Consider the following 57,671-nt stretch of genomic DNA (forward strand, 5'->3'; position numbering starts at 1 on the left):
AGGAGATCAGCGACACCGTGCACCCGACCTGGGTCGGCGCCGACGTGGACAGCTGGGGCATCGACCACGGCACCTGGTCAGTGCTGGTGCACGCGTTTCCCGACGCGTCGATCCCGGTGGTGCAACTCGCGATCAACGCCAACGAGCCGGCCGACTATCACCTGGCGCTCGGCGCCAAGCTCGCCCCGCTGCGCGCCGCCGGGGTGTTGATCGTGACGAGTGGCAACATCGTGCACAACCTGCGCGCCATGGACGGTGCCCAGCCCGACGGCGGTTACGACTGGGCGCAGCGGTTCGACGGCGCCGCACGTGCCCAGCTGACCGACTCCCCGGGCGACATCCTCACTGTCGACGCGCACTCGGACTATCACCGTGCCGTGCCCACGCCCGACCATTTCCTGCCGATGGTCTACTTCGCGGGGCTGGCGGCCGCAGCCGAGACCCCTGTCGACACGCTGGTCAGTGGGTACACGTTCGGATCGTTGTCGATGACGTCCTACACCCTGCAGTAGTCGGGCTCACACCGGCTCAGGCACCTTGACCTCGGCCAAACCCTTTCGCAGCGCGGTGAAGTCGCTGATGGTCTTGGAAGCCACCGATGCGACGGGGCGCGCGTTGCGACCGGTGGCCTCGGTCTTGGACACCATCACGACGCTGTCGATGTAGGGCTGGATGGTGGTCGCGTTCTGCACCGTCGCCACGATGATCAGCTGGAAGCCGAACTTGCGGAACGCCTGCAGCGCTTGCGAGGCGAACTGCGGGTCGGACTTGGAGAACGCCTCGTCGAGCATGAGCTGCGCGAAAACCGGGGTGTTGTCCCGGCTTTCGGGGTTGGCGAGGTTGAAGCTCAGCGCGCCCGCCAGGCAGAAGGCCATGAGCTTCTCCTGCTCACCACCCGAATTGTCACCGGCGTTGCTGTGCGTCCGGATGAGCTCGTCGCTGCGCACATCCCATTCCGCACAGTCGAATGTGAACCGGTTACGCACGTCTAGCGCGTCACGGGTCCAGGCGCGGTCTTCAGGTGCGGTGCTGGCCAACCGGTTTCGCAACCGCAGGATGTCGGCGTACTGCTCGAGGATGGCCTTCTTGTCGCCCAGGCCCACCTCGGCTATGCGCCGCGAGATGGCCTTGACGATGTCGGTGAGCTCGGCGACCGCGGCCAGATGCCGGGGGGTCGCGCGCAGCGTCAGGCGCGTGCCGGTGTTGAACTCGACGGCCCCCAAACCCGTGTTGACGCGGTCGATCTGCTCGCTGATGCGGCGGGTCTCCTGCTCGGCCACGCGGTGCAGCGTCAGGATCGCGTCGGGGGCCTGCTCGGTGATGAGCCGCATCATGCGGTCGTACGCGTCGGGCAGTTCACGCTCGTCGATGTGCCGGCACACCGCGACGTAATCGTGCACGCGTTCGTCGAAATCGTCCGAGTCGTTGGGGATCGCGTCGGGGAACGACGTGTCGAACGTCGAGATGATCCGCGCGAGCTCGTCGTATGAGCGCCTGCGGCTTTCGGTCAGCTGATCGCGTTCGCGCCGGATCGCGGTGAACAGCGCGTCACGGTGCGGCTCCGGGTTGAGCAGTTCCAGGTCGACCGGAATCTCGGCGGCATAGCGGCGCAACAGCTCGGTCACCGGTTCGGAGACCGCGGGCGGGCTCAGCCGTTCCTGAAGCTCCAGCAGCCGGGTGCGCCGCCCGTCGAGGTCGTCGCGGCGGGTCTGGATCGCGCCGCGCCGCGTCATGAGCGTCTGGATGTCGGTCCAGCACTGCTCGGCCCGGGCACTGAGCGCCTCGATGTCGGGATTGTCGGCCAGCAGCAACTCGTACTGTTCGCGCAGCCGCTCGGCGTGCCCATCGGCGGTCTCGGTGTCGATGTGGCTCCACTGCGGGAACTGCTCGTAGATCGCCTTGCACGCCGACGCGCGGTCCCGCCACTGCTGCCGCTGCGCCGCGATCTCGTCGGCCGCGCGGCGGGCCTGCTCGAACGCCTCCTCGGCTTCGGCCAGTTCGACGTTCAAAGCGTCCAGCTTGGCGGTGATGTCGCCCTGATAGATGTACTCGGACGGTTTGAGCGGGCGCCGGTCGTCCTTGATGGCCAGCCGGTCCGAGTCCTTGTACAGGCCCGTGTCGGTGACCGCGCGGCGGAACCGCGAGAACACGTCAGGGGTGTCGACGCACAGGTGATCACCCGCCGCGGCGATCACGTCCAAAGCCTCGGCCGCGCACGGGTGTTCGGGACGGACCACGAAGAGCTTGCCCGCCAATGTGTTCGGCTCGGGTTCACGACCGCTCGCGGTGCTGCGCACGTGATGCAGCGCCAGCCGGCCGCGCATGTTGGTCTCGTTGACGAACCGCAAAACCTTGGCGTAGTGCCGATCCGGCACCAGGAGCCGCAGGCCCACGGACCGCAACACTTTCTCGACCGCGACGCGCCAGCGGGTCTGGTCCGGCTGCAGATCCAGCAGTTCGGCCACGTACGGCAGCTCGTCGGAATCCACACCGATTGCCGCACAGATGTGTTCCCGCATCGCGACCGCGGACTCGGGCAGCGCCGACCCGACGTGTTCGACGCGCTTGAGTTCTTTCATGGCGTGGTCGCGGGCGATGCGGGCCGACTTCTGGGCGTACTCGGCGTCCGTCGATGCTTCGCGGCCGAGGTCCAGATTGGTCAGCATCTCGGCGGCCTGCCGGGTGAACTCTTCCCGCAGGTTCCAGAATTCGTCGGCGTTGTCCGGCGCCGCCACGCCCTGCGCCGTCACGAGCTCCTCGTAGGCCGCGCGGCGCCGTGACACTTCCTCGGCCTGCGCCTCGGCAGCGGTCACCTGGGCCTGCAGTGGCGCGACGTTGGCGCTGGCCCCGTTGATCTGGGCGTTGATCGAATCGCCTTCGACCTTGGCGAGATTCAGCTGACGGGTCAGGTCGGCGTATTCGTTGTCCAGCTGGTTGACTTCCGTGTCCAGCGACTCGATCTGGGCCGGGCACTGCTGCAGCCGCACATGGTCGGTGTAGGCCCGCACGATCGGCATGTCGATCAGGTCGATGATGCCCAGATCGGTGGACTCCGACGCATACCGCTGCTGGATGGCCTCGATATCACCCAGGATCTTGCGCTTGCGCTGCGCGACGGCCAGCAGTTCGCGGGCCTCGACCAGCGGATCGATCTGCTTGAGCGCCTCGGGCAGCCGGGCCAGGCTGTCGGGTTCGTCGAGCATGAAGTCACGCACGAACTGTTCCAGTCCGCCAACGCTTTTCAGGGACTTGGCCTTACCCAGCAGCTGCTGGGCCGCGTCGGACGCCCGGATGCCGATGCTGGCGTACAACTGCGCCAGGTACTGCGATTCCACCTTGGTGGAGAACCGCCAGCCGTCACCCTTGAACACGTTGCCGTCGAATCGCCCTGCGGCCCAACGGTTGCACACGTCCTCGATGTCGAGGTCACCGTCGCCGATCACGAAGCGGCTCGACGAGTCCGAGCGTGATTCCCCGGTCAGCCACTTCAACACCAGGCCCGTGATGGTGCGCCCGCTGTTGCTCCGGTACGTGACGGCCACGGCCGACCACGTGGTCCCGTCGCCGCGCAGGTACATCACCTGGCTGCTGCCCGCATCGCTGCGTTGGCCCCACGCACCGCGCACGTACTTGTCGACCGTGCGGCGCCCCGCGCTGGAACCGGCGGCGGTGTTGTCGCCCGAGGCGTTGAAGTTGCGCCGGTTGAACGGCAGGAAGCCCAGTGAGATGGCGTCCAGCAGTGAGGATTTCCCGCTGCCGGAGGCGCCGGCGATCAGCGACCCGCCCGCGCTGAACGGAATCGAGTGGTAGCCGTCGAACACGCCCCAGTTGATGATCTGCAGGCGCGACAGGTGGAACTGTTCACTCGTCATCGGAGCCGCCCTTCATCAGTGCCTCGAACTGCTGCTGCAGCTCGGTGATCACCGACGCCGTCATGATGGCGCTGATCACGGGGCTCACGGTGTAGCTGTCCTCGTCGTCGCGGGTCTTGCGGAGGATGTCCAGTCCGGCGAGCCGGGCGATGGCGCCGTCGATGCGTGCGGTGAACGTCACGGCGTCGCGGTCGGTGTCGTTGAGCACGCCCGCGAACAGCCCGTGGATCTCGTCGCGCGTGATCATGAAGCTCTGGTCCCCCGCGGCGCGCATCATCTGGGCCAGGTGCAAGGCCAGGATCGAATCGTAGGTGCCGAGCGGTTCGCGCCGCAAAAGCTTGATGCCCCTGGCGGATTCGTAGCGGGCCTGCTCGACGTAGGCGATGTCGACATTTTCGGCGATCCGCAGCTGCAGATCCAACTCGGACAGCCGGACCGCGAGGTCCGAGCGGTACTCCAGGATCCAGCTGTACACGTCACGGTCGGACTCGCTGCTGATGTAGCGGCGCGTCAGCAGGTGCTGCAGCGCCCAGCAGGCCCGGTCCGGCATGGCACTCACGTCGCCGTCGAACCGGGGCCGGCGCTGTTGTGGCGCCCGGCCGTTGCGGTCGACCTCGGGCAACGACGCGAAATCGATTGCCGCGTCCTGTGGTTCTGCGGTGTTCTCCGTCGTCACGACGCTCCTCCCAGCACGGGCTCGGTGAACATCAGGTTGGGCACCTCGATCTCGCGGTCACGGCCGTCGAGCGACCGGAACCGCACCGTGGCCGGCTCGGCATGCTGGGCGCCCGGTTGTTTGAGCGCCCACGACCACAGCACGATCACGTGACCGAGATACGCCGAGTCGAGCTTGGCGACCGCGTCCGGCAGCGACAGCGGCGCGTCGCGCAGCGCGGTGTTGATCATCTCCGACATCGCGGGCGCGTCGACCTGCGTGGTCAGCGCCGCGAACGTCGACAGATCGACCTCGCCTTCGGCGATCTGCGCCGGTTTGGGTGCCGAGAGGTCGTTGATCTTGAAGCTCAGCGCGCCGACCGAGCTGATGGCGTGGCGCGCGAGCGGGACGTCGATGGGCAGCCGCGAATCGGTCAGCGAGACCTTGAGCAGGGCCCTCGCTGCACCGATGGCGTCGTTGAGCTGGCGGGCCACGCCGCGAGTCTGTTCGAGCGTGCCGAACGCCGTGAACCGCTTGATGCGCTGCGCGCAGCGCTGCTGAATGCGTTCGACCTCGTCGATCTGGTGGCCGACCAGCTCGAAGAACCCGGCCATGACCTTGCGCAGCTCGGGATCCAGCTCCGGCAGCGTCGCGGCGACCGTGGCGATGTCGGCCTCGAACTCGGCGCGCTGCTGAGGGTCGTTGATCATCCGCAGGAACGCGCGGTGCGAGTCGCGGCCCGCCGAGTCCCACGCGGCCTGGTAGTCGGCGTACATCTGGCGCTGGCGGTCGCGGTACTCGATGTTGCTGTCGATCGGGTCGTCCAGCGCGTGGGTGGCCTGCTCGATCATGGTGCCGTACAGCCCGATGTCGGTGATCAGGCGTTCCATCTGCATGGCGATGGCGCGGGCCTCGTCGTACATGGCCGTCACGTCGGGCTCGGGCCGCAGCCCGGCATCGAGTTCGTCGAGCTCGGCGTGCAGGGCTGCGATCTCGGCTTCGATGCCTGCGCGGATGCGGTCCGGATCGTTGCCGACGCGCACGGCGACCTGCTTGAGGCGGGACGCGATCCCGTTGATCGAGCCGCCGGTCGCGATCGTGTCGTTACGGCGCAGGCCGCGCACGAAGTCCAGCGCCCGGCGCGCGTCCTGCGTCAGGTAGCAGATGTTGCGCTCGTGCTCGGCGCGGTGATCCACCACACGGTGCAGCCAACCCTGGCTCGCCCATGTCTTGATCAGCGCCAGGCCGGATTGCTCGCCCGATTCGCCCAGTGCCTCCAGATCCCGCTCCAGGCGCACCACGAGCTCGGTCTCGGCGATCATCCCGCCGGCCAGGTGACGCTCCATCAGCGTCGCGTACACGCCCAGGTTGAGGGTGGCCAGCAGCCGGACCGCACGCGAGCCCTGAACATCGCGGTTGAGTTCGAGTAACTCGGCGGCCGACATCACCGCGTTGTCGTCCACTGCACTCCCCCGTTTGCTGTTCGCCAGACGGTCCAAGATAGGCCACGCCACCGACATCGCGCAGCTTCGGGTTGGCGCCGCGCAGACCATAGGCTGCGCAGGATGAGGCTTCTCTGCGTGGTCCTGGCTTCGCTCGTCGTCCTGACCGGCTGCACGTCGGCGATCGCAGGCACCCCGACCGCGGCACCGGTCGACGACGAATGGCGCAACGCCGTCAGAGGCGCGGTGGGCGGCCTCGGAACCGCGCTCGGCCCGGTCGGCGACGCGATGGGCAACAACGACTACCAGGCCCTGCGCCCGGCGTGCGACGCGCTCGGCTCCTATCTCGACACCATGCAGCGCAACGTGCTGCCGGGGCCCGACGTCAACGTGAACGCGGCACTGCAGGACGGCATCGACGAATTTCACGGCGTGGCCACGCAGTGCGCGGCCCTGACCCCGGCCAGCACCCCGGCCGACCTGCAGCGGCTCAGCAAGTCGATCGACAGGGCCCACAAGCGGATCGACGACGCACTCAAGCTCCTCGGGATCGAGATCCCGAAGCCGTAGGCTGCACAAAATGAGTGACAAGGACGTCCGGATGATCGTGCTGTCGACCGACAACCTCGACGAATCGATCAAGTTCTACAGCGAGACACTCGGCATGCCGCTCAAGTTCCGCGACGGAGCCCACTTCGCGGCCCTCGACGGCGGATCCATCACGCTGGCGCTCGCGACCGCTGTCGACCACCCGATCCCCGGCCAGGTCGTGGTCGGCATCAAGACGGCCGATGTCGACGGCGCGGCCAAGGCCATCGAGGAGAGCGGCGGCGGCATCGTGAAAGCGCCGTACGACGACGCACACGAGCGCCGCGCCGTGGTCTACGACAACAAGGGCAACGGGCTGGTCTTCTACAGCCCGCTCAACCGCTAGCGGCGGTACGCGGGAAGGTTCTCGGCGAGTTCGTCGAACAGCCGCTGGTTGAGGCGGAAGGCGATCTTGACCTCGTCGACCGCGCGCGCGATGCCTTCGGCATCGAACTGCAGCCCATCGAGGGCAGACCGGTACGCGTCCTTGTACGGCTTGGTGCGCACGCCGAACGTGTAGAACGACAGGCCCGCGCCACCCAACTCGAAGGTGCGGTCGAGCATCCGGCCGATCACCTGCCCGCCGGAGAGGTCGCCGAGGTAGCGCGTGTAGTGGTGCGCCACGAGGGCCCCACCCCACGAGGCCTCCGCGATCCGCTCGCGGTAGGCCGCAGCGGCCGGGGAGGCGGCCTCGCGGGAAGCGCCGGGCGCCCAGTGCTCCAGGTCGGCGTCGATCGCGGCGAGACGCTCGAGCGCGGGGTCGTACACGGCCGCCACCAGCGGGTCGTCGCGCCGCGCCCGCACGGCGTCCTCCAATGTGGCGTAGACGCCCCTCAGCCGCAGCAGATAGTCGACATAGCCCTGTTCGTTGACCCGCCCGGACATCAGCTCGGAGACGAACGACGACCCCTCGGCGGCATCGTGCTCGGCAGCCGACCCCTCTTTCAGGGCAACGGACAGGGTCCGGTCGTCCTCGGTTCGTACGGGTGCGCTCACCGGCATGCTTAGACTCCCCATCGCTGACAAGTTGTCAAAACGATTATGACAACTTGTCAGGAAATTAGCACGGCGGAGCGAGCTACGGTGCGCTCCCCAAGGCCCGCAGCACAAAACGCTCGATCGCCGCGGGCGGCAGGTGCCGCGGGCCCAGGCACGCGTGGATCAACGAGATGGTCGACGCCTCGTCCTCGATCACGAAGCGTCCGGCGGCCACGCCGTCGGCCAGGATCTCGCGCAACACGTCCTCCACCGCGACCACGTGCTCGCGGATCGCCCGCATGGTGTCGGTCGACAGCGCCCCATAGAGCTGCGTGCCCAGGCCCATGTGGAACTGCTGGCCGGCCTCGAGTTGGTGGCGGATGTAGATGCCCAGCCGGTCGACGGGATCGTCGACTCCCGTCAGCGCGGACCGCAACCCGTCGATGTAGCGGCTGGTCTCGTGCGACGCGAACGCCACCACAACGGCTTCCTTATCCGCGAAGTGGTGATAGATCGCGGTGCGCCCGATGCCTGCCGTGGCGGCCAGCTTGGCCATGGTGATCGCGTCGAAACTCTGCTCGGCCATCAGCGCGGCGAACGCCTCGAACACGCGGCGTTGCACCTGCTCGCGGTGTTCCTCCACCGACGCGGCGCTGATCCTTGGCACGCCCGACTCTAACGCCGCACCGATGAACTTCGAATCAACTACGGCTCGATTCGGACGTGCCCGGGGCTCCACAACCCGCTGCGGGTGGCCGTTCCGAGCGTGATGTCGGCGGGTTCGGCGTCCACGACGGTGTCGAATCGCCGCAGCGAACCCCAATCCCGGCCCCAGTCGTGGGACAGATACGTCGCCATGACGTGGGCCCGCAACAGGACATCGCTGATGCCGAGCAGCCCGCCGTTGCGGCCCTCCTGCCAGGTGTCCGGATTCTGCAGCTTGGCCGGATAGTCCGGCGAGATCCGGTATCTGGGCACTTCCATCACGCCGTTGGCGTGCAGCATCGGGTGCTGGCACGGGAACACCAGACCCACCATCCAGTCGAGCAGGATCGGCTGGGTGGACCCGAGATATTCCTGCAACGAGCGCAGCTCGGGAACCCGCGGCGGCGTGACCGCGACCCAGTCACCGGGGTTCAGCGAACGGTCATCGGCCACCACACGCACGTACGTTGCGTCGGCGGGGATCTCCGCCCGCGGGAATCGTAAAGTGCGCCAAGCGGGTTGGGGCCCGATGTCGTACGGGGTCACGCTGCCCACGTCCTGCGGCGCCCCGCCTGGGCCGGGTCTGCCGTATTCGAGGACGACCGTCTGGGCGTCGGTGTGCCCATACAGCACGCTGTTTCCCGTGATGGTGCCCGCGGCGGTGACGACCACGAGCGGGTGCGCGTCGTCGGCCGGTGGCAACCGATACCACGCGGAGGTCAGTGTGCTGGTCTGTTGCGGTCCGGCCGTGAAGCTGCCCAACACCGGGACGCGCGCCGGGTCGAGTCCGTATGGCAGCGGCACACTGGAGCCGTTGATCCCCGGCGCGTCCAGGGCCGTGGGCGCGTCCCAGTCGTAGTCGGTGCCGGGCTGCGGGTTGATCTGCCAGATCGCCTCTGCGAGCGTGTGTTCGGGAACTCCGTTGGGGCTGAAGCCGACCGGATTCTTCCCGGCCAGGCCACCCTGCGCGGGAAGCGGGGTAAGGAAGCCGGCGTTGGTGTCGGGTTCGACGAGAACGTCATCGGCCAAGCCGCAACCGCCCGACAGCTCGCGCAGGTTCGCCCAGCCGTTGGAATAGGTCGGGTACTCCCGGGCCACACCGATCAGCATCGACCCCACGAAGACCACGACCATCAATCCGGCCGCGCACGGCACGGGCGCGGTTGTCAGCGTTCGCACGAAACGGGGTTCGCGCGCGGTGGGCCTGACGTGCAGCCAGCCCGCATATGCCCCGGTGGCCAGGCACGCGGCGAACAGCACACCGCTGACGGTGACCGGCCCGATGTGCGGCGTGCTGTCGTTGAACGGCGCACCGTAACTCGACACGTACCACCAGCCGTTGGTGGCGGCAAAGCACATCGCCAGGACGAACAGCACCGCGGTGAGGAATGCCAACCGGTTTCGCGCCGAGCGCAGCACCGTGGGCCCCATCAACACGGTCGCAAGGGCCGCCATGGCCGCCCCGACCGCGGCGAACAACCCGAAGTGGTGGATCCACTTGGTGGGCGTGAAGGTCAGGAAGAAGATCGTGCCGAGGATTATGCCGATCAGCCGCCATGCCGGCCCCCGGGCTACCCCGGCAATCCGCTTGCGGCGCACCAGCATCAGCATCGACGGGAACAGGCACGCCATGGTCACGAGGATCCCGAACCGCCGCGACAGCGCGCCGTCGGTGGTCGGCAGGACCAGATAGTAGTACCGCAAATTCTCGGTGTACCAGGGCTGGCTCGGGCCGATCGCGGTTCTGACCTTCGTCGCTTCGAGCACCGACGCGAAGGTCTGGTCGGCGAACACGACTGTCAGCACCACGAATCCGGCGGCCAGCAGGGGTGCCAGCAGCGGCCAGGTGCCGACCCGGCGGTGCCGCGCCACGACGATGCGCAACAGAGGCCGGCCACCTGCGACGAGGGCGGCCACCGCGATCAGGCCGGTCGGCTGGATGCCGAGCGTGAACGCGGCCGTGACGATGGCCAGCGCCGCGGGAGTGAGCCGGCTGGAGATGATCGCGCGCTCGATCAACACGTACGTGACGAGCGCGCCTGCGGCGATCTGCCCTTCGGGGCGCAGGCCGTTGTTGAACGGCATCCAGGCGGCCATGAGGACCAACGCCGCAGCCCACATCGCGGCCTTGTTGCCGGCAACGGCAGGCCCGAGCCGGGGCAGCACCTCGCGCGACAACAGCAGCCAGCACAGCAGCACACAGATCAAGTCGGGCAACCGGATCCACAGGCTGATGTCGCTGACGTGCGTCATGAGTGCCAGCAGGTTGTAGTACCAGCCGAACGGATCCTCGGGACTGCCGAACCAGCGGAAGTAGTTCGACATGTAGCCCGCGTGGTCGGCGACCCTGGCCATCTGCATCTGATAGCCGTCGTCGGACGAGCCGGCGCCCGCGACGTACCAGACCACTGAGACGACGACGACCGTGACATCGATCGCGGTGAAGGTGCGCCACCGGGTGGGGATCCAGCGCCGCATGCGCCGGCCGTCGAGCCGGTCCAGCCGCCACAGCGCCAGCAGCGCGATGACGGTCGCGACGACGCCGACCACCATCGCGGCGAGTTTCACCGGCGTCGGCGACGACGTGTACCGGGTGTCGATCGTTGCCGACAAAGCCAGCCCCGGTGGGGCCGGACCCGCGAGATCGGTGAACACTCCGAGGATTTGGGGGCGCAGGTTCGGATCCGGATATCCGGTGCGTTGGTCGGTGCCGTCGGGCTTCGGCAGCCCCACGAAAGTTGCGTAGGTACCCGCGGCCGACGATGTGATGTCGATGCGTTCACACCGCGGATCGACGACGCGGTCGCGGGGCACGCTCGCGACCACCACGTTGCGCACGATGACGTCGACGCGGTCGGCGCCGGCGGTGACGAAAAGTCCGTTCAGCGTGGCCTGCTTGCCCTCGTAAGGCGCGGTGCCCAGCACGACACCACCCGACGCGGGCAGCGATCCGATGACCGAGCACGGCACGGTGGCGGTCAACTCGACCGGCGTCAGGGTGATCAGCGGTGCCGTCACGCTGTCGAGCACGCCATGCTGCGGCCAGGTCAGCGTCGCTGTCGTCTGCACGACCGGCAGCACCGGCGTCAACGCGCTCAGCACAAAGCCGAGCAGGCCCGCCACCGTGGCCACCCACCGCGTAACACGCACGGACCGGGCCGATCGCACGGCCCGCGCGTGGGTGATTTCAGGCAGCGGGGACTGCTCAATTGTCGTCCCGCCCACCACACCACCAGTAACCGAAACAACTGTTACAGTCAAGCGCATGGCCCGGCCGTTCGACCATGCCAAGCGCGAACGCTTGGTTCAGCAGGCCACCGAGGTGCTGGCGCGCACCGGCGTGATCGACACGTCGCTGCGCGCACTGGCCGCCGAGATGGGCACGAGCGCGCGGATGCTGATCTACTACTTCGGCAGCAAGGAGAACCTGATCCTGGCGGTGATGAACAGCCTGCAGGATCAGAACGTCCCGGAACCCGAGCTGTACGGCACGGCAGCGGAACTACGGCAGTGGTGCCTCGACGACTGGCAGCGGATCACCCGCGGCGACCAGCGGGCCCGGCTACGGATTCTGGAGCAGGTGTTCGGTGCCGCGTGCGGCCAGAACAGCCCGTACGCGCGCTACACCTCCGAGACACTGGCCCAGTTGACCCGCAACGCGCAGCTGCGCATGGAGGCCATCGGGATGCCGCGGCCTGTCGCCGAGACTCGAGCGCGGTTGGCGCTGGCGGCAATTCAGGGCCTGGTGATCGACTTCTTCACATGTGACGACCCGGACCGGGTCGACGACACCTACCGGCGCATGATCGATGATCTGATCCTCGCGCCGTTCGAACCCGAACCCCCACGCACCCGACGCCGCGGCCGGTCCCGCCGCGCAGTTCCGGCCCACTGAGAGCCCTACCCGCCGGTGCGCTCCCGGTGCTTGCAGCCGGGCCAGCAGCACGGCCTGCGCTTGCCCTCCTCGAGTTCCTCCTGCGTCCGCCGGATGCGGCGTTGGCGGGTCGCGTCCTGTTTGGCGTCCTCGACCCAGCAGATGAACTCGTTGCGCGCGAGCGGCGTGATGTCGTGCCACGCGGCCAGTGCCGTGGCGTTGCCGCTCAGCGCCGCGCGCAGATCGGCCGGGAGCCGGTGCACCACGCCTCCCGGAATTCGCTGTCCAGCCACCCCGCCAGAATATCGCCGCGGCGGCGCCGACGTGTCGAGCCCGGATGTCGGTGCCCGCCCGTAGGCTGACGGCATGCTGGACAACAGCAATGGACCGTCCGTCGTCGCACCGTGCAAGCACTGCGATGAAGAGACTGTGTGGCTGCGCACCGCATACGGGGGCTGGCACTTGTTCGACGTGTCGATGCGGCTCACCGATACGTCGTTCGCGGGCAACCGATTCGCGGTGGACCGCCGTTCCCGGCTGGTCATCGACCTCGACTGTGTTCTCGAATCACGCTGGCCGGCACAATGTCTCACGCTGCACAAGTACAGCTGCCCGGAGAGCTACGACGACAGCAGGCACTACCGGAACCGGCCGCGCCAAGCCAACGAGATCGACCTGACCGATCTGTGGCGCAGGCTTGCCGCATCCGAGGCCGAGCAGCGGACATCCTCGCGCTCGGCCTGATCCAGCTCAGATCAATTTTTCAGATGAATTGGATCGAATATATGCGCTGTACAGATACAGCGGGCGGCTGAATCATAGATCCCAACGAGCGATTCTGCGCGAACAGTGGAGGTTGGGATGTCGAGCCAAGAGACCGAGGTTCTCGTCGTCGGCGCGGGTCAAGCCGGTATTGCGATGAGCGAACACCTCGGCTTGCAGGGCATACCGCACCTCGTCCTCGAGCGCGACCGGATCGCCGAACGCTGGCGGTCATGGCGGTGGGACTCCCTGGTGGCCAACGGGCCCGCCTGGCACGACCGGTTTCCGGGCCAGGAGTTCACCATCGATCCCGATGCGTTCGCCGGAAAGGAACAGGTTGCCGACTACCTCGTCTCGTACGCGGAGAAGGTCGACGCGCCGATCCGCACCGGCGTCGAGGTGAAGTCGGTCCGAAAGCACCACGGCCGGCCGGGATTCCACGTCGAGACCTCCGACGGCTCCATCGAGGCGCGCTACGTCGTGGCGGCCACCGGGGCGTTCCAGAAGCCCGTCATCCCGCCGGTCGTACCGGAGACCGCAGGAATCCACCAGATCCACTCCAGTGCCTATCACAACCCCCGGCAGTTGCCGCAGGGCTCGGTCCTGGTGATCGGCGCAGGGTCGTCGGGCGTGCAGATCGCCGATGAACTCCAGCAGTCGGGACGTCAGGTCTATCTCGCGGTCGGCCCACACGACCGACCGCCGCGCAGCTACCGCGGCCGTGATTTCTGTTGGTGGCTGGGGGTGCTCGGCAAATGGGACATGGCGGCACCGCCGCGCGGCGCCGAGCATGTGACCATCGCGGTCAGCGGGGCCCACGGCGGGCACACGGTCGACTTCCGGTCGCTCGCCGCGAGCGGCATCACGCTGCTGGGCATGGCGGGCGCGTTCTCCGACGGCGTCATGCGGTTCGCGCCCGATCTGCGCGCCAACATCGAAGCCGGCGATGCGAACTACCTGTCGATGCTCGACGAGGCCGACGCCTACGTCGCCCGCAACGGACTCGACCTGCCCGAGGAACCACAGGCCCGCGTCCTCGGCCCCGACCCGGACTGCATGACCAACCCGGTTCGCGAGTTGGACTTCGCGGCCGCCGGGATCACCTCGATCATCTGGGCGGTCGGCTTCGCGTTCGATTACGGCTGGTTGCAGGTCGACGCGTTCGACGAGAGCGGAAAGCCCCGCCACCAGCGCGGCGTGTCGTCGGAGCCCGGGGTGTACTTCCTGGGTCTGCCGTGGCAGTCCCGGCGCGGGTCGAGCTTCATCTGGGGCGTGTGGCACGACGCCAAGTACCTCGCCGACCAGATCGCGATCCAGCGCAGTTACCTCGCCTACACACCCGCCGACTAGGAAGGACAGCTGATGGCACCGACCCACACCCGCATCCGGCCCTTCAACACCAAAGACACCTATCCCGAACAGAACCTCGACAACGACCTGTGTCAGGCGGTCGTCGCGGGCGGCGTGGTCTACCTGCGCGGCCAGATCGGCCAGGATCTCGACACACGCGAGTCGGTGGGCATCGGCGACGTCGCCGCACAGACCGAGAAGGCCATGAGCAACATCGCGATGCTGCTCGAGGAGGCCGGGAGCTCACTGCGAGACATCGTCAAGGTCACGGTGTATCTGACCGACATCCGGTACCGCGAAACCGTCTACCGGATCATGGGCCGCTGGCTCAAAGGGGTGTTCCCGGTGTCAACCGGCCTCGTCGTCGAGGCGCTCGCGCGGCCCGAATGGCTCGTCGAGATCGACGCGACCGCCGTGATCTCCGGGGAGACCGAATGACGTTCTCGCTCGTCGCCCGGGATGCCGCGACCGGCGCCTTCGGCATCGTGATCTCCTCCTCGAGTCCCGCGGTCGCGTCACGCTGTGCCCACGCCCGGGCCGGCGTCGGCGTGGTTGCGTCGCAGAATGTCACCAACCCGGCCCTCGGCACGCTTGTGCTCGACGCGCTGGCCGCCGGCTCCGATGCCGACGCGGCGCTCAAAGCCGCTCTGGCGCAAGAACAATTCCCGGCGTACCGACAGGTGACCGTCGTCGATGCCAACGGCACCACCGCGGTGCACTCCGGACCCAAAAGCCTCGGCATCCACACGCATGTCGAAGGCGATCAGGCCGTGGCCGCGGGCAATCTGCTCGCCGACGCGGCTGTCATCTCCGAGCTGCTGGCCGGCTACGCGAACAGCACCGCCGAGGCGTTCGAGGCCCGGCTGCTCGACGGTATGCGCGCCGCCCTGGCCGCAGGCGGCGAAGCAGGCCCGGTGCACTCCGCCGGAATGCTTGTGGTGGAGGATGTTCCATGGCCCGTGACCGATCTGCGGGTCGATCACTCCGATGATCCGATCGGGGATCTCGCCGAGCTGTGGCAGCTGTGGCAGCCGCAGAAGAACGACTACCGGACCCGCGGCCTCGACCCGACCCAGGCGCCGTCCTACGGAGTTCCGGGTGACCAGTAGCGACACCGCAATCGCCGCGGGCGTCGCCGCGGCGCACCCGCAGCTGATCGCGCTGTCCCGCGATCTCTACGACCACCCCGAGATCGCGTGGGAAGAGGTGCGTTCGGCCCGCCGGGTCGCCGAGCAGCTCTCCGATGGCGGGTTCGCGGTTACCGAACGATTCTGCGGTCTGGGCACCGCGTTCGCCGCCAGGGTCGGCAGCGGTGACCTGCACATCACCCTGTGCGCCGAGTACGACGCGCTGCCCGGCCTCGGTCATGCGTGCGGCCACAACCTGATCTCGGCCATCACCGTCGGCGCGGCGCTGGCCCTGGCACCTGTCGTCGACGATCTCGGCCTGACCCTTTCGGTGATCGGCACCCCGGCCGAGGAAGGCGGTGGCGGAAAGATCGAACTGCTCGAACGTGACGGTTTCGCCGGGCAGCACGCCGCCGCGATGGTGCATCCCGGACCCGTCGACGTGGCCCGTGCACAGCCGTTTGCGGTGTCGCACAGCCACATCGAATTCCACGGCAAGTCGGCCCACGCGGCCGCCTACCCGGAGCGTGGGGTCAACGCGGCCGACGCGTTCACCATCGCCCAGGTCGCGATCGGACTGTTGCGGCAACAGCTGCCGTCGTCGGTGCGCGTGCACGGCATGATGACGCGCGGCGGCGAGGCACCCAACGCGATCGCCGAACGCACCGAGGGCCGCTGGTACGTGCGGGCCGAGACGCTAGCGCAGTTGGCCGAGGTCGAACCGAAGGTGATGCGCTGCTTCGAGGCCGGCGCGCTGGCGTCCGGCGCGACCCTCACGGTGACCCCGGAATCCAAGCCGTACGCCGAATTCCGCACGGACGACGAACTGCTCGCGTGTTACGAACGACGGGCTGCCGCGGCCGGCAGGCACTTCGCGACCGGCCCCGACACCATGATGGCGCGCGCGTCGACCGACATGGGCAACGTGTCGCAGACCCTGCCCGCCATCCATCCCTACATCGGCATCGACTCGCTGCCCGCGGTCAACCACCAGCCCGAATTCGCCGCGGCCACCGTCACTCCCGCGGCCGAAACGGCCATCGCGCAGGGCGCGCTCGCGCTGGCAGGCACCGTTGCCGACGCCTGCACCGAAACCCACATCCGCCGGCGTCTGCTGGAGTCTCCTCATGGCCGGTAGCACCCGCACCGAGCACGACCTGCTCGGCGATCACGAGGTGCCCGCCGACGTCTACTACGGCGTGCACACCGTGCGGGCGTGCGAGAACTTCCCGATCAGCGGCGTACCCATATCGCGGCACCGCGATCTCGTCATCGCCCTCGCGTCGGTGAAACAGGCCGCCGCGGAAGCCAACCGGGAGCTCGGGCTGCTCGACGGCGAGATCGCCGCGGCGATCGTCGCGGCGTGCACCGAGATCCGTGGCGGAGCGTTGCACGACCAGTTCGTCGTCGACGAGATCCAGGGCGGCGCGGGCACGTCGACCAACATGAACGCCAACGAGGTGATCGCCAACCGCGCGCTCGAACTCCTCGGCCACGATCGCGGCACCTACCGCGTCGTGCATCCGCTTGAGCACGTGAACCTCGGGCAGAGCACCAACGACGTCTACCCGACCGCCGTGAAAGTCGCGCTCGGAATGGCCTGCCGGTCCCTCGAACACGCCTTGCGCGGACTCGTCGAGCACTGCAGCGCCAAGGCCGTCGAGTTCGCCGACATGCTCAAGCTCGGCCGGACGCAGCTGCAGGACGCCGTGCCGATGACGCTCGGTCAGGAATTCGGTGCGTTCGCCGTCACCATCGGTGAGGACGCCGACCGACTCGGCGAGGCGATGGCGCTGATCGCCGAGATCAATCTGGGCGGCACCGCGATCGGCACCGGGCTCAACACCCATCCCGAATACGCGGCACTCGTGTGTTCACGGCTACGCGCCATCACGGGCCTGCCGCTGACCACGGCAGGCAACCTGGTCGAGGCGACCTCCGACGTCGGAGCATTCGTGCAGCTGTCGGGCGTCACCAAACGCACCGCGGTGAAACTCTCCAAGATCTGCAACGACCTGCGGCTGCTGTCGTCTGGCCCGCGGGCCGGGTTCGGCGAGATCAATCTTCCTGCCGTGCAGGCCGGTTCGAGCATCATGCCGGGCAAGGTCAACCCCGTCATCCCCGAAATGGTCAACCAGGTCGCGTTCGAGGTGATCGGCAACGACCTCACCGTCACCATGGCAGCCGAGGCGGGCCAGTTGCAGCTCAACGCCTTTGAGCCGATCATCGCGAGGGCGTTGCTGTCCTCACTCACCCACCTCACCGCCGCGGTGAACGTCTTGGGCAGGCGCTGCGTCGAAGGCATCACCGCGAACGCCGAGCGCATGCACAACGCCGTGCTGCAATCGGCGAGCATCGCCACCGCACTCAACCCGGTGCTCGGCTACGAGGCCGCGACCGCACTGGTCGCCGAGGCCATCGCCACGGGCGCCTCCATCCCTGAGCTGGTGCGGCGCTCGGCCCTGGTCGACGAGGCGGTCCTGGCGCGCATGCTGAGCCCGGAAAACCTCTGCCGGCCAAACGATTTCCCGGCCTGAGTCAATCGGCACGCGTCGTGAAGATGCCCCGCGCGGCATCGGCGACCGCCCGCGCGCGTGCGGTGCTGCGCACCGACTGCAGCCGCGCCAGCACGATCGGTAGGCCCGGCAGGTCGTCACGGATCGGGACCACGCTCACCTCACCGCCGTCGTACGTGCCCCGATGGGCCGGAATCTGGTTGAGGATCGAGAACCCGTGCCCGCGCGCGACCAATCCGCGGACCGCCTCGTAACTGGCCGAACGATACCGAATCGTTGGTGTCACACCGGCTTTCGCGAGGATCGACTCGAAGTAGTCGCGGCTGTCTGGCAGGTCGAGCAACACCATCGGCTCGTCGGACAATTCGGTCAACCGGATGGATTTCCGGGTGGCCAGCCGATGTTCGGGCGGCAGCGCCACATACGGCGCCGCGACCCCGAGCGGCTCGGCGTCGATGCCCGCGCCGAGCCCCAGGTCATAGGTCAGGGCCAGCTCCGCTGTGCCGTTGCGCAGCACCGTACGGATCGCGTCGGCCGAAGTCTCGATGACCTCGACCTCGAGGTCGGGGTGGCGCGCCGCGAGATCGGACAGCAGCCGCGGCAGCACAAAGGGCGTCAGCGTGACGAAGCATGCCAACCGCACCGTGCCGTGCACCTGATCGACGCTGCCGCTGGCGCTGTCGAGCACTTCGTCGAGGTGTGCGAGCAGGGCCCGGGTATCGCGCAGCATGTCCTCACCCGCAGCGGTGAGCGCAAGGCCGCGGGCCCGGTGCCGGATGAACAGCTGCGTGCCGATCTGCTGTTCGAGCTGGCTGATGGCGGCCGAGACCGCCGACTGTGCGATGTGCAACTCGTCGGCGGCCTTGGTCATGGACAGATAGGTCGCGGCCTTCACGAAGTACCGCAGCTGCGTGAGCGTGACGTCGGGACGTCGGCGCATGCTGGCACTCCGTTCTGGCTTCGGAGCTACCAGCATTACAGCTGCGCAGCTTCCTTACCAGGAAGGGTGCCTTCCAACGGGGCGCTCACCGGGCGTTCGGCCCGCACCGGCCGGGCGCGTAGGTAGCCGACCGCGCCGAGCAGGCCAAGCACCACCAGCGTGCCCAACGTGAAGACCTCGAAGGTCAGCTGGCTGACGCCCCAGGTGTCGACGAAGTCGTAGTCGAGCCCGAACAGGCGCTCCAGGGTGCCGGGGAACACCGCGACCCATGAGCCCAGCGCGACCCACGCGAAGCACAGCGCGCCGAGGGCCCGGAAGCCGGCGTTGCCCGTCGGCACCCGGAACGGCCGCGGCACATCGGGAAAGCGTGTGCGCAACCGCACGGCCGCGGGGATCGCGATGACGTAGCTGAGCAGGAACGTGGAGATCGAGATGCTCAGCACCACACCGAAGATCGCCGCGGACGACCCGGTGACCTGCATGGCGACCAGGCAGAACACGGTCGCCACCACACCGGAGAGCAGGTTGACGCGAACGGGCGTGCCCAGTTGCGGGTGAAAGCGGCCGAAGAAGCCGCCGAAGAACGCGCCGTCGGCCGCGGCCATGGCCTGCATGCGGTCGCTGATGATCATCCAGGCCGAGCCCTGCGTCATGAGCACGATCGCGAAGATGATGCCCGTGACGGTCAGCATCGCCGGAGCGGCCGAGCCGTACACACTGAACACGGTCGACACGGCCTCCATGAGCCCGCCGATACCGGTGATCTGGTCCGCGGGCAGCACGATGAGGATCGCGAAGATCGGCAGCAGGTAGGCTGCGGCGGCGATACCGGCCGACCGCGCGATCGCGAACGGCACGTCACGGGCCGGGTTCTTCATCTCACCCGCGGCACTGTTGCCCGATTCGAACCCGAGGTAGGAGAAGAGCAGCAGCGGGGTCACACCGAGCAGGCCGCCCATGGTCGGCGCGAAGTCGCTGGCGGACAGTCCGGCGACACCGTTGCGGACCGCGTAGATCACCGTGGTCACGAGAAACATGAGCAGGAATGCGATCTTGAGGATCGCGCCGATGTTCGGGATCCATTTGCCGTGGCGCAGGCTGATTATGGCGGCCAGCACAGTCAGCCAGATGAAGACGAGCTTGAACCCGTAGTCGGCGGCCGACCCGTGCTCGAAGTGCATGACGTAGGTGCTCCACGCCTCCGAGGCGATGAAGGCCATCGATCCGCCGACCCACACCGGTTGCGTGACCCAGGTCAGCAGCGACGCGATGGCCGCGGCGGGGCGACCGAAAGCCTTGCGGCACCATACGTATACGCCGCCCTCGCCGGTGAACGCCGCGCCGGTCTCGGCGAAGATCAGGCCGTACGGCACCAGGAAGAACACCGCGAGCACGAGCGCCCACGTGAAGGTCTCGGCACCGAATCCCGAGACCTGTCCCAGCGCCTCGATCGAGACCACGGCCGCGACGATGAGGAACACGATGTCGAGCCGGCCCAACGTCTTCTTGAGGTGCTTGACCTCGCGATCAGCCTGCGCAGTCTGTGATTCCACTTGTGGTTCCACGGTGGACCCTCTGTTCTGGAGCGTGAATGTGATGGCCCCCACAGTGACCCCTCGGGCCTGCAGCTGTAAAACATTGTTTTCTGTCAATTCGCATCGGAAATTCCGATGCCGTGCGGGCTGGAGCTCGACGCAGTCCTTTCAGCGGCGCTGTAGCGACTGTGCAGCTTGTCGTGCCGAAAGTGCCGATCCGTCTAGCCAAGCTGCACGGTCGTCACAGCGCTTGGAAAAGGACCCCTGCGTCACGAACGGCGTGAGCCCGGACGCTCGTGGCGTCCGGGCTCTGGCCGTCGGGTCTTACTTGGCGTGGTTGTTCTGGTGGTGGTGATGCACCGAGGTGCCGGGCTGCGGGAAGTTGTGCTGGTTCGGGAAGGCCGGGTGGCTGACCGAGGGGCCCGCGTTGGTCTGCGAGGCCTCGGCGTGGGCCGTGGTGGCCCCGAGGAATATGACGGCGGGGGCGGCGGCGAGGGCGAAACCGGCGGCGATGCGGCGGGTGATGGTCATGTCGACTCCTTTGTCGGGTAAGGCTTTTGGAGGTTTCTTCCGGTGTGTTCCGGCGTTGATATAAGAATGCCGCCCACCGCCCCCGCCAACCATCGGCTGACCGGCCCATCCACCGGACCAAACCCGTGTCCCCCGATCGGGGGAACCGTGGCCACCTACATCGCCAAAACAGATGCAAAACCGCTGAAACCACTAGTTGACCGAGGTTTTGGGGCGCACGACGATAGCTGTTAGCCCAGGCGTGAGCCACGTCACGAACTTTAGGAATGACTCGATGCGAGACCCCCGGTACGACATCCTCTTCGAACCCGTACAGATCGGCCCGGTCACCGCGCGCAACCGCTTCTACCAGGTGCCGCACTGCAATGGCATGGGATACCGCGACCCGTCGGGTGAGGCCTACATGCGCCGGATCAAGGCCGAGGGCGGGTGGGCCGTGGTGTGCACCGAGCAGGTCGAGATCCACCCCACCTCGGACATCGGGCCGTTCATCGAACTGCGGCTGTGGGACGACCAGGATCTGCCCGCCGTGGCCCGCATCGCGGAGAAGATCCACGAGGGCGGCGCCCTGGCCGGCATCGAACTGGCCCACAACGGCTTGAACTCGCCGAACCTGATCAGCCGGGAGGCCCCGCTGGGCCCGCAGAACCTGCCGGTCGTGTCGTGGAACTACGACCCGGTGCAGGCCCGCGAGATGACCAAGGCCGACATCGCCGACATGCGCTTCTGGCACCGCGAGGCCGTCCGCCGGTCCCTGCAGGCCGAATACGACATCATTTACGTCTACGCGGGGCACGCCATCGGCGGTCTGCACCACTTCCTGTCGCGGCGCTACAACAACCGCACCGACGAATACGGCGGCAGCATCGAGAACCGGGCGAGGCTGCTGCGCGAGATTCTCGAGGACACCCGCGAGATGTGTGCCGGCAAGGCCGCGGTGGCGTGCCGCATCTCGGTCGACGAGCTGCTCGGCGACGACGGCATCACGCGGGCCGAGATCGAGGACGTCATCGGCATGCTCGGCGAGCACCCCGACCTGTGGGACTTCGTGCTGGGCAGCTGGGAGGACGATTCGGTCACGTCCAGGTTCGGCCCCGAGGCCGAACAGGAGCCCTACGTGCGCGGGCTCAAGGCACTCACCACCAAACCTGTTGTGGGCGTTGGTCGTTTCACCTCGCCCGACACGATGGTGCACCAGGTCAAGACCGGTGTGCTCGACCTCATCGGCGCAGCCCGGCCGTCTATCGCCGACCCCTTCCTGCCCAGCAAGATCGAGAGCGGCCACCTCGAGGACATCCGGGAATGCATCGGGTGCAACATCTGCGTGTCAGGTGATTTCACCATGTCTCCCATCCGCTGCACCCAGAACCCGACCATGGGTGAGGAGTTCCGCCGCGGCTGGCATCCCGAGAAGATCCGCGCCAAGGCCAGCGACTCCTCGGTGCTGGTCGTCGGCGCCGGACCGGCCGGGCTGGAAGCGGCCCGCTCACTGGGCAACCGGGGCTACACCGTGAGCCTCGCGGAGGCCACGCGCACGCTGGGCGGCCGTGTTGCGCGCGAGTCGAAACTGCCGAGCCTCTCGGCGTGGATCCGCGTCGTGGACTACCGCGAGCAGCAGCTGGCCAAGCTCGACAACGTCGAGGTCTTCATGCAGAGCGAGATGACTGCCGATGACATCATCGAGAACGACTTCAACCACGTCGTGATCGCCACCGGCGCAGGCTGGCGCACCGACGGCGTCGGCCGCTGGCACACCAAGCCTCTCGAAATCGCCGAGGGCGCAGACATTCTGAGCCCCGATGACATCATGGCGGGCACGCGCCCGCGCGGTCAGCGCGTCGTGGTGTTCGACGACGACCACTACTACATGGGTGGTGTGATCGCCGAGCTGCTCGCCAAAGAGGGCATGGACGTCACCCTGATCACGCCCGCCGCGCACGTGTCGCAATGGACCACCAACACCTTGGAGGTCGCCCGGATCCGCAAGCGCGTGATCCGGGCCGGCATCGATGTGCGGACCAACACCGCGGTCACCGCCGTCACTGCCGACGGCGTGCGGACCGCATGCGTCTACACCGGTGACGAGGGCACCATGAACGCGGATTCGGTCGTCATGGTGACCGCGCGGCTCCCCCACGACGGCCTCTACCAAGAGCTGCTGAGCCGCGAAAGCGAATGGGCCGACGCGGACCTGCTGAGCGTGCGGGCCATCGGCGACGTGTGGGCGCCCGCCACCATCGCCGCCGCCGTGTGGTCGGGTCACCGCTACGCCGAAGAGCTCGACGAACCGCAGACGCTGGGCCCGGTGCCGTATCTGCGTGAAACCGCAGAACTCGCACCTGAAAATCCGGGCACCTGTGCCTTCTTACCCATCACGCCGGTCCAGCCGGCCACCGTCTGAGGAGAATCCATGCCTGCACTCATCCCCGCCGGCCCCGACGCCGTCGCGGCCATGACCCCCAGCAGCTACGTCACCGCCGAGACCCTGCGCGAGGGTGACCCGGCAGAGACCGAGGCCGTGCACCTCGCCAGCGCCGACGAGAAGTTCACGGTCGGATCGTGGCGCGCCGAACCCTACGCCGAGTTCATCGAGAGCTACCCGGGCGACGAGTACACCCGGGTGCTGCAAGGATCGATAACCCTGACCGGCGACGACGGCGTCGCCCACACCTTCGGCCCCGGCGACTCGTTCACCCTGACAAAGGGCTGGCGCGGCGAGTACCGCGTCACCGAGCCGCTGGTCAAGCAGTTCGCGATCTACGTCCCCTGAGAGGCAGGCACATGACCACGCTCGACGACTGGACCCGGCTGGCCGGCGAAATCACGCCGCGCACCGAGGTTTTCATCGACGGCAAGTATCGGGCCGCGTTGTCCGGCGCGACGTTCGACTCGGTGAACCCCGCCACGGGTGAGCTGATCGCGCCGGTGGCGTCGGCCGATGCCGACGACGTCGACGCGGCAGTGGCGTCGGCACGCACCGCGTTCGAATCGGGCGCCTGGTCGAAGGCCTCGGCGTCGCACCGCAAGCGTGTGCTGCGCCAACTCTCGGAACTGATCCTGGCGCACAGCGAGGAGCTGGCGCTGCTGGACTCGATGGACATGGGCAAGCTCGTCGCCGAAGCACACACCGTCGACGTGCCCTCGGCCGCCGAGCTTTTCGCGTTCTACGGCGAGGCCATCGACAAGCAGTCGGGCGAGATCGCACCCACCGAGCCCGGCAATCTCGCGCTGGTGACCCGCGAGCCGCTCGGTGTCGTCGGCGCGGTGACGCCGTGGAACTTCCCGCTCGACCTCGCGGTGTGGAAGGTCGCTCCCGCGCTCGCGGCGGGCAACTCTGTCGTCCTCAAGCCCGCCGAGCAGGCGCCGCTGTCCTCGATCCGGCTCGCCGAGCTCGCCGTGGAAGCCGGACTGCCCGAGGGCGTGCTCAACGTGGTTCCAGGCCTCGGCCCGACGGCCGGTGAGGCGCTGGGACGCCACCCCGGAGTCGACGTCATCGCGTTCACCGGCTCGACCGAAACCGGCAAGCGGTTCCTGCGCTACGCCGCGGACTCCAACGCCAAGCAGGTCTGGTTGGAGTGCGGCGGCAAGAGCCCGAACCTGGTGTTCGCCGATGCGGACCTGGATGCCGCGGTGGACAAGGCAATCTTCGGGGCGTTCTACAACCAGGGCGCGGTGTGCTCGTCGAATTCCCGGCTGCTGCTGCACGAGTCGATCGCCGAAGAGTTCCTCGCCGAGCTGGTCAAGCGCACTGCCGACGTGCGGCCGGGCAATCCGCTGGATCCGGCGTCCACCCTGGGCGCCCTCGTCGACGAACAGCACACCGAGCGGGTCGTCGGGTTCATCGAGCGGGCCCGTGCCGACGGCGAGGTCATCACCGGCGGGACACGTGAAACGGTCGACGGCCGCGGCTGTTTCGTGTCCCCCACGATCGTCGCGAACCTGCCCTCGACCGCCGAGCTGGTGACCGAAGAGGTTTTCGGGCCGGTGCTGGCCGTGCAGACGTTCGCCGACGAAGCACAGGCGATCGCGATGGCCAACGACACCGTCTACGGTCTGGCTGCCTCGGTGTGGACCCGTGACCTGTCCCGCGCGCACCGCGTCTCGGGGGCACTGCGCGCAGGCACGGTGTCGGTGAACACCGTCGACGCACTGAGCCCTCAGACCCCGTTCGGCGGATTCAAGCAGTCCGGATTCGGCCGCGATCTGTCCCTGCACGCGCTCGACAAATACACCGGCCTGAAAACCACCTGGATCGCACTCTGACGAATACCGTTGTGCACCAATCTGTTATGAGGCCAGAGAAACGAGGTGGAAACAATTCTCTAATGATCTGGTCATCATAAAAAGTGATGAATTACGTCGGAATAATGCGTTTTATATTTGGAACGACATCGCGAATACTGCGTGATGTCGGGATCCCACATTCCGGCACACCGCCGCAGGGCCCGCAAAGAGAGCAGCCGTCAGATGAACGATAAAGTTCCGGTGTCCGCCGCACCCGTAGAACAACGGACCATCGACCACGTCCCGGTCGACGAACGGCACGGCCGCGCCCGTGACCTCTTCACCGTCTGGTTCGGGTCCAACATCATGTTGCTGACCATCATCACCGGCGCACTCGCCACCACGGTGTTCGGCCTGCCGCTGTGGGCCGGCGCAGCCGCGATCATCCTCGGCAATGTCATCGGCGGTGTGGTGATGGCGTTGCACGCCGCCCAGGGCCCGCAGATGGGTGTGCCCCAGATGCTGCAGACCCGGGCCCAGTTCGGTTCGTACGGCAGCCTTCTCGTGGTGGTCCTGGTGGTCTTCATGTACCTGGGCTTCTTCGCGTCCAACGCGGTCCTCGGCGGTCAGGCGCTGGCCAAGGTGACCGGCCTGCCCACCAACTGGTCCATCATGATCATCGGGCTGATCAGCGTCGTCGCGACAATCGTGGGTTACCGGCTCATCCACCGCGTGACCGCGTTTCTGTCCGTGGTCGCCGGCGGGGCGCTGGTCGTGGCATTCGCCTGGATGATCGGGGTCAACGGTGTTCCCGCCGACACCTGGCACACCAGCGGGTTCAGCTGGGCCGGGTTCATGGCCACCCTGTCGGTCGCGGCCCTGTGGCAGATCGCCTATGCACCTTATGTTTCCGACTACACGCGGTATATGCCCAAGGACACCGGCCAGCGCGCCGCCTTCTGGGGCACCTATGCGGGCTGCGTGCTGGGCTCGGTGTTGCCGATGCTGCTCGGTGTGCTGGTGGGTGCCGCGTTGCCGACCGACGAGACCCTCGAAGGCCTGTCGACGCTCACGCGCGGGGTGAGCACGGGCGTGTTCGCGATCTTCGCGATCGGCATCACGGCCACCAATGCCATGAATTTGTACTGCGGTGCGCTGTCCACGATCACGGTGGGCCAGAACCTGTTTCCGCGGTGGCGTCCCGCCGCGGGCAGCCGCGCGGTGACGGCCATCGTGCTGTTTGTCATCGCGATCATCCCCGCGCTGGTCAGCGCGGAAGACTTCCTGGCCAACTACGCGAACTTCTTGGCCTTGCTGCTGTGTGTCCTGATCCCCTGGACCGCAGTCAATCTCGTCGACTACTACCTGCTGCGTCACGGCGTCTACGACATCGACTCACTGTTCGAGCGTGACGGTGGCCGGTACGGGAGGTTCAACTGGACCGCGATCGCGTGCTACTTCATCGGCATCCTGATCCAGATCCCCTTCCTGTCGACCACGCTGTTCACCGGATTCGCGGCCGCGGCGATGGGCGGCGTCGACATCTCGTGGATCGTCGGCCTGGCCGTCATCTGCCCGCTGTACTACGCGCTCATGCGCTCCAAGGTGGTCGCACCCGTGACGCAGCCCGCGGTGGCGTGAGCATGGCCGACTATCTGATCGTCGGTGGCGGCACCGCCGGATGCATTGTGGCATCGCGACTTTCCGAGGATCCGGACGTCACGGTCACGGTGCTCGAAGCAGGCCCCTCCGACAAGGACGAGCCCCGCGCCCGCGACATCCGCCGGTGGGCACAGATGCTGGAGAGCGAATACGACCTCGACTACCGCAGTGTGCCGCAGGAGCGCGGCAACTCCGGCATTCGCCAGGCCCGCATGCAGATCCTCGGGGGCTGTTCGACGGCCAACACCATGATCACGTGGCGGCCACTCGCGGCCGACCTCGACGAGTGGGCCGCGCTGGGCGTCACAGGCTGGGACGCCGCCGCGGTACACGACGCGTTCGACCGGATCCTCGCGCCGGTCGAGCCCGTCGCCGACAAGGACCGAAACCCGTACGTCGGCGACGTGGTGGACTCCGCCCGGCGGGCGCTGGATCTGCCTGCCCGGCGGGCCTGGAACTCCGACCCCGACTTCGCCGCCACGGGCGTCGGAGCCGGATTCTTCGAGATCGGCTACACCCCGCAGAGCCACCTGCGGTCCTCGACGTCGGTGCATTACCTGCACGACGCGATCGTCGAGCGCGACAATCTCGTAATCGAGCACGGACAGCACGCCGAGCGGCTCCTCGTCGAAGACGGTCGAGCCGTCGGCGTGATCACCCGCGACGATGCGGGTAACCGCCACGAGTTCCGGGCCGACCGGGAGGTCATCGTGTGCTGCGGGGCCATCGATTCGCCAAAGCTGCTGCAGCTGTCCGGGATCGGCCCGGCCGATGTGCTGGCCGCGGCGGGCGTTGTGCAGGTGGTCGACGCTCCTGGGGTGGGCGAGAACCTCATGGACCACGCCGAAGGTCTCATCGTCTGGGAAGCCGCCGCCGACGTGCCCGGCACGTGCGCGACCGGGTGGGATGCCGGGGCCGCGGTGCGCCTGTCGGAGGACAGCCCCGCTCGGCCCGAGGTGCTGATGCACTTCCCCGTCGAAGCCGTCGCCGACCACGCCATCGCGCGCGGTGTCGAGATGCCCGAGCGCATCGTGTCGATAGCGCCGAACGTCGCCAAGCCCAGCAGCCGTGGGCGGGTCTGGATCACGTCGTCCGATCCCGCCGAGCGTCCCTCGATCGACTACCGGTATTTCACCGATGCTGACGGGCATGACGAGGCGGTCCTGATCGCCGGGATCCGGCTGGCCCGCCGGATCGCCGAGGCCGAACCGATGGCCAAGTGGCTTGTCCGCGAGGTCTTCCCGGGGCCGGACGCGCAGTCCGACGACGAGCTGTCCGAGGCGCTGCGGGCCACCCACCAGACCGTCTACCACGTGTCCGGAACCTGTCGGATGGGTTCCGATGACGATCCGATGGCGGTGTGCGATTCACGGCTGAGGGTCCGCGGCGTGGACGGCCTGCGCGTGGTCGACGCGTCGGTGTTCCCCACCATCCCTTCGGTCAACCCGGTGGGCACCATCATGGCGGTCGCCGAGCACGCCAGCGCACTGGTGCTCGCCGACCGTCAGACCGTCACGGCCTGAAAGACACCATGATTGCCGACCGCATCTTCACCAACGCCGCCGTGTTCGACGCGGCCGGAGCCGACACCGTGACCGTCCACGGCAACTCGATCGTCGGCGTGGGCCGCGGCGTCGACCGTGACATGATCGGAAAGCACACGGAGATCACCGATCTGGGTGGTGCGAGTCTGCTGCCCGGATTCGTCGACGCGCATGCGCATCCGGTCGCCGCGGGCATGTCGGCGCTGCGGTGCGACCTGTCCGGCCTGGCCCACGACCGCCAGAGCTATCTCGCCGCGATCGCCGAGTACGCCGCCGCCAATCCCGACGAGGCCGTGATCGCCGGGGCGGGCTGGTACGGCGACGCGTTCCCGGGCGGCTTTCCGACCCGCCAGGACATCGACTCCGTCGCCGCCGACCGGCCCGTGATCCTGACGAGCCACGACTACCACGGCGCCTGGGTCAACACGCGCGCCCTCGAGCTGGCCGGGATCACGTCGGACACCGCCGATCCCGCGGGCGGCCGGATCATCCGCGATCACGACGGCGAACCCACCGGGGTTTTGCTGGATCGCGGTGGCGACGCCGTCAACGCCCTCATCCCCGAAGTGACGCCGGAGTTCATGCGGCGCGCCCTGCTTGAAGCACAGCGACGGCTGCACTCCGTCGGTGTGACCGGTTGGCAGGACGCCGCGGTCGGTGCCGAATTCTTCGGGCTCAAGGACAATTTCGCGACCTACGTCGACGCCGACGAGGCCGGCGAACTGACCGCACGGGTGGTCGGCGCCCTGTGGTGGGAGGCCGAGCGCGGCGCCGAGCAACTCGGCGAGCTGTGCGCGCGCCGTGATCGCACCGGCCATTCCCGGTTCACCGCAACCATGGTCAAGGTCATGCAGGACGGCATCTGTGAGAACTGCACGGCCGCGATGCTTGCGCCGTATCGGGCCGTCGCAGGCCACGACACGGGCGAGTCGTTCATCGACCCCGAGGATCTGCACAAGGTCACGGCCCTGCTCGCGGGCGAGCGGTTCGGCGTCCACATGCACGCCGTCGGTGACCGTGCGGTCCGCGAATGCCTCGACGCGCTCGGGCACGCGATCGCCCAGCACCCGCAGTTCGACGGCCGACATCAGATCGCCCACCTGGATGTGGTCGACCCGCAGGATATTCCGCGATTCGGCCGGCTCGGCGTGATCGCCAACATCCAGGCCCTGTGGGCTCGCCGTGACAAGGAGATCGTCGAGCGCAAGCTGCCGCTGCTCGGACCGGACCGTGAGCTCTGGCACTTCCCGTTCGGCTCGATCCAACGCCACGGTGGCACGCTGGCGATGGGCAGCGACTGGCCGGTGACTGATCCGAATCCGTTGTGGGCCATCCACACCGCGGTACACCGCACCGGCACGCATGCCGATCCGCACGCGATCGGCGACGGCGTCTTCGACACCCCTCTGCAGGCACAGGAGGGCATCTCCCTGCAGTCGGCGATCCACGCCTACACCGCGGGCTCCGCGTACGCCAACGGTCAGGACCGGACCGGGCGGATCGCGGCGGGCATGTTGGCCGACCTCGTGGTGCTCGACCAGGACATCACGACCGCGACGGACGTCGGCATGGTGCAGGTGGTGCAGACGATCGTCGGCGGTGACACGGTGTTCGTCAGGGATTGATGGTGGGGGCGCCGACCTGGCGGCCCCAGACGTACTCGGCCATGATCGGGTGGCCTAGTTCGAAGTGGTTGTACGGCGCCAGTGACACACCGGTGTCCATGACCAGGTACGGCATGGGCCACAGATCGCGCGTGATCGGCTGCCAGCAACCCGGCCGGCCTTCCGGCCCGCCCTTGGCGTTGACGCGCGGCAGGTTCTCCGGATACACGTACGGGTTGCCGACGCCGACTATGGAGGTGTGGGTCCGGACCGAGTAGCCGTTGCCGCTGAACGCGTCCGCCATCTTCGGGGCCGCGTCGTGGAAGTTGCGGATCGTGCACAAGAGCTCGGGGCTGTACTTGTCCAGCAGCGCCGAGGTGGGCAACAGATCCTGCGCGCCCCGCACCAGATACGGCCCGCCACGCTCGAAGATGTCACCGCCGGTGTTGCCGAACCCGACCGCGGCCATCAACGCCTGATCCAGATTGCCACGCTGCGCGTTGACGCTTCGTGCGGTGGTGACAGCGTTCGTCAGCCCGTCCCACAGATCCGGCGATGCCTCGGAGTAGACCGCGGTCAAGTCCGCGACCCCGGAGAGGTCGCGACGGATCTGCGGCATCCGCGGGTTCAGGTCGGCCAGGATCGTGTTGCCGTTGACTACCGACTGACCGAACTTGTCGCCCAACCCGTCAAGGGCCTGCGCCGTCGCGGTCAACGTCTCGTTGAGCTTGATCGGATCGACCTGTTCGGAGATCTTGGTGATGGTCTCGAACAACGTGTTGAACTCCGTCGTCACGCCCGTGGCCTGAATCGGCGTCGACTCCGAAACCCGAGCCGAGGACGGCTCCTGAGGTGATGCGAAGTAGATGTACTTGTTGCCGAACACCGTGGTGGCACGCAACTCGACATCGACGTTCTCGGGAATCAACCGCAGGTACTTCGGGTCCACGTCCAGCAACAACCTGGCCGCGGGATTGCCATCGACCGTGACCACGTCGACCGCCTTGAGCCGGCCGATCGGCACCCCGTTGTAGGTCACCTTGGACCCGGGATCCATCGACAGCCCCGCCCGCCCGGAAAGCACCGTGATCTGGGTTTTCGGCTGGAAGAACCCGCGAAACTGCAGCCAGATCAACCCGAACACCAAGGCGATCACCAACGCGGTGACGAGGCCCGCCAGCACATAGGGCGGCTTCCTCGGCTTGTTCAACGGTGCCCGGGCAACGGTCATCGTTCGACACGGTAGCTCGTGACAACGTACGTTGTCACGAATTTGGCGAGCCTCGCGCTGCCACGATGTCTGCGTGACCGATCGCATCCTGGTTCTGGGTTCGGGGTTCGCGGGACTGTGGGCCGCACTCGGCGCGGCCCGGCGACGCGAGGAGCTCGGGGTAGCCGAGGGCGCGCTGACCGTGACGGTGATCAGCTCGCAGCCGTTCCATGACATCCGGGTCCGCAACTACGAAGCAGACCTGACCAGGTGCCGGATATCGCTGAGCGACGTTCTCGACCCGGTGGGCGTCGGGCACGTCACGGGCGAGGTCACGGCGATCGACACGGCGCAGCGCACCGTGACCGTCGGCCCCGAGGACCATCACCGGTACGACCGCGTGGTCGTGGCGTTGGGCAGTCAGGTGGTCAAGCCCGACCTCCCCGGCTTGCGAGAGTTCGGATTCGACGTGGACACCTACGACGGAGCCATGAGACTCCACCGCCACCTCGCACAGCTCGCGGACGAGCGCGCCACCCCCGAGGCAGCCACGGCCGTCGTGGTCGGCGCCGGACTCACGGGCATCGAGACGGCGTGCGAACTTCCCGGAATGCTGGCCAAGACTTTCGCAGGATCCTCCGTAGCGCCGCGGGTGGTGTTGATCGACCGCAACCCCCACGTCGGATCCGACATGGGGATGTCGGCGCGCCCGGTGATCGAAGCTGCGCTCGCCGAGAACGGGGTCGAGACTCTCACCGGCGTCGGTGTCGCCGCGGTGGACGCACACGGTGTGACGCTGTCGTCGGGCGACGTGCTGGCCTCGCGCACCGTGGTCTGGTGTGCCGGCATGCGGGCCAATCCCCTTGTGGCGCAACTGGGCGTCGACCGCGACCGGCTGGGCCGGGTCGCTGTCGACGACTACCTGAGGGTGATCGGCTCGCCGGGCGTGTTCGCGGCCGGCGACGTCGCCGCCGCGCGCATGGACGACGACCACCTCTCGGTGATGTCATGCCAGCACGGCAGGCCCATGGGCCGCTACGCGGGTTACAACGTCGTGAGCGACGTCCTCGGCGAGCCCATGTTGCGGCTCCGAATCCCCTGGTATGTGACAGTTCTCGACCTCGGGCCTGCGGGGGCGGTGTACACCGAAGGGTGGGACCGCCAGGTGGTGTCGCGTGGCGCACAGGCCAAGGCCACCAAGGTCGTGATCAACACGCAGCGCATCTACCCGCCGTTGAACAGGGAGCGCGACGCGCTACTTGCCGCCGCCGCACCCGAACTGCAGGCGCGGCCCGCACTCAGGCAATCCCGAGCCCCGTGAGCACCTGCCAGATTCCCACCAGGAAGAACAGCACGATCAGCACTTGCGTGCGGTGCACCAATGCCCATCCGTGCACAGAATCCAGCACGGCCTGGGTCTTGGCCGGCACGAGCATGTAGCTGATCAGCGTGATCTCGAAAACCGCGAACATCACCGCGACGAACACCAGGACTGCGACGATCTGTGTTCCGATCGATGTTCCCGATCCGACGATCACGGTGTCGATCAACAGGATCAACGGCGGTGGCAACACATAGATCAGCGCCAGAACCATCGACACCCACAGGGCGCCGTTGTCCCATTCGTCGCGGGCCCGCCCCAGCAGCCGCCGGATGCGGCCGGGCGGCCGCGAATCAGCTTCGGACTCATCCGAATCCAGCACCAGGACCGACGAATCACCGCCGCTCGCGGACCGCGCAGGCACCCGCTGCCGGACCCGGCTGCGCACCAGGATCAGCACCGCGAGGCACAGTGCGAGCACTCCCGTGCCCAGCTGCAGGGGCTGGATCCCCGAGGTGGGGTCAGGTGTCGCGAGTTCCTGTGCGAGAGCTGCGAATGACGGCACGGAGTGCAGCGCCACCAACGGGATCAGCAGCGCAGGCACGTTCACGATCACGCAGCCCACCCAGAACGCGAGCAGGTTCTGCACCGGCCGCGGCCGGGAGATCACGAGCACGATGGCTCCCAGCAGCATCGGGTTGAGGGACACCAGAAGTGCCCATCCCAGAATTTCGGTCCACATAGGCTCAGAGCAAGCCGAGTCGTTGCAAATCAGTGACGTACTTGACGATCACCGGTGCAGAGACATGCGGAATGTCGCCCGCCGGACCGATTTCCGCCTCACGTACCGCAGCGTGGAACCGGTCGGCCGGCGCGTACGACCCCAGCGTCGGCTCGGGCGGCTGCAGATCCCCGTGCTGTCGCAACACCATGAGCATCTGCAGCACCGAGTTCTGTCGCTGCCGATCCGGCAGGGCCCGCAGACCGATTTCGAAACGCCGCAACCATTCCTGGAAATCGCCGATGCGCTCGATCGGATAGCCGGCCTCGATCAGCCAGTCGATGTACTGGTCGATACCGATGCCGTCGTCGTGCGGGTTCATCACGTGATAGGTCTCGAACTCAGGCCACGCGGAGCGGGCCACCCGCCACCCCAGCGTCGTGATCGCCTCGGCGACGAAATCGACGGGCAGACCGTCGAAGTGGGCACGCTGCCGCTCGCCGTCCGGACCGAGCCGGTAGAACGACTCCGGCGCGACACCCGTGGCCACGATGCTCAACACCATCCGGGTCACCGTGTCGGCCACGTTCAACTGTCCCGCGTAGTTGGGCTCGGCCATGATCATGCCGGAACGGAACACCGCGACCGGCAGCCCGCACAGATCGTGTGCCTCGCGAAGCAGTACCTCACCGGCCCACTTGCTGTTGCCGTAACCGTTGGCATAGCTGGCGTCGACCGTACGCGTAGCGCTGATCAACCGGATGTCAGCGCTTTCGGTGAACCGCGAGGGCTCGATCTGCCTACCGACGTCGGACGTCGAGACGAACGTGTAGGGCTTGAGCTTCGTGGTGATCGCGAACCTGATCAGCTCGGCTGTGCCGACGACGTTGGGGCCGAACAGCTCCCAGTAGGGCAGCACGCTGTTGACGAACGCCGCGGAATCGACGATCAGGTCGACGTCGCGGGCCAGCTGTTGCCACGTCTGCTCGTCCAGGCCGAGATTCGGCTCGCCCTTGTCGCCTGCGATGACCTTGAGGCGTTCGCCTGCCAACTCCTTGAAGTGCCTGCTCAGCACCGGGTCGGTGGCAAACGTCGCCTCGAGGCGGCGACGCGCCTCATCGTCAGACTTGCCCCGCACCAGGCAGATCACGGTGTCGTCGACGCGTCGCAGCCGCCGCAGCCAGTCCAGCAGCAGGTAGCGGCCGAGGAATCCGGTCGCACCCGTCAGCAGGACCGTCTGAGTCTGCCCGTTGGGGCGTGGCAGGCTCGGCGCCGTCCGCAAGGTCGCGGCATCGATGAACTTGTCCAGGGTGAGATCGCTCGCCCGGATCTCATCCGAATCGGGATCGTGCACCGAGGCGAAGCTGGGCCCGTGGGTGTCAGGATGCGCTGTGACGGAGCTGGTGTCACCGTCGAGATGCAAGCTGAGGCTTCTCACCGACGGCGCCTCGAACAAGGTGCGCACCGCAAGATTCGCATCGAGGGCGGTGTTGATCGCGGCGACGACGCGCATCGCCGAGATGGAATCCCCGCCGAGGTCGAAGAACGAATCGTCGGTTCCCACCCGTTCGACACCGAGCACGTGGGAGTAGATGCCGACGATCATCTCTTCGACCGGGCTGGCCGGCGCGCGGTACCGCGCGGCGTCGTGATAGTCGGGCGCCGGGAGTGCCCGCCGGTCGAGCTTGCCGTTGACGGTCAGCGGCAACGCGTCGAGCACGACCACCGCGGCCGGAACCATGTAGGCCGGAAGCCGTTGCCCCAGCGCGCTGCGCAACTCGGCCGGGTCCGCCGTTCCCGTCACGTACCCCACGAGACGCTTGTCACCCGGACGGTCTTCGCGCGCGATCACCGCGGCCTGCGTCACGCCGTCCTGCGCTGCCAGCACGGCCTGGATCTCGCCGAGTTCGATGCGATAGCCGCGAATCTTGACCTGCTCGTCGGCCCGGCCCAGGTACTGCAACTGCCCATCGGGGCCCCACTGCACCAGGTCGCCCGTGCGGTACATGCGCGAACCCGGTTCACCGAACGGGCACGCCACGAACCGCGTGGTGGTCAAACCCGACCGGTGGAGGTAACCGATGCCCACCCCGCGGCCCGCCAGATACAGCTCGCCGACCACACCGGGCGGCACCGGACGCAGCCATTCGTCGAGGACGAAGGTCGCACCGACGGGAACCGGCGACCCGATGGGCACCGAACCCGTACCGGCCTGCAGCGGCGCACTCATGGCCGCATAGATCGTGGCCTCGGTCGGACCGTACGCGTTGATCATCACGCGGCCAGGTGCCCAGCGATCCACGACCTCGGTCGGGCACGCTTCACCCGCCACCACCAGGGCCGTGTTCTCCAGGCCTTCCGGCGACAACATGCCCACCGCCGAAGGGGTTTGGTAGAGAACGCTGACCTGTTCGGCGACCAGGAGATCATGCAGTTCGTCCGGGGAACCCGCGACCGACTCGGGTACGACGACGAGCCGGCTGCCGTGCAGCAGCGCGCCCCAGATCTCCCACACCGACACGTCGAACACCAGCGAGTGCCACTGCGACCACACCTGGCCCGGGCCCGACGGCAGCTCGGCCGGCAGGGACTTGACCACCTGCGTCACGTTCTGATGCGTGACCGCAACACCTTTCGGGACACCGGTGGTGCCGGACGTGTAGATCATGTACGCGATATCGTCGGGCGACGGCGGCAGCAACTTGGTGCTGGGGTAGATCGCGACGGCGGGATCATCGGGTTCGTCGACCTCAAGCACCTCGACATCGAAACCGTCCAGCCGTACCCGCAGCTCCGACGTGGTGACTGCGACGATCGGCGCCGCATCGGTCAGCATGAACTCCAGCCGGGTATCCGGGACCGCCGGGTCGATCGGCACATAGGCCGCACCCGTCTTCAGCACCGCAAGGATCGCCACGATGGCCTCGTCGGAACGCGGAATCAGCAGAGCCACCGACTCTCCCGGGCCCGCGCCGTACATGGCCAACATGTTCGCCAGCCGGTTCGCATCTTCGTCGAGCTCACCGTAGGTCAGCGAGCGGTCTTCGAAGGTCAGGGCCAACGCGCACGGGTCGCGTTCCACCTGAGCGGCGAACGCGGCCGGAATCGACTCCGGCGCGGTCACCGGTTGCGTCAGCACCGCGCGGTTGGCCCAGTCGTCGAGCCGGTCGTGCTCATGGTCCTCGAGCACGTCCATCGACGACAGCCGACGCGACGGATCGCTGGTCATCGAGGCCAGCAGGCGCTGGAACCGGTCGATCATGCCCTCGATGTCGGCTACGTCGTACACACCGGTGTCGTACTCGACCCGCAGGCCGAGCTCATGCCCGGGGATCACCATCACCGACAGCGGATAGTGGTTGTACTCGCGGTTCTTGAACTCGGTGATGGTCAGCTCGTGCACGCCCATGAACCCGCTCGTGTCGATCGGGTAGCTCTCGTAGAGGAACAGCGTGTCGAACAGTTGATCGTGGCCCGCGAGGTGATGAATCTCGTTGAGCGCCAGGTGTTCGTGCTCGAGCGTGTCGTTGTGGGCATGCTGCAGCTGTTCCAGCAGGCCGGCCACCGTGGTGTCGGCGCTCGTGCGCGCCCGCACCGGAACGGTGTTGATCAGCAGGCCCACGATCGATTCGGACCCGGCCAGTTCGGCAGGACGTCCCGACACCGCGGTGCCGAATGCGACATCGTGCTGACCGGTCAGCGTCATCAGCAACTGCGCCCAGGCGGCCTGCAGCACTGTGTTGACCGTGGTGTGCTGCGAGCGCGCGAGTTCACCGAGAGCCTGGGTGAGCTCGTTCGAAACCCGGTAGGACTCGACCCCGCGGGGCCCGGGCGGTGCCGGTGGTGCGACCAGGGTCGGCGTGTGGAACCCGTCCAATGCCTTGCGCCAAGCCGCTTTTGCGGCATCGCGATCCTGCTCCGAGAGCCAGTTGACGAAGCTCCGGTAGGACGCGGGCGCCGGCAGGCGCTGTCCGAAGTAACTGGCGAAGATCTCCTGCAGCAGGATCGGCAGGGACCAGCCGTCCACGACGATGTGGTGGAAGGTCAGCACGAATCGGTGCTGATTGCCCGCGGTTCGGATCAACGCGGCCCGGAACGTCGGCCGGTCGATCAAGTCGCACACCGCGGCCCGCTCGGCCGCGCACAACTGATCGATCTCACCGTCGGGGTTGCGGTCGTCTCCGCGCAGATCGAGGTACCGCCACGCCATCACCGGGTTGGCGGTGAGCACCTGCACGGCCTCCCCGAACCGGTCGGTGAACCGCGCGGCGAGGTTGGGATGGCGGGCGACCACGGTGTGCACGGCGTCGCGCAGCCGATGCTGGTCGAGCACGCCTGCCACCGTGATGTCCAGCTGCACCGCGTAGAGGTCGTCGGCGCCACCCGCGAACGTCGAGTGGAACAGCAGCCCTTGCTGCACCGGGGTGAGCGGCAGCACATCGGCGACGGTGTACTGCTCCTGCAGTTCGTCGATCTGCTGCTGGCTCAACCGGGCCGGGGCCAGGTCCGACGGGGTCAACCCACCGCCGCCGTTCTTCACATGCGCGCAGATCCCCTTCAGGGCCTCGAACCACAGCGTGCCGAGCCGGTTGATCTGAGCCTCGTCGATCACCGACGGCGCCCACGTCCAGTTGGCCTGCAGGCGCGGACCGCCATCACCGTCCAACGTGCCCGCATTGAGCTCCACGGTGTGCATGAGCGGCATCGCGACCGCCGAGGCGGCCTCCGCGGCCGTCAGATCCTCGGCGTCGATGCGCCACATGTCGTCGGTGAGGTCGCCCGTACCGAGCCGGCCCAGATAGTTGAAGCCGATGGTCGGCTCCGAACCGGCAAGGTCCACATCGGGATTCAAGTACCGAAGCAGTCCGTAGGTGAGGCCATCCGGCAAGGTGCGGAGCTGCTCCTTGACGTGCTTGATCGCCGCGCCGAGGGCGGGATCACCCGACGTGACGTGCTCCCACCGCAATGGCCCTGCCGCGAGTGCGACGGGGTACTTGGTGGTGAACCAGCCCACGGTGCGGGACAGATCCACGTCGCGAGCGAGTTCCTCGGCTCGGCCGTGGCCCTCGACGTCGATGCCGATGGCAGGCTTACCCGTGAACTCGGCCCAGGCCAACCCGAACGCGATCAACAGGATGTCTTGCACGCCTGCGTGAAACGCCGAAGGTACCTCACCGAGCAGCCGACGGGTGGTGTCTGCGTCCAGCGACAACGACAACTGCCCGGCGTCCACGTAGGTGTCGTCGGTCGGTGGCAACACCGGAGGCGTCTCGAGAACGTGGCGCCACGTGTCGGCGAGCTCGACCACCTCGGCGCTGCTCGCGTGCTCTTCCAGCAGGTGCGACCACCGCGCGAACGACGTGCCTCCGGCCGGCAGCTCGACCGCTTGCCCGGCGTGATGCTGGACCCACGCGATGTTCAAGTCTTCCAAAAGGATTCGCCACGACACGCCGTCGACGGCCAGGTGGTGCACGATCAGCACCAACTGGCGGGTGTCGGGAACCCACAGCGCGGAGACCATGTCGCCGGCGGCGGGGTTGAGCCGCGATCGCGCGGCATGGATCGCCTCGTCGGTCAACGAATCAACCGAATGCAGGTGCAGCTGTGCCGAACCCACCTCCGGAACCTCTGCCGACAGGCCGTCGACCCGCATGCGCAACGTGGCGTGCCGATCCAGCAACGCCCGCAGCACGACCTTGACGTCCGCCTCGGTCACCCCGGCCGGAGCCTGGACCACCAAGGTCTGGTTGAACTCGCCGACCGGGCCGTCAACAGTGTCGAGCCACCGCATGATCGGCGTCGGTATGACAGGTCCGATGCCCTCGTCGACCACTGCGGCCTCGCCACCGGCAACGGCGGCCACGGCAGCGAGACGGGCCACGGTCTGCTCGACGAAGATGTCCCGCGGCCGGCATTGCACGCCCTGCGCGCGGGCGCGGGCCACGACCTGCATCGACAGGATGCTGTCGCCGCCGAGATCGAAGAACGAATCGTCCACGCCGACCCGCTCGACGCCGAGCACCTGGGCGTAGATGCCGGCCAAAATTTCCTCGACCGGCGTGGCGGGAGCACGGTATTCCCCACCGGCGCCGCGGTATTCGGGTGCGGGCAGGGCACGCCGGTCGAGCTTGCCGTTGACGGTCAGTGGGAGCGCGTCGAGCACCACGACCGCGGCCGGGACCATGTAGGCCGGAAGCCGTTGCCCCAGCGCACTGCGGAGTTCGGCCGGATCCGCGGATCCGGTGATGTACCCGACGAGACGCTTGTCGCCCGGGCGATCCTCGCGCGCGATGACCACTGCCTGGTCGACGCCGTCAAGGCGCGCGAGCGTGGCCTGGATCTCGCCGAGTTCGATGCGGTAGCCGCGGATCTTGACCTGCTCGTCGGCGCGGCCCAGGTACTCGAGCTGCCCGTCGGCGCCCCACCGCACGAGATCCCCCGTGCGATACATGCGGTCGCCCGGCTTGCCGAACGGGCACGCCACGAACCGCGAAGCTGTCAGACCGGCACGGCGGGCATACCCGGGAACAACGCCCCCGCCAGCCACATACAGCTCGCCGACGACGCCTTCGGGAGTCGGTCGCAGCCACTTGTCGAGGACGAACAGCGCACCCCCGGGCACCGGCGATCCGATCGGTGCGACGCCCGTCCCGGCGGTCAGCGGGGTGCTCATGGCGGCGTAGATGGTCGCCTCGGTCGGACCGTAGGCGTTGATCATCACGCGTCCGGCCGTCGCCCACCGGTCCATCAACTCGGTCGGGCAGGCCTCACCCGCCACCACCAGAGTGGTCGACTCCAACCGCTCCGGCGACAACATGCCTGCCGCCGAAGGGGTTTGGCACAGCACGGTGACTTTCTCGGTGATCAGCAGGTTGTGCAGATCGTCGGGTGAGCTCGCCACGGTCTCCGGCACGACGACAAGTCGGCCGCCGTGCAGCAAGGCACCCCAGATCTCCCACACCGACACGTCGAACACCAGCGAGTGCCACTGTGACCACACCTGCCCCGGACCCGCGGGCAGGTCGGGGTGCAGTGTCCCCAGTAGCCGAGTGACGTTGCGATGCGCCACTGCAACGGCTTTCGGGACGCCAGTGGTGCCCGACGTGTACGTCAGGTATGCGAGGTCGTCAGGTGTCGGCCCGGGCAACGCGGTGCTGGGGCGGTCGCCGATGCCCGCATCGTCGACGTCGAGCACCACCAGATCGGTCCCGTCGAGCCGCGCACGCAGATCCGCGGTGGTGAGCGCCGCGATCGGCATCGCGTCGGACACCATGAAATGGATCCGCGCATCGGGATGCGCCGGATCGATCGGCAGATACGCGGCCCCGGATTTGAGCACCGCGAGAATCGCGATGATGGCCTCGGCAGAGCGGGGGATCAGCATCGCCACGGTCTGGCCCGGGCCTGCACCATGTTCGGTCAGCAGATGCGCCAGCCGGTTGGTGGCCTCGTCGAGTTCGCGGTAGGTCCACGACCGGTCCCCGAACACCAGCGCGACCGTCTCTGGCACGCGCGCCGCCTGCTCGGCGAACATCGCCGGAATCGAGACCGGCGTCGGGCCGGGCTCGGTCAGGACAGCGCGGTGACCCCATTCGTCGAGGCGGTCGTTCTCATCGTCGTCGTCGAGGTCCAATGACAACAGCGTCCGGGTGGTATCGACACTCATGACTGCTCCCTCGTGTCTGCGGTCATGGCCTCTAGTACCCGCCGCAACCGGTCAACCAACTTCCGGATGCGGGCAGAGTCGAAGACGTCAGTGTCAAATTCGACGCGGAGACCCAGTTCATGGCCTGGAACGGCTTGCACCGACAAGGGGTAATGGTTGTACTCCCGGTTGGTGAAGCCAGTGATGGCGAGCTCTTGCACGCCCAGCAGCGCTGCTGTGTCGATCGGATAGTTCTCGTAGACGAACATGGTGTCGAACAATTGGTCGTGGCCGGTCGCGCGGTGAATCTCGTTCAACGCCAGGTGTTGATGCTCCAAGGTTTCGGTGTAAGCCCCCTGCAGCTGCCCGACCAGGCTGGCAACGGTGGTGGCCGGCGTGATGGTCGCACGCACCGGAACGGTGTTGATCAACAGTCCCACCATCGATTCGGCACCCACCAGGTCGGTCGGCCGCCCCGACACCGCGGTCCCGAACACGACGTCGTGCTGGCCCGTCAACCACATCAGCACCTGGGCCCACGCGGCCTGCAACACGGTGCTGACGGTGGTGTGGCACGAGCGCGCGAGGTCGCCGAGGGCCTTCGTGGTCTCGGCCGACAGCTGGAACGATTCGACGCTCCGCGGCCCGAGCGCCATGCGGCCGGGTGGGCCGACGAGCGTCGGCGTTTCGAAACCGTCCAGTACGCGGCCCCACGCTGCGCGTGCCGCGGCGTTGTCCTGCTCGGCCAGCCAAGAGACGAAGCGCCGGTACGGCACGGGCGCCGGTAGGCGCGCACCGAAGTAGCTCGCGAAAATCTCCTGCAGCAGAAGCGGTTTCGACCACCCGTCGAGAACGATGTGGTGGTTGGTCAGGATGAACCGGTACTGCTGTTCGGCCGTCTTGACCAGGGCCGCCCGGAAGGCCGGTTGCCCGTCCAGGTCGCACACCGCAACCCGCTCAGCCGTCGACAGTTGTTCGATCCGCTGTTCGACGTCATCGGCACCGTCGAATTCGAGGTACTGCCAACCGAATACCGGCTCGGCAGGCAGCACCTGTACCGGAATACCGAACTGCTCGGTGAAGCGGGCCACCACATTCGGCCGGCGCTTGGCCACGGTGTACACCGCGTCGTACAGCCGTTTGGGATCGAGCGCGCCCGTGACCGCGATGTCCAGCTGGACGGCGTACAGATCGTCGTTGCCCAGCGCGGCACCCGTGTGGAACAGCAGACCCTGCTGCAGCGGTGTCAGCGGCAACACATCGGCGACCGGATACTGCTGCTGCAGCTCGTCGATCTCCTGCTGGCTCAACTGGGCCGGGGCGATGTCCGACGGGGTCAGCCCGCCACCGCCGTGCCGTACATGCGCGCAGATTCCGGACAACGCGTCGAACCACAGCTGGCTGAGCCGGCTGACCTGGTCGTGGCCCAAGACCGAAAGCGCCCACGTCCACGTGGCATGCAGCCGCGTGTCGTCGTCGGTGGCGATCGTTCCCGCGTTGAGTTCGACGGTGTGGCCGAGCGGGGTGGGTACCGCGGTGGCAGCCGCGGTGACCGACACCCCGTCGGAGTCGATGCGCCACAGGTCGTCGCCGAGCTCGGCCGCGCCGAGCCGCCCGAGGTAGTTGAACCCGATCGCCGGATCCGGCCCGGACAGGCCGGATTCGGGATTCAGGTAGCGCAGCAGCCCGTACGTCAGGCCGTCGGGAAGCGCGCGCAGCGCTTCCTTGGCGGCCTTGATCAGCGGCCCCAACGCCGGCTCGCCCGCGGTCACCTGCGCCCACGACACGCCCCCGACCGGCACGGCCACGGGGTACTTGGTGGTGAACCAGCCGACCGTGCGCGACAGGTCGACGTCACGCGCGAGCTCTTCCTGCCTGCCGTGCCCTTCGACGTCGATACCGATCTGCTCGGCCGGCTCCGAGCCGGTGAATTCAGCCACGGCCAAGCCGAGCGCGATCAGCAGAATGTCCTGCACCCCGGCATGGAACGCGGCGGGCACATCGGTCATCAACTGGCGCGTGGTCTCGGCATCCAGTTCGAGTGACAGCCGTCCCGCGTTGGCGTAGGTGTCCAACTCCGGTTGCAGCGCAGGCAGCGCGGCAGGCGTCGCCATGATCTCTCGCCAGGCGTCGGCGGTCTCCACGACGGACTCGGAGAGCGCGCGCTCGGCCAGCAGCGCCGACCACCTGGCGAAGGACATTCCGCCGGACGGCAGTTGTACCGGCTGACCACCGTGGTGCTGCGCCCACGCGATGTTCAAGTCCTCCAACAGGATTCGCCAGGACACCGCATCCACTGCCAGATGGTGGATCATCAACGCCAGCTGGCGTGTCTCGGCCACCCACAACGCGCTGACCATCTCACCCGCGGCCGGGTCCAGCTCGGACCGTGCGATGTCGAGCGCGGCGTCGGACAGCGCGTCCACCGGGTGGATACGCGCCCGGACCGTGCCCTTCTCAGGGACTTCCGCGGACCCGTCGCCAACCCGCACGCGCAACATTGCATGCCGGTCCAGCAGCGTCTGGAGCAACACTTCCACGTCGGATTCGGTGACACCCGCGGGTGCCTGGACGACGACGGTCTGGTTGAACTGATCGGTCGGGCCGTCGAGGCTGCGCAGCCACCGCATGATCGGCGTCAACGTCACCGGGCCAGTGCCTTCGTCGACCGTGCCCGGTTCACCGTCTGCCGACGACACCACCTGGGCCAGCCTGGCCACCGTCTGCTCGACGAAGATGTCCCGCGGCCGGCACACCAAGCCCGCGGCCCGCGCCCTGGCCACCACCTGCATCGACGAAATGCTGTCTCCGCCGAGGTCGAAGAACGAGTCGTCGACGCCGACGCGTTCGACACCGAGCACCTGGGCGTAGATACCTGCCAGGATGTCCTCGACCGCGTCTGCCGGTGCGCGGTAGGAATCGGCGTCGCGGTACTCCGGTGCCGGCAGTGCGCGCGTGTCGAGCTTGCCGTTGACCGTCAGCGGCAACGTGTCGAGCACCACCACCGCGGCCGGAACCATGTACGCCGGAAGGCGTTCGGTGAGCACGGTCCGCGCGGCCACCGGGTCGACCGTGCCGGTGACGTAACCGACCAGGCGCTTGTCGCCGGGGCGGTCCTCCCGCGCGATCACCGCGGCCTGCTCGACACCGTCCAGATTGGCAAGCGCGGCATGGACCTCGCCCAGTTCGATGCGGTAGCCGCGGATCTTGACCTGCTTGTCGGCGCGTCCCACGTACCGCAACTGACCGTCGGCACCCCAGCGCACGAGGTCACCCGTGCGGTACATGCGGGCACCTTCACCGCCGAACGGGCACGCCACGAATCGCGTCGACGACAGGTCGGGCCTGCCCACATAGCCTGCGGCAAGTCCGGATCCGGCCACGTACAGCTCGCCCACCACACCGACGGGCACCTGCCGCAGCCAGCCGTCCAGCACGAAGAACGCCAGGTGCTCCAGCGGCACACCGATGGGGCTGACGTTGCTGTCGACGTCGGCCCCGAGGATCTCCCGGAACGACGCGTGCACGGTCGTCTCGGTGATGCCGTACATGTTGATCATGCGCGGCAGCCCGGGGTGGCTGCGCATCCAGCCCGAAAGCCGTTGCGGTTCCAGCGCTTCGCCGCCGAACACCACGGTCTGCAGCTTGAGTTGCTGGCCCAGCTCGGGCTGCAGCGCGTCGGCGGTCTGCAACGCATAGAACGCCGAGGGGGTCTGGCTCAGCATGCTCACCTGTTCGGTGACCAGCAGCGCGTGCAGATCCTCCGGCGAGCGGACGACGGCGTCCGGCACGATGAGCAGCCGGCCGCCGTAGAGCAGCGCGCCCCAGATCTCCCACACCGAATAGTCGAACGCGAGCGAATGGCATTGCGTCCACACCTGTCCGAGCGCGAGCTCGGCGTCCAGGGATTCCAGCAGCTGCGTCACGTTGCGATGGGTGACCGCGACGCCCTTGGGTTTTCCGGTGGTGCCCGACGTGTAGATGATGTAGGCGATGTTGTCGGGCGCCGGGATCGGCAGCGCGGCAACAGGTTGCGTGTCGAACGCCGGATCGTCGATCTCGACGATCGGCACGTCCGACGACGCCAGGCGCGGCCGCAGGTCACCCGTGGTCACCGCGGCGACCGGTGCCGCGTCGGCGAGCATGAACTCGATCCGGGTGTCGGGATGCGCGGGGTCGATCGGCAGGTACGCCGCGCCCGTCTTCAGCACGGCCAGGATCGCCGCGATCGCCTCTGCCGAGCGGGGCAGCAGCAACGCGATCCGCTCACCCGGGCCTGCACCGCGACTGGTCAGCAAGTGGGCCAGCCGGTTTGACGCCTCGTCCAGCTCGCGGTAGGTCCACGACCGGCCATCGCAACTGAGCGCGACGGCCTGCGGGTCACGGGCCACCTGGTCGGCAAAGGCTGCCGGGATCGACGGTGTGTGCGTCACCGGCCGGTCCAGCACCGCCCGGTTGCCCCAGGCGTCGAGGCGGTCGTGCTCGGCGGCATCGAGCAGATCGATCGACGCCAGCCGACGGGCGGGATCGGCGACCATGGCCGCCAGCAGCTGCTGCATCCGGTCGACGAGATCCTCCACCTCGGACGCGCCGAACACCTCGGTGTCGAACTCGACGCGCAGGACCAGCTCGTGGCCAGGTGTCACGACCATCGACAGCGGGTAGTGGTTGAACTCGCGGCTGGTGAAATCGGTAACCGCCAAGTCCTCGACGCCGAGCAGCGCACCGGTGTCGATCGGATAGTTCTCGTAGACGAACAGGGTGTCGAACAGGCGGTCATGCCCTGCGGCGCGGTGGATCTCGGCCAGCGAGAGGTGCTCGTGCTCGACCGTGTCGTTGTGTGTGCGCTGCAGCTGGTCCAGCAGATCCGCGACGGTCGTCGTCGCGTTGATCGTCCCGCGCACCGGCACGGTGTTGATCAAAAGGCCCACAATCGATTCCGCGCCGGGCAGGTCGGCGGGCCGGCCCGACACCGCGGCGCCGAATGCGACGTCGGGATGTCCGGTCAGCCACGCAAGCAACTGCGCCCACGCGGCCTGCAGCACGGTGTTGACCGTGGTGCGATGAGTGCGTGCGAGCTCGCCGAGCGCCTGCGTGGTCTCGGCGGACACCCGATGGGACTGGACGCCGCGCGCTCCGGCCTGGGCAGGCGGAGCGACCAGCGTCGGGGTGTCGAATCCGGCGAACACATCGCGCCACGTGGCTCGGGCGACGTCGTGATCCTGGCCGGCCAGCCAACTGACGAAGTTCCGGTACGGCGTCGCGGCGGGCAGGCGGTGCCCGAAGTACCCGGCGAAAATCTCGCGCAGCATGACCGGAAGCGACCAACCGTCGATCACGATGTGATGCAGGCTCAGCACGAGCCGATGAGTGTCGTCGCCGGTGCGGATCAGCGCGGCCCGGAACACCGACTCGCCTGCCAGGTCGCACACCGCGGTGCGCTCGGCCGCGCACAACTGCTCGATCTGTTCGTCGGTGTCGAGTTCGGCGTACTGCCAGGCGATTACCGGATCGGTCGAGATGACCTGGACCGGCTCGCCGAACTGCTCGCAGAATCGGGGTGCGAGGTTCGGGTGACGTTTGACGACGGTGTGCACGGCGTCGCGCAAGCGCTGCGGGTCGAGCGGACCGGCGACGGTCACCGCGAGCTGCACGGCGTAAACCGTGTCGTCGGAATTGCCGTCGGCGAAGCTCGTCTGGAACAGCAGTCCCTGCTGCAGCGGTGTCAGCGGCAGCACGTCGGCGACCGCGTACTGCCGCTGCAGTTCGTCGATCTGCTGCTGGCTCAACCGGGCCGGGGCCAGGTCCGACGGGGTCAGCCCGCCGCCGCCGTTCTTCACATGTGCGCAGATCCCCTTCAGGGCCTCGAACCACAGCCGGCTCAGCCGGCTGATCTGGTCCTGATCGACCTCGGACGGTGCCCACGTCCAGTTGGCCTGCAGGCGCGGCCCGCCATCACCGTCCAAGGTGCCCGCATTGAGTTCTACGGTGTGCGCCAACGGCGTCGGGATCGCGGCGGCCACGTCCGTCATCGAGAGGCTCTCGGAGTCGATGCGCCACAGGTCATCCGTGAGCTCGGCGGCTCCTGCGCCCAGCCGTCCGAGATAGTTGAAACCGATGGTCGGCTCCGAACCCGCAAGGTCCACATCGGGATTCAGGTACCGCAGCAGGCCGTACGTCAGCCCGTCGGGCAGCGCCCGCAGTTGCTCCTTGACGTCTTTGATCACCGATCCCAGGGCGGCAGCCCCGGCTGTCACCTGCTGCCACGGCAGCGTGCCCGCAGCAAGCGCGACGGGATACTTGGTGGTGAACCAGCCGACCGTGCGCGACAGATCGATTTCTCGATCGACAATTCCGCTCAGTTCTTCTGTGCGGCCGTGGCCCTCGACGTCGATACCGATCGGCGCGTTGCCACTGCCGAGGAGTTCCGCCCAGGCCAGCCCGAACGCGATGAGCAGGACATCCTGCACGCCCGCGTGAAACGCCGCGGGTACCTCACCGAGCAGCAGGCGCGTGGTGTCGGCGTCCAACTCGACCGACAGACGGCCGGCATCGGCATAGGTGTCACGGGTGGTAGGCAGCGCGGCGGGTGTCGCCAGGGCTTGCCGCCACGCGTCCGCCTGTGCCTCGACGTCCGCGGTGCGCGCATGTTCCTCGAGCAGCGCAGACCACCGCGCGAAGGACGTCCCTGCGGCCGGCAGCTCGACCGGTTGCCCGGCGTGATGCTGCGCCCAGGCGATGTTCAAGTCTTCCAAAAGGATCCGCCACGACACGCCGTCGACGGCCAGGTGGTGCACGATCAACGCCAGCTGGCGCGTCTCGGGAACCCACAGCGCGGAGACCATCGTCCCGGCCGCGGGGTTCAGCCGGGACCGGGCCGTGCGGATCGCATCGTCGGACAGGACGTCGACCGAGTGCAGGCACAGCTCCGCCTTGTCCGGCACGGCCAGCGACCACTCGCCGTTCCTGTGCGCCACCATCCGCAACGTGGCATGCCGATCGAGCAGCGCCTGCAGCACGACTGCGACGTCCGCCTCGGTCACCCCGGCGGGTGCCTGCACCACCAAGGTCTGGTTGAACTCGTCCACCGGACCGTCGACGGCGTTGAGCCACTGCATGATCGGTGTGGCCACGACCGGGCCGGTGCCGTCGTCGACCACCGCGGCTTCACCGCCGGTGACCTTGGCCACCGAGGCCAGGCGGGCCACGCTCTGTTCGACGAAGATGTCGCGCGGGCGGCAGAACACGCCGGCCGCCCGAGCGCGTGCCACCACCTGCATCGACAGGATGCTGTCACCGCCCAGATCGAAGAACGAGTCGTCGACACCGACCCGCTCCTGTCCGAGCACCTCGGCGTAGATGCCGGCCAGCACCTCCTCGACGGCAGTGGCGGGAGCCCGGTAATCCGTTCCGGCGCCCTGGTATTCGGGTGCGGGCAGGGCGCGGACGTCGAGCTTGTTGTTGGCCGTCAACGGCAGCGTGTCCAGCATGACGACCGCGACCGGGACCATGTACGGCGGCAACCGGTCAGCCAGCCGGGCCCGGGCTTCCGCCGGATCGACTGTCCCGGTGACATATCCGACGAGGCGCTTGTCGCCGGGGCGATCCTCGCGGGCGATGACAACGGCGTTCTCGACGCCGTCGAGGGCTGCCAGTGCCGCCTGGACTTCGCCGAGCTCGATGCGGTAACCGCGGATCTTGACCTGCTCGTCGGCGCGGCCGAGGTATTCGAGCTGCCCGTCGTCACCCCACCGGACCAGATCGCCGGTGCGGTACATCCGCGTGCCCGGCTCACCGAACGGGCTGGCCACGAAGCGCGAGGCGGTCAGGCCCGAGCGGCCGAGGTACCCGCAGGTCACACCGTCGCCTGCCACGTACAGTTCGCCGATGACACCGGTCGGGACCGGCCGCATCCAGGTGTCCAGCACGAACAACGCGGCCCCGGGCAACGGCTTGCCGATGGGCACTGCCGCCCCGGGCTTGAGCGGCGCGCTCACGGTCACGCAGATCGTGGTCTCGGTGGGGCCATAGCCGTTGACCATCACGCGCGTGGCTTTCGACCACCGCTCGACGACCGAGGCCGGGCAGGCCTCGCCGACGACGACGAGCGCGGCCGATTCGAGTCCGTCGGTCGGCAGCATCGCCACGGCGGACGGCGTCTGGGTGAACGCGTCGACCTTCTCGGAGACCAACAGCGCATGGAAGTCCTCTGGCGAGCCGGCCACCGCCTCGGGCACCACCACAAGCCTGCCGCCGCGCAGCAGCGCGTTTCCGATCTCCCACACGGAAGCATCGAAGGCCAGCGAATGGCACAGCGGCCACACGCCCGGGTGCGGCAGCCCGGATTCCAGCGCTGCCATCAGCCGCGTGACGTTGTGATGAGTGACCGCAACGCCTTTGGGAGTCCCGGTGGTACCCGACGTGTAGATGATGTAGGCGATGTCGTCGGGAGCCGGCCCCGACGGCGCGGTGCTGGGCTGATCGCCTGCGGCCGCGTCGTCGATGTCGATCACCGTGAGGTCGTGTGCATCCAATCGCGACCGCGCACCGGCCGAGGCGATCACCGCGATGGGCGCCGCGTCGGAAAGGATGAAGTCGATTCGGGCCGGCGGGACCACGGGGTCGATCGGCACGTACGCCGCGCCCGTCTTGAGCACCGCCAGGATCGCGACAACGGCCTGAGCCGAGCGTTCCGACAGCAGCGCAACCCGTTCGCCGGGACCAGCACCCTGCGCTGCGAGCAGGTGCGCCATCCGATTGGAGGCCTCGTCCAGTTCGCGGTAGGTCAGTGTGTGCCCGTCGCACGTCAGCGCGGGCGCGTCAGGGGCGTTGTTGACGTGCCGGGCGAACAGGTCTGGAATCGAGATGTGCGGCAGGTGCTCGTTGAGCGCCGCCTGGTGACCGATCTCCGCCAACACGGAGTGGTCCTCGGGGCCCAGGAGATCCAGTGACGACAGTGGGCGGTCCGGGTCGGCCGCCATCGCGGTCACGACCTGCTGGATGCGCTGTGCAAGTCCGGCGACACCGAAGTCAGCGAAAGGCTGTCCCGACCCCGCGGTGCTGAGGAACAGCTGATCGCTGGAGCCGATGAAGAAAAGTCCGAAGTGACCCATCGGACCGTGATTGGTGTACGACACCGAAACGGGCGCGCCCGCGAGGTCCAGGGTGAGGCGGGCGGGGATGAAGTTCACGGCCACGCGGTTCGAGGCGTGCCGCGGGCCACCGCCCTGGCCCTCGAGCAGGTGCACCGGATAGCGCTGGTGCTGCAGCAGTTCCCGGATCCGCACGTCGACGTGGCGGCAGAACTCGCCGACCGTCCAATCGGGCGGGGTGTTCAGCACCAGTGGCGCAACCCCGGCCATCATCGCGGGCAGGGTCTTCGATTCCGGGGTGACCCGCCGGCTGACCGGGAAGTCGAGTGCCACTTCAGAACTGTTGGCCGACCACGCCCGCGCCAGGAGTGCCACCGCGGCGGTCGACACCGAGTAGCGCCGGATCCGCAAACTCTTCGACAGCGCTTTGATATGCCCGACGACGGTCTGATCCACTTCCACCGACGCGGACGGCGTATACGCATCTCGTTCGTCGGCGCCCTTCGGGGGCCCGTAATCCAGCCCGCTCGCCGGTGGCAGGTTCTGGCTCCAATAGGCCTCGTCGTCCTGGTAATCCGGAGATGCGAGGTAATCGTTCTCGCAATCGACAAGATCCTTCAAAGAACCGAAGTAGGCAGGCGGAACAGGTTCGCCCGCAACCATTGCCGAGTAGATCGTGGCGATCCGGCGGCTCACAAATGCCATACCGAGGCCATCGACCGCGATATGGTGGCCCAATCCGAACAAGTAATACTCATCCGGACGGGTACGGAACAACGCAAACTTCACCACTCCGTCGCTTAGCGGCAACGGGGTGTGCTGAATGGCCGACGCAGTTTCGCGCACTTTTTGCACGGGGTCGTCGGCGTCCCTGAAATCGTAAAAAGGCAATTCCAGGTTGGAACAATCGATGGGTTTCTGGAACACCTGGCCGTCGACTTCGAAGAAGGCGGCCCGCGCGGGTTCGGCTTCGTTCATGGCCATGCGGATCGCCTGCTCGAGCAGATCGTGCCGGACGGTACCGTCGATGCGGCCCAAAAGCCCCAGCTGCCAAGCAGTGCCAGCGAATCCGCTTTCCTGCGACAGCCAGATGTCGAGCTGGCCGCGAGAAAGCGGTAACGCCCCGTCGTCAGGTTCCATTATTGACTTCCCCACCAAGACGGTTCAGCGCTCAAGAGCCCCGCCCTGCGCCAACCTCTCGCGCAGGCTCTTCGGCCGTATATCAGTCCAATTCTGCTCGATGAACTCCAAACACGCAGCTCGGTCCGCTTCGCCGTAAACCACCCGCCAGCCGGCCGGTACGTCGGCAAAGCTCGGCCAGAGGCTGTGCTGCTCCTCGTCGTTGATCAAGACGAGAAAGCTGCCGGTGTCGTCGTCGAATGGATTGATGCTCACGTTTCTCCAGGTTGCTGCGCGGACATCGCAAACATATCGCAAAGATACGGCGGCCCGCATCGCAGCGTCTGAGCTTTTCACGAAGTTACGCTGGTAGCAACTTTGGAGAATCCTGGTTAGCGAAAGTGATTTGTTAACCATACTCCTATTATTGTAATGTTTCAGCAGGTAGAGACTGGTTTTCGGGCACAGGCAACATTGCGAGAATTGCTAGTTTGTGAAAGTTCTGTGGGTTGGCGCGATCGCGCGTGACCACTGCTCTGACATCGGTCATTGTCCGCAATTCCAGCAAACTCAGCAAGATCTGAATTCAAATTATTTACGTCGAAGTCAGAGGCTGGCTGAACATCCCTTAGGGCGCATATCGGAGTTGCTGGAAGCGCCGGTTTGCGTAGTTTTTCCGAGGTAACCCGCCTGCCGCGGGCGGCACAGACCTTGCGAATCTTGCAGGCGGGCGCGCATGTAGTGACAGCAGCACGATCCGCGATCGCCGATGCCCCGAAATCTGCACCGTCAGAACGGTTCTAGCAACAAGGTGCGCGCAGCGCCGGACGCCTCCGCCGCAGCCTGCCGGGAGACCGCCGGAAGTACTTGCGCCGCTTTCCGTTTAGCGATCGCCCTTGGCGCCCGCGGGATCCTGTTTTTCGACGTCGTGATCAGACCGTGCGTGCGAGCCCTCCACGGGGGACGAGCCGGCAGGCAGCACGGTCATGAACACCGGAAGCTTCAGCACCACCCCGCCTGCCACCGGCATGCGGATGGTGAGGGACACGACCTCCAGTTCAAGACGCCGTCCCCGTTGGGTTTCCATCTCCAGACGACCTGGCAGACGCTTGGGCGCCGACAGCCAATCCAGACCACGTTCGATCGACTCGACCAGGTTCATGCGGCCGACTATACCGCGGAAATGGCAAACCTCCTCGTCAGAGGCCATTTGTATGTCGCGAATTCATATGCGGTAGAGGACTTCTCGTCCCGCATATCCGATCTGCATCGAGTCCACGGCGAACAACCTTGCGACAGTGTGCGAACCAGCGATAATGACCGGACAATCCGGCGATCGCCGACGCGCACGTCAGCTGAAAGGCTGGTACCTGATGAGGTTTGCCCTGGCATGTTACGGAACTCGCGGCGACGTCGAGCCGTCCGTCAGCATCGGCCGCGAACTCCAGCGCAGAGGTCACGACGTTCAGCTGGCCGTCCCACCTGAGTTGGTCGGCTTCGCCGACGGCGCCGGACTTTCGGCGGTCGAATACGGGCCCGAGCTCCATGCGTTCCTGCGGGAGGACTTCCTGCGGAACTTCTGGACGCAAATCTTCCGCAACCCGATCGGTTCGCTGCGCGAACTGTGGCAACCGATCAACGCGTACTGGAACGAGACGAGCGCGACGCTCATGAAGGTCGCCGACGGCGCCGATCTTCTCTCCACGGGCTTGAACTTCGAACAGCCCGCCGCCAATATCGCGGAGTACTACGGTATCCCGCTGATCGGCCTGCACCACTTCCCCATGCGCCCCAACGGACAGCTCGTGCCGATGCTGCCGGCTCAATTGATCCGTTCCGGCGGCACGGCGACCGAGTGGCTGCTCTGGCGTTTCACCAAAGACGTCGATGATGCCCAGCGAAAGGAACTGGGTTTGCCTTCGGCAACCGGTCCTTCGCCGCGGCGGATCGCCGAGCGAGGTTGGCTCGAAATTCAGGCGTACGACGAGGTGAGCGTGCCTGGCCTTGCCGCGGAGTGGGCCAGGTGGAACGGGCAGCGCCCGTTCGTGGGTGCCTTGACCATGGGTTTGACCACCGACTCCGACGACGAGGTGATGTCATGGATCGCCGCGGGGGCGCCGCCGATCTGCTTTGCCACCGGCAGCATTCCGGTGGAATCTCCTGTCGAGACCCTGGACATGATCAGCGCGGCGTGCGCGCAGCTCGGCGAGCGGGCATTGGTGTGCGCGGGCGGCACCGACTTCAGCGGCGTACGCATCCCCGATCACGTCAAGGTGGTCGGGGTGGTGAACTATGCGAAGGTCTTCTCCGCGTCGCGTGTCATCGTGCACCACGGTGGCTCTGGCACCACGGCCGCGAGCCTGCGCGCCGGGGTTCCCACCCTGATCCTTTGGAGTTCTGCCGACCAGCCGTACTGGGGAAACCAGCTCAAGCGGCTGAAAGTCGGTACTGCGCGCCGTGTTTCGAAGACGACCCCGCAGACCCTGACCACCGACCTACGCCGGATCCTGGCACCGGACTACCGCACCAGGGCCCGCGCGCTCGCCACTCGGATGACCGACCCCGCCGAGAGTGTGGCCAGGGCGGCCGACCTGTTCGAAGACGCTGTCCGCCGAAACGCCCGGTGACATGACTCGCGTTCAGCCCGAAAGGCTTTGCTCGGCGAGCGCACGTATGAACTTTTCCGAGCCTCGCAATGCCGGGGTAGCCGATGTCAGATTTGCGGCCTGCCGAGTCGAGCGATTCCGGCCATCCGGCGAGCTCGCAGCGACATTCAAATGCGGTCGACGAAACCGGTTTACGACACCAATGAAGGTCTAGGCTCACCATGTCGAACAAACCGGCAGGCACACCGTGCGAGACAGGGGGACAGCATTGACCGACCACAGATGTCGCATTTGCGGCGGCGAGCTTCATGAAGTGTTCGACCTTGGCCGTCAACCTGTCTCGAATGCATTCGCCAAGCCGGAAGATGCCGCCAAGGTGCCATTCTTTCGATTGGCAGTCGGTGCGTGCACGAAATGCACGATGGTGCAACAACTCGACACCGTGCCACCGAATGAGATGTATCGCGCCGATTACCCGTATCGCGCATCGGGTTCCCTGTTGATTCGCCGGCATTTCGAAGAAGTCGCCCGCCATATTCTCGATACCTGCCCCGGGGGTCGTGATGGCTTCGTGGTCGAAATCGGGAGCAACGACGGCGTCATGCTGAAGACGCTCAGCGAGGCCGGCATGCGGCACCTGGGCGTGGACCCCGCGGCGAGCGCGGGCGAGGTGGCCCGGTCGCACGGCGTCAATGTGCGCACCGACTTCTTCGACGCGGCCACGGCGGCCGACATCTACGCCGAGCACGGCCATGCGAATCTGATCTTCTCGGCCAACACCTTCAGCCACATCTCGTACCTGGACTCGATCTTCGAAGGCGTCGACACGCTGCTCGCCCCTGACGGCTTGTTCGTGTTCGAAGATCGTTCGCTCGCCGACATCCTCAGGCACAACTACTTCGACCAGATCTACGACGAGCACATCTACCTCTTCTCGGTCAGCTCGGTACAGGCCATGGCAGATCATTTCGGCTTCGAACTCGTCGATGCCGAGCACCTGCCGCTGCACGGCGGCTCCATTCGCTACACCGTGGCGCGGCGGGGCAGCCGCGCACCGAGTCCTGCCGTCGCGGCATTCGTCGCGCAAGAGAAGGCAGATGGGCTCGCGGAAAAGGAAGAGGCGGCGTTCGTCCGGTTCTCCGACGACGTCAGCCGCATCAAGACCGAGCTTGTCGCACTGCTTCGCGACATCCGTTCGCAGGGCCGCACCGTGGTGGGCTATGGCGCGACGTCACGCAGCGCCACGGTGCTCAACTATTGCGGGATCGGTGCGGACCTGCTGCCGTTCGTGTGCGATTCGACGCCCGAGAAACAGGGACGCGTCACGCCAGGCTCGATGATCCCGGTGTGCCCGCCCGACGCCTTCTCCGATCCCTACCCTGACTACGCACTGCTGTTCGCCTGGAACCACGCAGAAGAGATCATGGCCAAGGAGCGGCTGTTCCAAGAGAAGGGCGGACGGTGGATCCTGTACGTGCCAGAGGTCCACACCGTCTGATCAGGAAGCCGGCTTGATCAGCAGGCCCTGACCCGTGGGCAGCGTGCAGATGGGCACACCCAGCTCCTTCGACACCTCGTCCATCGCGTCGCGCTGCTCCTCGCGGCCCCGGTTCGCGTAGTCGTCCAGAAGCACGTACGCACCCGGAGTCAACCGCGGCCAGAAGTGCCGCAGGGCGGCGACTTCCGGTGGAGCACAATTCATGTCGATGTGGAGGTAGGCCACCTTCTCCGCGTCGACCTGGTCGAGGGTCTCCGGGACCGCGCCGACGACGATGCGATGGTTGCGCCACTGCGCGAAGTTGGCCCGCACGCTGTCCACCGAGTCGACGTAGAGCCCGTCACGCAGGTGCGCCTGGCTGGTCTCGAGTGCGCCCGACTCACGTTCACCGGCCGTGATGAAACGCGGGTCGAGTCCGGTGAAGGTGTCGAGCAGGTAGAAGGTCTTGCCGAGCCGGTCCCAGTCGAGGTACTCCATGATCGCACTGCTCAAAAATCCGTAGCTGACCCCGCATTCGACGAAGTCGCCGTCGAGCCGGCTCGCGTTCGCGGCGGCCCACAGGCCCACGTGCACGCGCCAGTGCCACTGGTACCAGTCCTGATCGTCGCCGAGGGCACGCGCACCGCGCCGATAGGCGCGCTGGAAATCCGGGTCGTCCATGAACCCGTGCGTATTGAACGTGATCAGTGCGTCATTCGAATACACGTCGGGCAGAAGCTTGCGCGCGAGCCAGTACTCGGCGCGAACCCACCGCATCGTAAGACGGGCCTTGGTCGACAATCCGGTTGCCACGGCGGCGACCATAACATAGCGGTGGACTCCGGCGTCGATCAAACCGACGCGGTTGCTGCAGTGCAACTTTCGTGCATTCCGCGGTGCGGATGGCCGAGCGGATGAGCCACGCGGCGCGCCACCCCGAACGCTACGCCGTGATGCAGATCAGGCGAATCCCGCCACGGTCGCGCCGCTGCCGACCATATGCCGCTATGGCCGCAAACCGGCACGGCGGCAAACTTATTGCTACCCGGCCTGGGGTTCGGGAGCCTGCGGTTCTCGCGCCTTGGGTTCTGGCGCGACGGTCTTCGCCGCCCTGGCCTCGACTCTTCGCTTGTACCGGGCCTTCAGCGCCATCGCACGTTTCTCGACCAGGAACCAGCTCATCGCCGCGAACGGCAGGGTGGCCAGTGTCGAAAGGACAAAGAACAGAATGGGACTGAGGAAGACCAGCCCGAATATGGCGAGCAGCTGCTGCATCGGGAACGCGTAGATGTAAACGCCGTACGACAGGTCGGTCCGCAATGTCATGCGCTTGTTGCGGATCAGCGCGCCCGACACGATGACCGCGTACGCCAGCGGCAGGCCGGCAACCACCCGGTAGTCGGGCAGCAGACCTGCCGCGAAGACGATCACCACACACACCGCGACGATCGACCACCGCGCGGGTATGACGTCGCGCCAGTGGTACATCAGGGCACCGGCCGCGAACATGATTCCGGTACGCATGATCAGCTGCGGAATGGTCCAGACGCCGGGATAGGTCAGCGGCGGGAACAACATCGCCCCGGCCGTCGCGAGCACCAGGAACACCGGAGAGACCCACCGCCGGCTCGCCAGGCCGACCACGCCGATCAGGGCGACGATGAGGTAGCACGCGACCTCCCAGATGAGAGACCACAGCGACGCGTTCCACCCCGCGGCCGCGTCGGGGATCCCGTGCGGCGTTCCGCCGATGTCACGCTGGAGCGGGATCAGCCCGATGTTCTTCACGATGTACTCGATCGGTGCGCTCGAGGTGAGGAGCTTCGACACCGAACCGCCCTGGACCGCCACCGCGATCGGCGCGATGACAAACGCCGTGACCGCGAGGCACACGTAGAACCCGGGCAGGATGCGCAGGGCTCGCGCCATGAGGTACTCGCGGATGTTGGGATTCGTCAGCCAGCTTCTGGTGATGAGGAATCCCGAGATCGCGAAGAAGCCGTCGACGCCCACCGAGAAGAGCACCTGCAGAATCGCCTCCGGGGGCATCCGTCCGGTGACCGGGAACGAATGCCACAGGATCACCTCGGCCGCCAGCGCCAGCCGGAAAGCGTTCAGCGCATTGTTCCGTGGATCAAATGCCTGCGCTAATTTCATCTACTCCGCCCCGTCGTCCCCGCCTGGCGCTGCGCTGCAATCGTATCGTTGCCTCGGCAACGACCGGGTGCCTTTACGCCGTCCCGAATGGGTTGGATCTTAGCTTCGCCGAATGCAATTGGCGGCGCTACCGATGCGTAACAGGGCATTCACAAATGTATTGCGCGACTACGCAAGCCATTTGGTGCACAACTGGCAATACCTTGTCAGGCGCTTGCGGGATGACCCGCCTGCGCATTGCGACGATAAACGCATCGCTGGCAAAGCCGCGGCCGGCTTCGCCGCCACGGTAAATGTCAGTGCCGAAAGCGATTTCGGGCGCCGGTTGCGCGTTGATCTGACGTCGGCGTCAGCGTGCCCGGCCCACCCCGACCTGGTCGAGTTGCGCGGCGTGATCGACTGGCCCCGACTCGG

General features: G+C 67.1%; 38 protein-coding genes (2 of these 38 cut by a window edge). 19 read left to right on the forward strand and 19 right to left on the reverse strand.

Going from position 1 to position 57,671, the window contains the following annotated elements:
- Positions 1-512: the 3' portion of a 4,5-DOPA-extradiol-dioxygenase gene (ygiD, locus tag G6N67_RS11395; RefSeq protein WP_036434827.1), read on the forward strand. Its footprint begins 253 nt before the window's first position; only the last 512 of its 765 coding nucleotides appear in the window; its start codon lies beyond the left edge, outside the window; its stop codon occupies positions 510-512.
- Positions 513-518: 6 nt separating this feature from the next.
- On the opposite strand, the gene G6N67_RS11400 is transcribed toward ygiD, so the two are convergent.
- Genes G6N67_RS11400 through G6N67_RS11410 form a run of 3 tightly spaced genes read right to left on the reverse strand, consistent with a single transcriptional unit; the run spans position 519 to position 5,972 of the window.
- A complete protein-coding gene (locus tag G6N67_RS11400; RefSeq protein WP_036430336.1) occupies positions 519-3,872 on the reverse strand; it encodes an ATP-binding protein in 3,354 nt (1,117 codons plus the stop codon).
- Complete coding sequence (locus tag G6N67_RS11405) at positions 3,862-4,548, reverse strand: DUF4194 domain-containing protein (protein WP_036430338.1); 687 nt, start codon at positions 4,546-4,548, stop codon at positions 3,862-3,864. The genes G6N67_RS11400 and G6N67_RS11405 overlap by 11 nt, the downstream gene beginning before the upstream one ends.
- Positions 4,545-5,972: a DUF3375 domain-containing protein gene (locus G6N67_RS11410; protein ID WP_036434829.1), complete on the reverse strand. Its 1,428-nt coding sequence runs from the start codon at positions 5,970-5,972 to the stop codon at positions 4,545-4,547. The genes G6N67_RS11405 and G6N67_RS11410 overlap by 4 nt, the downstream gene beginning before the upstream one ends.
- A gap of 120 nt (positions 5,973-6,092) precedes the next feature.
- On the opposite strand from G6N67_RS11410, the gene G6N67_RS11415 reads away from it, so the two are divergent.
- Positions 6,093-6,539 (forward strand): hypothetical protein, encoded by a 447-nt coding sequence (locus tag G6N67_RS11415; protein ID WP_036430340.1) that lies wholly within the window; start codon positions 6,093-6,095, stop codon positions 6,537-6,539.
- A gap of 10 nt (positions 6,540-6,549) precedes the next feature.
- A complete protein-coding gene (locus tag G6N67_RS11420) occupies positions 6,550-6,903 on the forward strand; it encodes a VOC family protein (RefSeq protein WP_036430342.1) in 354 nt (117 codons plus the stop codon).
- Here G6N67_RS11420 and G6N67_RS11425 read toward each other — a convergent pair.
- From G6N67_RS11425 to G6N67_RS11435, 3 genes are all read right to left on the reverse strand, one after another.
- The gene (locus G6N67_RS11425) at positions 6,900-7,559 is read right to left on the reverse strand and encodes a biliverdin-producing heme oxygenase (RefSeq protein WP_036430344.1); all 660 of its coding nucleotides are present in this window, start codon (positions 7,557-7,559) and stop codon (positions 6,900-6,902) included. The genes G6N67_RS11420 and G6N67_RS11425 overlap by 4 nt on opposite strands.
- Positions 7,560-7,635: 76 nt before the next feature.
- Positions 7,636-8,202, reverse strand: a complete 567-nt coding sequence (locus tag G6N67_RS11430) for a TetR/AcrR family transcriptional regulator (protein WP_036430346.1) — start codon at positions 8,200-8,202, stop codon at positions 7,636-7,638.
- Positions 8,203-8,240: 38 nt separating this feature from the next.
- Complete coding sequence (locus G6N67_RS11435) at positions 8,241-11,507, reverse strand: arabinosyltransferase domain-containing protein (protein ID WP_081812450.1); 3,267 nt, start codon at positions 11,505-11,507, stop codon at positions 8,241-8,243.
- Between G6N67_RS11435 and G6N67_RS11440 the strand changes: the two genes are divergently transcribed.
- Entirely contained in the window at positions 11,506-12,135 is a 630-nt protein-coding gene (locus G6N67_RS11440) for a TetR/AcrR family transcriptional regulator (RefSeq protein ID WP_051578559.1), read from the forward strand. The genes G6N67_RS11435 and G6N67_RS11440 overlap by 2 nt on opposite strands.
- Positions 12,136-12,140: 5 nt before the next feature.
- On the opposite strand, the gene G6N67_RS11445 is transcribed toward G6N67_RS11440, so the two are convergent.
- Positions 12,141-12,407, reverse strand: coding sequence for a YdeI/OmpD-associated family protein (locus tag G6N67_RS11445; protein ID WP_036430348.1), 267 nt, complete (start codon positions 12,405-12,407; stop codon positions 12,141-12,143).
- A gap of 73 nt (positions 12,408-12,480) precedes the next feature.
- On the opposite strand from G6N67_RS11445, the gene G6N67_RS11450 reads away from it, so the two are divergent.
- The 6 genes from G6N67_RS11450 (at position 12,481) to G6N67_RS11475 (ending at position 17,890) form a co-directional block, all read left to right on the forward strand.
- Complete coding sequence (locus G6N67_RS11450; protein WP_229481091.1) at positions 12,481-12,858, forward strand: hypothetical protein; 378 nt, start codon at positions 12,481-12,483, stop codon at positions 12,856-12,858.
- A 117-nt stretch (positions 12,859-12,975) separates the two neighbouring features.
- A complete protein-coding gene (locus G6N67_RS11455; RefSeq protein ID WP_036430350.1) occupies positions 12,976-14,226 on the forward strand; it encodes a flavin-containing monooxygenase in 1,251 nt (416 codons plus the stop codon).
- A gap of 12 nt (positions 14,227-14,238) precedes the next feature.
- Positions 14,239-14,664: a RidA family protein gene (locus tag G6N67_RS11460; RefSeq protein ID WP_036430352.1), complete on the forward strand. Its 426-nt coding sequence runs from the start codon at positions 14,239-14,241 to the stop codon at positions 14,662-14,664.
- A complete protein-coding gene (locus G6N67_RS11465; protein WP_036430354.1) occupies positions 14,661-15,335 on the forward strand; it encodes a DUF1028 domain-containing protein in 675 nt (224 codons plus the stop codon). The genes G6N67_RS11460 and G6N67_RS11465 overlap by 4 nt, the downstream gene beginning before the upstream one ends.
- Positions 15,325-16,491, forward strand: a complete 1,167-nt coding sequence (locus tag G6N67_RS11470; RefSeq protein WP_036430356.1) for a M20 family metallopeptidase — start codon at positions 15,325-15,327, stop codon at positions 16,489-16,491. The genes G6N67_RS11465 and G6N67_RS11470 overlap by 11 nt, the downstream gene beginning before the upstream one ends.
- Positions 16,481-17,890, forward strand: coding sequence for an aspartate ammonia-lyase (locus tag G6N67_RS11475; protein ID WP_036430358.1), 1,410 nt, complete (start codon positions 16,481-16,483; stop codon positions 17,888-17,890). Before G6N67_RS11470 ends, G6N67_RS11475 begins: the two co-directional genes overlap by 11 nt.
- A gap of 1 nt (position 17,891) precedes the next feature.
- Here the strand turns inward: G6N67_RS11475 and G6N67_RS11480 are convergent, their stop codons facing one another.
- From G6N67_RS11480 to G6N67_RS11490, 3 genes are all read right to left on the reverse strand, one after another.
- Positions 17,892-18,809, reverse strand: a complete 918-nt coding sequence (locus G6N67_RS11480; protein ID WP_036430360.1) for a LysR family transcriptional regulator — start codon at positions 18,807-18,809, stop codon at positions 17,892-17,894.
- A gap of 35 nt (positions 18,810-18,844) precedes the next feature.
- Positions 18,845-20,362, reverse strand: coding sequence for an APC family permease (locus G6N67_RS11485; RefSeq protein ID WP_036430361.1), 1,518 nt, complete (start codon positions 20,360-20,362; stop codon positions 18,845-18,847).
- A 306-nt stretch (positions 20,363-20,668) separates the two neighbouring features.
- Entirely contained in the window at positions 20,669-20,875 is a 207-nt protein-coding gene (locus tag G6N67_RS11490; protein WP_036430364.1) for a hypothetical protein, read from the reverse strand.
- A 274-nt stretch (positions 20,876-21,149) separates the two neighbouring features.
- Between G6N67_RS11490 and G6N67_RS11495 the strand changes: the two genes are divergently transcribed.
- The 6 genes from G6N67_RS11495 to G6N67_RS11520 all read left to right on the forward strand — a co-directional run bounded on the left by G6N67_RS11495 (position 21,150) and on the right by G6N67_RS11520 (position 29,930).
- Entirely contained in the window at positions 21,150-23,276 is a 2,127-nt protein-coding gene (locus tag G6N67_RS11495; RefSeq protein ID WP_036430365.1) for an oxidoreductase, read from the forward strand.
- A 9-nt stretch (positions 23,277-23,285) separates the two neighbouring features.
- Entirely contained in the window at positions 23,286-23,645 is a 360-nt protein-coding gene (locus G6N67_RS11500; protein WP_036430367.1) for a cupin domain-containing protein, read from the forward strand.
- Between the two features lie 11 nt (positions 23,646-23,656).
- Positions 23,657-25,138 carry an aldehyde dehydrogenase gene (locus G6N67_RS11505; protein ID WP_036430368.1) on the forward strand — a complete coding sequence of 494 codons (1,482 nt, stop codon included), beginning with the start codon at positions 23,657-23,659 and terminating at the stop codon, positions 25,136-25,138.
- Positions 25,139-25,342: 204 nt separating this feature from the next.
- A complete protein-coding gene (locus tag G6N67_RS11510; protein ID WP_036430370.1) occupies positions 25,343-26,740 on the forward strand; it encodes a purine-cytosine permease family protein in 1,398 nt (465 codons plus the stop codon).
- A 2-nt stretch (positions 26,741-26,742) separates the two neighbouring features.
- Entirely contained in the window at positions 26,743-28,284 is a 1,542-nt protein-coding gene (locus G6N67_RS11515; protein ID WP_036430372.1) for a GMC family oxidoreductase, read from the forward strand.
- Between the two features lie 8 nt (positions 28,285-28,292).
- The gene (locus tag G6N67_RS11520) at positions 28,293-29,930 is read left to right on the forward strand and encodes an amidohydrolase (RefSeq protein WP_036430374.1); all 1,638 of its coding nucleotides are present in this window, start codon (positions 28,293-28,295) and stop codon (positions 29,928-29,930) included.
- Here the strand turns inward: G6N67_RS11520 and G6N67_RS11525 are convergent.
- Entirely contained in the window at positions 29,920-31,140 is a 1,221-nt protein-coding gene (locus G6N67_RS11525; protein WP_036430375.1) for an MCE family protein, read from the reverse strand. The two genes, G6N67_RS11520 and G6N67_RS11525, sit on opposite strands and share 11 nt — an antisense overlap.
- Positions 31,141-31,213: 73 nt before the next feature.
- Between G6N67_RS11525 and G6N67_RS11530 the strand changes: the two genes are divergently transcribed.
- Positions 31,214-32,440, forward strand: coding sequence for an NAD(P)/FAD-dependent oxidoreductase (locus G6N67_RS11530; protein ID WP_036430376.1), 1,227 nt, complete (start codon positions 31,214-31,216; stop codon positions 32,438-32,440).
- Here the strand turns inward: G6N67_RS11530 and G6N67_RS11535 are convergent.
- The 5 genes from G6N67_RS11535 to G6N67_RS11555 all read right to left on the reverse strand — a co-directional run bounded on the left by G6N67_RS11535 (position 32,418) and on the right by G6N67_RS11555 (position 52,179).
- Positions 32,418-33,182, reverse strand: coding sequence for a GAP family protein (locus G6N67_RS11535; RefSeq protein ID WP_036430377.1), 765 nt, complete (start codon positions 33,180-33,182; stop codon positions 32,418-32,420). The genes G6N67_RS11530 and G6N67_RS11535 overlap by 23 nt on opposite strands.
- Positions 33,183-33,186: 4 nt before the next feature.
- Positions 33,187-40,827, reverse strand: a complete 7,641-nt coding sequence (locus G6N67_RS11540) for a non-ribosomal peptide synthetase (protein WP_036430378.1) — start codon at positions 40,825-40,827, stop codon at positions 33,187-33,189.
- A complete protein-coding gene (locus G6N67_RS11545; RefSeq protein WP_081812451.1) occupies positions 40,824-51,038 on the reverse strand; it encodes a non-ribosomal peptide synthetase in 10,215 nt (3,404 codons plus the stop codon). The genes G6N67_RS11540 and G6N67_RS11545 overlap by 4 nt, the downstream gene beginning before the upstream one ends.
- Positions 51,039-51,062: 24 nt before the next feature.
- A complete protein-coding gene (locus tag G6N67_RS11550) occupies positions 51,063-51,293 on the reverse strand; it encodes an MbtH family protein (RefSeq protein WP_036430379.1) in 231 nt (76 codons plus the stop codon).
- 607 nt (positions 51,294-51,900) lie between these two features.
- Positions 51,901-52,179, reverse strand: a complete 279-nt coding sequence (locus G6N67_RS11555) for a hypothetical protein (RefSeq protein ID WP_036430381.1) — start codon at positions 52,177-52,179, stop codon at positions 51,901-51,903.
- 211 nt (positions 52,180-52,390) lie between these two features.
- Between G6N67_RS11555 and G6N67_RS11560 the strand changes: the two genes are divergently transcribed.
- Both G6N67_RS11560 and G6N67_RS11565 read left to right on the forward strand, forming a co-directional pair.
- A complete protein-coding gene (locus tag G6N67_RS11560) occupies positions 52,391-53,644 on the forward strand; it encodes a glycosyltransferase (RefSeq protein WP_036434840.1) in 1,254 nt (417 codons plus the stop codon).
- A 226-nt stretch (positions 53,645-53,870) separates the two neighbouring features.
- Positions 53,871-55,121: a class I SAM-dependent methyltransferase gene (locus G6N67_RS11565; protein ID WP_268951274.1), complete on the forward strand. Its 1,251-nt coding sequence runs from the start codon at positions 53,871-53,873 to the stop codon at positions 55,119-55,121.
- On the opposite strand, the gene G6N67_RS11570 is transcribed toward G6N67_RS11565, so the two are convergent.
- The 3 genes from G6N67_RS11570 to G6N67_RS11580 form a co-directional block, all read right to left on the reverse strand.
- Positions 55,122-55,925, reverse strand: a complete 804-nt coding sequence (locus tag G6N67_RS11570) for a TylF/MycF/NovP-related O-methyltransferase (protein WP_179976820.1) — start codon at positions 55,923-55,925, stop codon at positions 55,122-55,124.
- Positions 55,926-56,141: 216 nt separating this feature from the next.
- A complete protein-coding gene (locus tag G6N67_RS11575) occupies positions 56,142-57,257 on the reverse strand; it encodes an acyltransferase family protein (RefSeq protein ID WP_051578560.1) in 1,116 nt (371 codons plus the stop codon).
- A gap of 349 nt (positions 57,258-57,606) precedes the next feature.
- On the reverse strand, positions 57,607-57,671 hold the final stretch of the coding sequence (locus tag G6N67_RS11580) for an NAD-dependent epimerase/dehydratase family protein (protein WP_036430385.1). The gene runs 1,057 nt beyond the window's last position; the window shows 65 of its 1,122 coding nt (coding positions 1,058-1,122); its start codon lies beyond the right edge, outside the window; it ends in the stop codon at positions 57,607-57,609.

Origin of the sequence: Mycolicibacterium mageritense (assembly GCF_010727475.1) — a bacterium.
Lineage (GTDB): Bacteria > Actinomycetota > Actinomycetes > Mycobacteriales > Mycobacteriaceae > Mycobacterium > Mycobacterium mageritense.

Coding starts and splice junctions, on each gene's coding strand:
- G6N67_RS11510 (WP_036430370.1), top strand. CDS start 25,343: ATGAACGATAAAGTTCCGGTGTCCGCCGCACCCGTAGAACAACGGACC.
- G6N67_RS11460 (WP_036430352.1), top strand. CDS start 14,239: ATGGCACCGACCCACACCCGCATCCGGCCCTTCAACACCAAAGACACC.
- G6N67_RS11515 (WP_036430372.1), top strand. CDS start 26,743: ATGGCCGACTATCTGATCGTCGGTGGCGGCACCGCCGGATGCATTGTG.
- G6N67_RS11505 (WP_036430368.1), top strand. CDS start 23,657: ATGACCACGCTCGACGACTGGACCCGGCTGGCCGGCGAAATCACGCCG.
- G6N67_RS11555 (WP_036430381.1), bottom strand. CDS start 52,179: ATGAACCTGGTCGAGTCGATCGAACGTGGTCTGGATTGGCTGTCGGCG.
- G6N67_RS11575 (WP_051578560.1), bottom strand. CDS start 57,257: ATGAAATTAGCGCAGGCATTTGATCCACGGAACAATGCGCTGAACGCT.
- G6N67_RS11420 (WP_036430342.1), top strand. CDS start 6,550: ATGAGTGACAAGGACGTCCGGATGATCGTGCTGTCGACCGACAACCTC.
- G6N67_RS11435 (WP_081812450.1), bottom strand. CDS start 11,507: ATGCGCTTGACTGTAACAGTTGTTTCGGTTACTGGTGGTGTGGTGGGC.
- G6N67_RS11490 (WP_036430364.1), bottom strand. CDS start 20,875: ATGACCATCACCCGCCGCATCGCCGCCGGTTTCGCCCTCGCCGCCGCC.
- G6N67_RS11535 (WP_036430377.1), bottom strand. CDS start 33,182: ATGTGGACCGAAATTCTGGGATGGGCACTTCTGGTGTCCCTCAACCCG.
- G6N67_RS11410 (WP_036434829.1), bottom strand. CDS start 5,972: ATGTCGGCCGCCGAGTTACTCGAACTCAACCGCGATGTTCAGGGCTCG.
- G6N67_RS11540 (WP_036430378.1), bottom strand. CDS start 40,827: ATGAGTGTCGATACCACCCGGACGCTGTTGTCATTGGACCTCGACGAC.
- G6N67_RS11455 (WP_036430350.1), top strand. CDS start 12,976: ATGTCGAGCCAAGAGACCGAGGTTCTCGTCGTCGGCGCGGGTCAAGCC.
- G6N67_RS11500 (WP_036430367.1), top strand. CDS start 23,286: ATGCCTGCACTCATCCCCGCCGGCCCCGACGCCGTCGCGGCCATGACC.
- G6N67_RS11465 (WP_036430354.1), top strand. CDS start 14,661: ATGACGTTCTCGCTCGTCGCCCGGGATGCCGCGACCGGCGCCTTCGGC.
- G6N67_RS11560 (WP_036434840.1), top strand. CDS start 52,391: ATGAGGTTTGCCCTGGCATGTTACGGAACTCGCGGCGACGTCGAGCCG.
- G6N67_RS11545 (WP_081812451.1), bottom strand. CDS start 51,038: ATGGAACCTGACGACGGGGCGTTACCGCTTTCTCGCGGCCAGCTCGAC.
- G6N67_RS11525 (WP_036430375.1), bottom strand. CDS start 31,140: ATGACCGTTGCCCGGGCACCGTTGAACAAGCCGAGGAAGCCGCCCTAT.
- G6N67_RS11440 (WP_051578559.1), top strand. CDS start 11,506: ATGGCCCGGCCGTTCGACCATGCCAAGCGCGAACGCTTGGTTCAGCAG.
- G6N67_RS11475 (WP_036430358.1), top strand. CDS start 16,481: ATGGCCGGTAGCACCCGCACCGAGCACGACCTGCTCGGCGATCACGAG.
- G6N67_RS11425 (WP_036430344.1), bottom strand. CDS start 7,559: ATGCCGGTGAGCGCACCCGTACGAACCGAGGACGACCGGACCCTGTCC.
- G6N67_RS11520 (WP_036430374.1), top strand. CDS start 28,293: ATGATTGCCGACCGCATCTTCACCAACGCCGCCGTGTTCGACGCGGCC.
- G6N67_RS11495 (WP_036430365.1), top strand. CDS start 21,150: ATGCGAGACCCCCGGTACGACATCCTCTTCGAACCCGTACAGATCGGC.
- G6N67_RS11400 (WP_036430336.1), bottom strand. CDS start 3,872: ATGACGAGTGAACAGTTCCACCTGTCGCGCCTGCAGATCATCAACTGG.
- G6N67_RS11480 (WP_036430360.1), bottom strand. CDS start 18,809: ATGCGCCGACGTCCCGACGTCACGCTCACGCAGCTGCGGTACTTCGTG.
- G6N67_RS11570 (WP_179976820.1), bottom strand. CDS start 55,925: ATGGTCGCCGCCGTGGCAACCGGATTGTCGACCAAGGCCCGTCTTACG.
- G6N67_RS11450 (WP_229481091.1), top strand. CDS start 12,481: ATGCTGGACAACAGCAATGGACCGTCCGTCGTCGCACCGTGCAAGCAC.
- G6N67_RS11415 (WP_036430340.1), top strand. CDS start 6,093: ATGAGGCTTCTCTGCGTGGTCCTGGCTTCGCTCGTCGTCCTGACCGGC.